Origin of the sequence: Bacillus sp. REN16, from assembly GCF_020731355.1 — a bacterium.
Lineage (GTDB): Bacteria > Bacillota > Bacilli > Bacillales > Bacillaceae_L > Ferdinandcohnia.
The window spans coordinates 115343-173013 of the sequence record NZ_JAJFZK010000005.1; the positions used below are offsets into that span (position 1 = coordinate 115343).

The window sequence follows — 57671 nt, forward strand, 5'->3', positions numbered from 1 at the left end:
TAGCACCATTCCCTACTTTTGAAGGCGGAAATGGAGATGCAGCAACAATCTCTGGTGTTGCTGGTGGCGGTATCGCAGTTAGCAGCCAGTTAAGTGAAGAAGAACAAGAAGCAGCTTTCACATTCTTAAAATATTACTATGGTGAAGAGCTTTACAAAGGCCTAGTGAAAGCAAATATTATTGTTCCAGCTGAAGTTGAAATGGATGACAGTATTCCACAAATCTTCAAGGATGCAAACAGCCAAGTTAAAGGTGGACTTGCACCAGTATATGATGCAACATTAACACCTGAATTAACGGATATTATCAATAATGGTCTACAATCCATTACATTAGGTGACAAAACACCTGAGCAATTAGCGAAAGAAATGCAAAAAGAAAACGAAAGTAAATAATACCACAATCACAGGTTACTTGATTTTTTAAGTAACCTGTGAGTATTTAGGGGGGAGAACATGAAACTAACCAAGACAAGCAAGGTCGCAATTGTAGTAGGAATTTTACCGGCCTTCATCCTCTATGTTGTGTTTGCCATCTATCCAATTCTTCAGTCCTTCTATTATTCAGTAATGGATTGGAACGGATTCAATGAAATGACATTTATTGGATTAGATAATTTTAAAAAGCTATTCACAGATCCGCTCTTTTGGAATTCTGTAAAAAATAACATCTATGTTGTATTAGCCTCTGTATTGGGGCAGGTCCCGATTGCCTTATTTATTGCCCTTTTACTTAACCGAAAAATAAGAGGTGCGAAGCTATTCAGAACGATCGGCTTTTTACCTGTTGTATTATCAACCGTCGTTATTTCATTAACATGGACTTTAATTTACAACTCTCGAAATGGATTAATCAATGAAGCATTACGAGCAATCGGACTCGATTCTCTTGCCCAGAACTGGTTAGGGGATACAAAATGGACAATGATTGCCGTCCTAGTTGTTGTAGTTTGGCAATTCGTTGGTCTTTACATGATTATTTTCCTGGCAGCCTTGCAAAATGTACCTGGTGAGGTACTAGAAGCAGCAAAAATGGATGGAGCTTCTGAGTGGGCAACTACATGGAAAATCACGGTTCCAATGATTTGGGATACAATTCTAGTTGCGATTATCCTCTGTATTTCAGGTAGCTTGAAGACATTCGACTTAATTTATGTCATGACAAATGGTGGCCCAGCCCACTCAACAGATGTTATGGCACTCTATATGTTTAATGAAACATTCTCGAAATTACAATATGGATATGGTAGTGCTGTGTCTGTATTCATTTTCTTCTTTAGTCTTATTTTAATTGCCGTAGTGAACAAAGTATTAGGAAAGAAAATGATATAGGAGGTGGACGTAGTGGAGAAAACAAATATGCAAAAAAGCATCAAAAAACCACTTATTTATATTACATTAATTTTATTTGCTATTATGAATGCATATCCAATTCTGTGGATGGCGATCAACTCCTTTAAATCGGATAAGGAGTTTGCAACGAACCAACTAGGTTTCCCTAAAGAATTTGTATTTGATAACTTTGCAGCGGCTTGGGAAATTGCGAACCTAGGCACTCTGTTCAAAAATAGTATTTTTATTACAGTAACAGCAACAGCTTTAACTGTTTTTATCGGGGCATTAGCATCCTATTTCTTATCTCGCTTTGACTTCAAGATGAGCAAATGGCTATATGGCTTTTTCGTCTTTGGATTGTTAATTCCGATTCACGCAACATTAGTACCAATGTTTATCCTGATGAAAAATTTAGGATTGTTAAATACACCAATCACACTACTTTTCCCTTATATCGCATTCCACTTGCCGATTACAATCTTCATTTTAACAAGCTTTATGAAGGCATTTCCGAAGGATATTGAGGAATCTGCGATCATGGACGGCTGTGGGATTTTCCGGATCTTCTGGTCCATTATCTTGCCGATGTCACGACCGGCGTTAGCGACCGTGATGATTTTGAACTTTATCTACAATTGGAACGAATTCTCGTTCGCGTTAGTGTTAATTAATGACCCAGAGCTTCAAACACTTCCATTAGGACTTGCGAAATTTGCTGGTCAATTTACAACAGATTATGGCGCACAAATGGCTGGTTTGACGATGTCATTAATTCCGATTGTAATTTTCTACATCATTTTTGAAAAGAATATTGTAAAAGGTATGACAGCAGGTGCGGTAAAAGGATAATGCTTTAATTGGAAAAAAGTAGGTGAACGCCGGAACCGTCCCTATGTTTTTTGGAAAAAACTAGGTAAACACCGGAACCGTCCCCCTGTTTGAAAGGTTGAATGCGAAATGATCCATAACTGGGGTTTGAGACGAAAGTTTCTGCTTATTTTCCTTGTTTTTATTACTCTTCCAACGGCGTTATTTGGAATACTTATTTACAACCAAACGACGGAGGTTCTAAAGAAACAGGTGGAAGAGGACATCATAGACCGACTTAATCAGGATGAAGAAAGACTTTTGTCGATTATTCGTGATGTTGAGAGTATGTCCTCCTACATGATTTACAACAAGGACTTCCGTACGTTTTTTAATAGTACCGTAGAAACCTCTCCCACCTTTAATCAAAATGTCGAAGGGATGAAGGGCTATTTCACCTTTCAGCTGATGTCGAATGAGTACATTTCCTCGATTTATTTAAAAGGAAGCAGTGGCGAATTAACATTCGGTGAACCGATTTCGGCCGATGAAAGTGCGTTTAATCGGGCAGCTAAGGAAGGCAGAGGATCACCCGTCTGGAGTGATTCCTATCTGGTTGAGAGCAGTTGGGGCGGAGAGAAGCATGTCATTAGCCTCTCCAGAGTGATCAACGATTTAACCGAAATAAATCGTCCAATCGGTCTGGTGCGGATTCGTCTTAATCAAGAAAAGCTTCAAAAAAGCTTAGAAGTAAAGCAAGGCAATTATCTGGTGATGTCAAATTCAGGTGAAGTTGTCCTTCATTCGAATCAGTCTCTTGTTGGAAAAATATTTCCGAATCGAGAGTTTGTCAACTGGGTAAATCATGGTCAACAGTCGACATATGACATTACTTTAGGGAAAGACAAGTACAAGGTCGTTAAGAAGAAGCTAAGTGGAACAGATTGGACTTCTGTTGTGATGGTAAAGGAAAAGGATCTGGTCAAGGGTCTCTTTACAGTACGCAGCTCAATCGTATATATGATTACCGTTCTTCTATTATTAGGAGCGATTGCCTTAATTGGTTTTTATCGTACTCAAATCAGACGAATCATCGATTTAACGAACCAAACCCGTCAGGTCGAAAAAGGGAATTTCACCGCGAGTGTTGAGGTCACGTCAAAAGATGAAATCGGTCGATTGGGAATGCGGTTTAATAAAATGGTAAAAACCATTCAAAGGCAGATTGATACGGAATATAAGCTGAAAATTAAGCAGAAGGAATCAGAGTTAAAGGCTCTTCAAAACCAAATTGATCCACATTTTCTTTATAACACCTTAGATATGATTCGCTGGACAGCAAGGCTTGAAAAAGCGATGGAAACGGGTCAACAAATCGAGCAGCTCTCGAAGGTATTCCGAATGAATCTCAATCAGGGGAAAACATGGGTAACCCTCGAAGAAGAGCTCGCTTATATTAATTCCTATCTGGAACTGCAAAAAAGTCGTCTAGGCGAACGTCTTGCATTCCACATTTATCTGGATGATGAGGTGAAAAGGTCTTTTATTATGAAACACCTTATTCAGCCCCTCGTTGAAAATAGCATCCTGCATGGGTTTAAGGAGCTGCCGCGACAAGGAGTTATCACGATCCGCTGCTACAAGAACGATGAGCAGATGTGGATTGACGTGATGGACAACGGTTGGGGATTCAAGAAGGACCGGTCACATACAGGCTACGCTTTGAAAAATATGAATGAGCGATTATCGATTGTGTTTGGAGAACCATATGGGTTACAAATCATAGAACAAGAAGAAGGCGCAATGGTTCGACTTGTACTTCCCCTTGTATGGGATGCAAAACAGCTGGAGGATGCAGGTGATGAGTCATGACTTATAAAATGTTAATAGTGGATGATGAGCCGATCATTTCTCGCGGGCTGCAGCAAACAATCCCTTGGGAAACGATCAATGTGGAAGTAGTCGATACAGCACACGATGGCGAAGATGCGATTCAAAAAATAACGCAATATGAAAACATTGATATTGTGATTACGGATGTAAGGATGCCGAAGATGGATGGATTGCAGCTCGCAACCTATTTGCATGAGCACTTCCGGCATATTCGAACGATTATCATTAGCGGTTATAATGAGTTTGCCTATGCACAGAAAGCAATCCGTGTGGGTGTGAAGGATTATTTGTTAAAACCGGTTGATATTGATGAGCTGATTGGGAAGGTAGAGCAATTCACCCATGAAATCAACTTAGAACAACGCAGGAAAAAGGAACAATTCGAATCCGGATTGCAGAATGCGATTATTCAGCAGCTATCTGATTTGCAAGAGGATCATTCTGCTCAACTGGAACGTTACGGGCATCTGCCCATTTTCCCATTTATTAGTATGCAGCCGCATTATATAAAAAAAATAGCCAATCTCTCACCAGAAGAGATTGATTCATTTAAAAATGAATGGAAGAGCACGATTGAGCTTGGATTACAAGTGGATGGATACAATTCCTTCTCATTTTTTACAGAGGAGAATATCCTGCTTACCTGCATATATGGAGAGGCCCATCTTTCAATAGAAATCCACAACGATAAGTTTGATCTGCAATTTGTTTGGAACGATACATCGATTCCTATCAGGGAATTGAAGCAGGTCTATGAAAAACTGGTAAACCAATCAAAGGATTTACTTTTGAAAGGTTTGGACAAACAAGATTTGTTAATCGACCAGGCGCAAAATTATATTCGTGAATACTATCGGACGGACATTAAGGTTCATGAAGTAGCGGACGTCATTAATATTACACCGAATTACTTTAGTTCCTTATTTAAGCAAAAAACGGGCGTTAATTTCAATGAATATGTGAACCAATTAAGAGTAGAAGAGGCCAAGCTTTTACTTGCGGAGACACCTTTTAAAGTCAACGAAATATCGGAGCAAGTTGGATTTCACGAATACAAGTATTTTGTTGCAGTGTTCAAAAAGATAACAGGAATGACGCCAACCGATTACCGTAAATTTGTGAAACTATAAGGCTCTATTCTAAAAGATTTGTGCTTTTATAGAAATTACAAACCAAGTTGATTGAAGCGGAAATCAACGGTGTAAAAAGCAACAAAGTTTTTGAAAACAGCCACATATATAAAAAACATACAATGGGGAGAGATGAGAAATGGAAAAACAAACTATGAAGCTACCGAAGGACTTTTTCGTGGGAGCTGCAGCTTCAGCATGGCAAACAGAAGGCTGGACAGGGAAAAAGGAATTCCAGGATTCTTACCTAGACCTATGGTATAAAAACAATAAAAATGTATGGCATAACGGCTATGGTCCGGCTGTGGCCACTGATTTTTACAATCGTTACAAAGAAGATGTCGGCTATATGAAGGAAATCGGACTTAGCCATTATCGTACATCGATCAACTGGTCACGCTTTTTAACCGATTATGAAAATGCCATCGTGGATGAGGAATATGCAAGCTATATTGGGAATGTAATAGATGAGTTGATTGCAAATGGTGTGGAGCCGATGATTTGCCTTGAACACTATGAGCAGCCAGGTTCCCTTTTTGAACAATACGGCGGTTGGGGATCCAAGCATGTTGTTGAATTATTTGTAAAATATGCGGAAAAAGTGTTTGAACGCTATGGGGACCGTGTGAAGCATTGGTTTGTATTCAATGAGCCAGTTGTCGTTCAAACCCGCGTATACTTGGATGCCATCCGTTGGCCATTTGAGCAAAACACAAAGAAATGGATGCAATGGAACTATAACAAAGGTCTTGCTACGGCAAAGGTTGTTAAATTGTTTAAGGAAATGGGCTTAAAAGAAAAAACAGGTGCCAAAATTGGGACGATCCTTAATCCAGAGGTTACCTATGCTCGCTCAACCTCAGAACATGATCAAAAGGCAGCAAGAATCTATGATCTCTTCTTCAATCGTGTATTTTTAGATCCTGCGATTAAAGGGGAGTATCCACAAGAATTATTCGAGTTAATGGAAAAACACGAAATTACGTTTGAACATACAGCAGAAGAGCTTCAGCTGATCAAGGAAAATACCGTTGATAATGTTGGGATTAATCTGTATTTCCCACACCGTGTAAAGGCTCGTACATCTGCTTGGAACGAAGAAACACCATTCCATCCAGAATATTATTACGAAAAGCACGAGCTTGCAGGTAAGAAAATGAATCCTTACCGCGGCTGGGAAATCTACCCGCAAATCATGTTTGACATGGCAATGAGAATGAAGGAAGAGTACGGAAACATCGAATGGTTTATTGCCGAAAATGGTATGGGTGTTGAGAACGAAGGCAGATTTAAAAATGAAGAAAATATCATTCAAGACGATTACCGAATCGAATTCATCGGTGAGCATCTAAAATGGCTGATAAAAGCAGTGGAACAGGGTTCAAATTGTAAAGGCTATATGCTTTGGGCCTTCACTGACAACGTATCACCAATGAACGCATTCAAAAATCGCTACGGCCTTGTCTCAATCGATTTAGAAAACAACCGAAACCGTTCACTCAAAAAATCCGCATACTGGTACAAACAGCTCATCGAAACAAAAGAATTCGAAGTCGAAAACGACGACTTCTATAAATAAGCAAACAAGGGGACGGTTCTGCTGTTCCCCTAATTTTTTCCAAAGTAAATGAGGGAAACAACATGAAAAAATACATTGCTTTTGACATCGGAGGAACCTTTGTTAAATGTGGAATTGTGGATGAGAATGCACAGATCCTCCACTCAACGAAGGAGAAGACACCTAAAACTTTTGAAGGCTTATTGGAACTAATCGAAACATATTGCGGGTCATGTCCAGATGCAACAGGTATAGCAATAAGTAGTTGCGGGGCTGTTTCGAATGAAGGTGTGGTTTATGGCTCGAGCGCGCTCCCTTATATCCACGGTCCCAACATAAAAGAACTCGTATCTGAACGTACAAAGCTTCCTGTATTTCACGAAAATGATGCCAACTGTGCAGGCTATGCAGAAGTCTGGAAAGGTGCAGCGAAAGGGAAAAAAGACGTCATGGTGATGGTCATTGGAACCGGAATTGGCGGATCCATTTTTAAAGATGGTCTCCTCCATAAAGGCGCACATCTTCATGGAGGCGAATTTGGATACATGTTATTAACCACAACCTATTCCGACAGCAACGATGTGTGGGCTAGAACCGCATCGACAAAAGCACTTGTCCGGAAGGTTGCAAAAGCAAAACAAGTAGACCCTGAAGAATTATCGGGAGAAGAGATTTTTTCGATGGCTGAATCTGGTGATGAAGATTGCATCAAAGCGGTTGATGAATTCTATCATCTGTTGGCTGTTGGCATTTATAATCTGCAGTTTATCTATGACCCCGAATTGATCCTGATTGGCGGCGGGATCAGTGCACGGGATGATTTGATCATCAATATCAACAAGAGGCTGGATTCCATTGTTTCAGCAATTGACCTTGCAAAAATTAAACCTGCAATTGCCGCCTGTGAACTAAGACAAAATGCCAATTTATTAGGGGCAGTCTACGGATTTATGAAGGAACACGGAAAAGAGGGAATAAAATGATTAAAGCAACAGACAACAATGAATTTTATGAACTAACTAGTCCGACCAGTATGCCAAAGGCTTCTGGGTTTTTATGGAATGACAAGATGATGATTCATGTGAATTGTCGCGGGTATGCCGTTGCACAATTTATGCAACCAGAGCCTGCAAAATATTCATATGCACCCAATTTGGAAGCAAAGACATTTATGCAACCGGAACAACCTTACTATGCTCATCATCCCGGCCGGTTTGTGTTTATAAAGGATGAAGAAAATGGCGACGTTTTTTCTGCACCATATGAACCAATGCGTGTCCTTCCTGATCAGTATTCCTTTTTAGTAGGAAAGGATAAGATCATTTGGAAGGTTCAAAGAAATGATATTCTCGTTGAGATGACGTTGAGTTTACCTAAGGACGAAGCGATGGAGCTTTGGCAGGTGAAGGTGAAAAATCTATCAAATCAAAAACGAAAATTAAGTGTTTATCCTTATTTTACAGTTGGTTATATGTCGTGGATGAATCAGTCGGGCGAATATAACGAAGCATTACAAGGCATTATTTGTACCGCGATTACTCCTTATCAAAAATATCAGGATTATGATAAGATCAAAAACTTTAGTGATAAAACATTTCTAGTGGCCGATCAAAAGCCATTCTCTTGGGAAGTAAGTCAGGAGGCATTTGAAGGAGAAGGTGGAATTACTTTCCCAACAGGCATCCAACAAGCTGAACTCTCAAGAGGGGATGCACGCTACGAAATGCCAACTGCCGTGCTTCAATACAAGCTGGAACTCGATGCTGAAGAGGAAAATGAATATCGTTTCCTATTTGGAGCTGCAAGAACGGATGAGGAGATTTTTAATACTCGCGCTAAGTACTTTGAGAAAAAATCAGAAGACGGTGCAGACGGCTTTGCAAAGGCAGAAGAAGAATATGCAGCGTACATTGCAAAAGGAAAAGGAACTCTACAAATTAAGACACCAGATGCTGATTTAGATAATTTCGTGAATCACTGGCTGCCACGTCAAATGTATTATCATGGTATAACAAATCGCCTATCAACAGATCCGCAAACGCGTAATTATCTTCAAGATAATATGGGGATGAGCTATATTATGCCACAAATGACGAGAGGCGCTTTCCTGACAGCGTTAAGTCAGCAAAAGGAAAGTGGTGCGATGCCAGATGGAATCATTTTGCATCCGGATGCTGAGTTAAAATATATTAACCAAGTCCCACATACGGACCATTGTGTGTGGTTGCCGATTTGCCTAAGCGCTTATTTAGATGAGACAAATGATTATAGTATCCTTGATGAAGTGGTTCCTTTTGAAGGCGGAAACAAAACTGCTACCGTTTTTGAGCATATGAATCTTGCAATGCAATGGTTAATCCGTGACCGTGATGAGCGTGGTCTGAACTATATTAACCAAGGCGACTGGTGTGACCCTATGAATATGGTGGGGTATAAAGGAAAAGGTGTTTCCGGTTGGCTAACAACTGCTTCCGCATATGCGTTTAACACGTGGTCTGAAATTTGTGAAGCAAGTGGACAAAGTGAGCTTAGTAAGGAATACCGTTTGGAAGCAGAAAATACAAACGAGGTCATTAATAAGTATCTTTGGGACGGAGAATGGTACGCACGCGGTATCACCGACGATAATGTCATCTTTGGAGTTAGCAAGGATACGGAAGGCCGGATTTTCTTAAATTCACAAGGCTGGGCAATGTTAAGTGGTGCAGCTGATGAACAGAAAAAACAAAAATTATTACAGGCTGTTATTGACCAGCTAGAAACGCCATATGGAGTTGAAATGCTCGGCCCTGCGTATACAGCGATGCGCGAGGACGTTGGTCGAGTGACTCAAAAACATCCTGGATCAGCGGAAAATGGATCAGTCTATAATCATGCGGCCATCTTCTACATCTATGCGCTATATCAAGCAGGCGAGACAGAAAATGCCTTCCGCTTGCTTCGAAAAATGATTCCAGGTCCAGATGTAGATGATGTCATTCAACGTGGGCAATTACCAGTATTTATTCCAAACTATTACCGTGGTGCCTATCGACAATTCCCACGTACCGCTGGTCGCTCAAGCCACTTATTCAATACAGGAACCGTATCTTGGGTATACCGTTCCCTCATTGATGGCCTGTTTGGATTACAAGGAACAAAGGATGGACTTCGCATTCACCCTCAGCTCCCAGCAAGCTGGAACGAAGCATCCGTAACACGAACCTTTAGAGGGGCAGAACTGCAAATCGACATGAAGCGTGAAGCAAACATTCAAAACGTAGAAGTCTATGTAAATGGGCTGCTTATCGAAGACAGTGTCCTGAAGGATATCGAGGCTGGTGGAGAGTATCGAGTGGTTGTGAAATTGCCGGAGTAAACGAGGGGAGTAAACGAGGGGACGGTTCCGCTGTTCGCCTAATTTCTTCCAGAAGAGTGAACAAGGGGAGTGAACAAGGGGACGGTTCCGCCGTTCCCCTATTTTTTTCCAGTAGATAATTTCTTAGGATAGCCTCAGTTTTGATGGAAATGGAATCAGTTTTTCCCAAAATAAATTTATTATAACAGTATACTAAAGGACCGATTAGCAGAAATCTGTACTAATCGGTCTTTTTTTACAAACCTTGATTTCAAACAAGCGTTTCTTACGTTTAGTCAAGTTGTTTTTTTATAAAATTTTATAATATTTATTGTAGTCGCTGGGGGATTAAAAGGAAACATGACAAATAGACCTATTCATTTACATTTTTTTGAATAGGGCTAGACTTGTGATACTATGTATGTATGACTAAGATTGGGTGGCTAGTCGGTAATCATAGTTTAGGTTGTGGGTAACTAAAAAGAATATATTCTTTAATAGTTTATTCACACAAGCGATAGACGCGACTTTATGACATTTGTTGTAGGATTGCGTTTTTAATTTGTCATAGTAATCAACAATGTGATTGTTGCCGATTCTAATTTAATCATATTTTGTATAATGATGAAAAGCAATTTTCGTAAGTGTTTGTTCCTGTTGGGTTATCGTATAAAATAAGATCAAGGCAGATTGAACGGTTAATAACTGTTCAATCTGCCTTCTTTCGCGGTTCGCGCAAAACTTCCGATTGTTCCTTTAAGAACCGTCCCCCTGTTTCTTTAGAGGGGTTTGCCTTTTTATTTAATTATCACTTGGCTACACCGTAAACATTTGCATTTTTATATTGAGACTTTAACAAGTTGACGATTTCTTGCGCCTGCTTATGTGTAATATTCTCGACGTGAACATTATACGGCCAATCTGAAGGCTTTGGACTTATATCCACAAAATTAGGATCTGCTGTGCGATATTTTCCATCGTGATTTTTCACCATTCTTCTGCCGTCTACAATCAATTCCTCTGTTATTAGAAATGAATGTCCCTTGTCGGATGTGCCGCTCATAATATCCCAACGAGGGGTATCATAGTACCAAAGCCCATCATTTTTTACGGTAAGTTGTTTACCAACATATTCGCTATTTTCAACGATTTTAACATCTACGTTTGAAGGTTTTTCCACTTTGCCAACTTCCTCCTTTTTACCGGTAAATTCCTTTTCAACGTCATTAATAAACTGAGACCATGTGATTCCATATCTATTTAATGCATTTTCAGGGTCACTTCTTCTCTCGGGATCCAGTGTTTTATGTGAGACAATATGTTTTCTAGGCTGTAAATTAAATGTCTTACAAAGATATGCATGGTACCAAACATAACGGTTATAGGATTCTTGAAAATTAATACTACCGCCCCAACACAATTCAACACCTATTGCTGCATCATTTGCATCAGCACCAAAAAGTCGATTATCCGTCGGTTTATTGTATTGTACATGCCATGCTTTTTCATTCAACGGCACAATTTCTAAAATATATTTATCATCAATGAATGTATGAGCACCCGCACTAGGTTGTTGGTTATTGAAATACTTCCAATTCTGATAAGCAGTTGACCCAGGATTGCCAGTGTCATGGGAAACAATAAATCTTACTTGCGCTATGCGCTGGCCACTGCGCGAATTACCTTTTTTAATGTAATCCCTTGTAATCTCGTACATAATTTTCAACTCCTTTATAATAAAGTATGTTGATCTAACAAATCCGTACAGGCAGATACAGTTTTTTAATACAAATGTAAAAAAACTACCTCAAATTGAGATAGCTAACCATAGGGGTGGATCCAATGTTACGTATATGCTCTTCGACTAATCACAATTTTTTTTATTAATACCAATTGATTCCACCTTATTTAACATAGGTGTTTAATTCTGCTTTAATCCTTGATGCATAAACATTATACGTAATACCAATTAATGATAAAGTTAAAATGAGCATTGTTAAGACTGTTCTGTTTCTATTAGAAGGATTAATAAACCCTTTATAATACAATCCCCCTACAAAAATATTAGTAATAAAGGCAATATACAAAAAGGCCATAATCATCTAAATGCCAACTATAAGATAAAATCCTAATGAGATATTTTTTTAAAATGTCTATACTCAGCTTCTTTTACTGGAATAAAATACAATCCTACGATATAAGCAATTGTTCCTGTAACCAACAAAAACATTAATTTACACCCCTTTCTATACATAGTAATACACTATTTGCTCACCTTTTATCAGGGGCGTTAGATATTGTTTCTAAGTCAATCAGCTTATTTATCTAGTTAAGACTTCCATTGTGTGTTGAGATATTCAAAAAAGCATTGATAGAAGAAATAAGGAAAATACAAACTTTGAGTAGAATTGAACTTATTTTAATAAAAAACCAATAGCCTGATTAGTAGCAATCTGTACTAATCGGGTTATTTAAGAAAACCCCGATTTCAAACAATGTTTGTTTAGCGATCAAAACCAATATTGTCATGTGATCTTAGATTCAATTAATCGGTTGTTACAATTAATATTATTAGGAAAAGTGATTTGAAAGCTGGATTGTTATACAATTAATTTAGTAGTCTACTATATATAGTGAATGAAAAATACGAGAAAAATGTTGTGGGGAATTTTTAAAGTTTAAATGGAACTGTTTTTAAATTAAAATAATGGATTCATAATTTAGTTGATTGAGGGGATTGGTCACTATGAAAATTAATCGTATTCATCATATAGCAATAATCTGTTCGGATTATGTAAAGTCCAAAGACTTTTATGTGAATAAGCTAGGTTTTACGGTAGTTAACGAAACTTTTCGAGCAGACCGTGGTTCATACAAGCTTGATTTAGCAGTTGGAGATACATATCAAATTGAGTTGTTCTCTTTTATGGACCCGCCAAAAAGACCTAGTTATCCTGAGGCAGCGGGACTGCGGCATCTTGCATTTGAGGTAGATGATATAGAAGAAGCGGTGGGGGAGTTGAAATCTAAGGAAATCGAAGTGGAAGATATACGTATTGATGAGGTAACAGGTAAGAAATTTACCTTTTTTAGTGATCCTGATGATTTGCCTTTAGAAATTTACGAGAGATAGTCTTATAAAGGGGAACAGGAGAAGATAAGATAGACTCTTGTTCCTGTTCCACTTTGGTCAAAAGATGGTCTACCCTAATTCCCCTTTGTTCAACCGTCTTTGCAATTCTCTAATCACCAGAGAAGGTTTGCTAATCACTCCATCAACAGGTGTTCCAAGTCGTTTTTGTAAGGCAGTAATTGTAATCGGTCCTAGGTACCCGTCTTGCGAAACGCCCAGCCACTTTTGTAAAGCCTTAATTACGAGTGATGGTTTGCTAAGGAAGCCATCTACCGGAGTTCCAAAATATCGTTGGAGGGCCCTAATAGTTTTGGGGCCGAGATAGCCGTCAACCACAAGGTTTTCTTTTGGTGGTTTGACTGGTTGTGGTTTTGGTGCAGGTGTTTGTCCAGAACCAGTACCTGGTCCACCATAACTAACCCCTTCTTCCCGGCAAATCGCGCGTACCACACATTCGTACATCCCTTCACGATAGCTTTTATCCTTGATTTTATCTGATTGTGGACCATCCACAAATTCGTACTCGAGAATCGTCGTTCGACAGGCTCCTGTTAGCCGATGCATATAGTAATAATCGCCGCCTGCTGAATTTTTGCGGGTGTAGACAGGTCGTGGTCTAACGGGATATCCGGCTTTTTTAAATTCCTCAATCAGCATTTGCTCAAACTTGCCGTCAGAATAAATGGAATGGATCGTTTCAACTCCACTACCTCCTCCAGCGTTAAAATGATGTGAAATACATTTCTTGTAATTCTTAACCTTTGTGGTTCTTGGCCCGGGATCTAATGTAACATCACTTGACCTCGTCAAATCACTAGCAATCCCTAATTCGGCTAAACGTTTGTCCACATAAAGTGCTGCCTCTAAAGTATATACTTTCTCTGTATTTCCATTTGCTACTGCGCCAGGGTCACTCCCACCGTGTCCAGCATCTTGAATCCAACTCATCGAAAATCACTCCTTTTCTATTAAATTATGCATACAGAATTTATTGGTACAGGCTCTTACCCTGAAGAGTGTAATAATAGACGAAGGCTAGACGCCCGTTTAAAAAGTCGGATATGGATTAAATACGTAGAGATTGCCACATTGAGCCCCAGTTTTATTTTCTGTTTCATAAGCAGTTAACATATTAAGCTCAAGACATTTCCAAACCATTCGCTTAAACGTCGAGCGGGAAATGGTATGTTCGCTCATGTCCAAGTCCGCGCTACAAATAATCTTTCCCATCGCCCTATGGCAAACCCCTGGGACGTTTGAGGATAATTGAATTAATTGATTCAATCCGCATATTTCTCCTCGTGTGAACCTTTTTTGAAAATCAATCAGCCAAATCTCCATATTAACCTTAAATTCCTGGTAATCCTGAAACTGTGAATACACTTGAATATCCCTTTCAGAACTTATTTTTATTCTCGTCAATACGTGAACCCCCTTTTACCATTTTTATAGTGAATGAACAGTGAAAAAGGGGCATCAATTGTGGATTTTTTAATAGGGGAATATACCTGTACATTATTTTATTTAAGCGAATTTGTTATTATAAAATAAAAAATGCCCGATTAGTAGAAATCTGTACTAATCAGGCATTTTTTGAAAATCGCGATTTCAAACAAACGTTTGTTTAACGGTTTGAGTCGGTGATATTGGGAAACCCTTCATTCAATCAATCGTTTGTTTGGATATTTAATTGTAAGGAAATGGGGATGTGAGACAAACTGTTATACAATTAATTTAGTTGTCTACAATAGAAAAAATGCATTTTCGCCGCCAATATTGGAAAATAGGGACAGGCGACTAATACCACGTCACATTTAGTCTCGCAATATCCTCATCAAATCATAATTTCGGTATTTTTTATTTCGTTTTACATCTGAATCGACAAATAATACGTCTTTTTCTACTAAGGCATTTAGTGCTTTTCGCGCGGTGTTTTGAGAAATTCGAGCATACTTTGATACCTTTGCAGTGTTGGTGAATGGGTCTGAGAAGGTATGAAGCCATACTTTCTTTTCAGATTCTGTTTCGCACAACTTTAACCCTTTGTGTGCAAGTTCTTCTGCCTTATCGAGTTTTTGATTAATTCGATTTGCCATTCGGTCACACGCATGCAGGAAGAATAGAATCCAGCTTCCCCAATCTGGTTGATTTCCCCTTACTCCATTAAGGAGTTTATAATATCTTGCTTTTTCCTTTTCGAGCTCTTCACTTACGAAGAATATTGGTTTTGTAACTAATTTTGATTGCATTAAATACAAAACGATAAGGATTCTTCCTAATCTACCATTCCCATCGAGAAATGGATGAATTGATTCAAATTGAGCATGGATGATCGCAACTTTTATAAGCGGGTCACTAACCTCATTGAAGATGTACTCGCCTTTAGGGATATGGTCAGTAGGTAATTTGATATTGTATGGATGCCCGTTGATAAAGTATTCAAGGTTTTCCATATACTCATTTATCTTTTCTGCTGAAATAGGGATATAGGAAGCATCGGCAATATTTTTAGTTGGCCCTATAAAGTTTTGGATCTTTCTAAAATCACCAGCTGATTGTGTAGAGCCCCTTGCATTATCCATAAGAGTCGCATGTAATTCTTTTATCAATCTTGAGGATATCGGGTAACCAATTTGTATTTGTTCGTAACCTTGTTCAAGTGCCCTTTGATAATTGCTAACCTCTAAAATTTCCCACCGAGGGTTCTTATCGTTTTTTTCCTCAACAACATCAGAAAAAGTAACCTGTGTACCTTCAATTCTAGTCGATTCAACAGATTCACTTAGAGTGAGAATTTGAACCAATGCATCACTCACGATAGAATGATTAAATTTTTCCTCTAAACGGCCTAATTTGTTACTTACAGTAGATAATATACTTAAAATTTTCAGAGCATCATTTGTGTTAACGGAAATAGGCAATTTTTTAACACCTTTTATCGCCACTATTACCACCTCTTTTTCTAAAAAGAATTCTTTATTACAATATTTTCTGGTTTTAACGCAACATTTTAGGAATTTTGAGTTATATACAACCATTATATACCAAAGTATCAAATCTAACACTAAATTAAACTGTTTTTATTTAAGGACAGATATTTATTTGACAAATTTGCAGAAAGGTAAGGAAAATATTCAATGTTGTATTTTAAAGAATAGGGCGTTGTACCCTACCTTATGACCTAAAGGGTAATTCTAATTTCCTATTTTTACTTATTTAGGAAATTCCAGGTGTGGTATGTAGTACTATGTAAATGGTTTGATTTTTGATTGTTATGGAGGAGAGAATACATGAAAAGGCTTTTACTCAGTTTTGTCATGTTGGCGTTGGTGCTGACGGCTTGTTCGAAAGATGAGAGTAAACCGGCGAATGGTGAGGTAGAGGATCCGAAAGCTAAGGAGACAGTGCAAGATACCAAAGAAGTGGAGGAAACAAAAGAATCCTATACCCCAAGGGAAGCTGCCTATTATGAAATTGATGGCATCGAACGTGAGTTAACAGAGATTGAGCAGGAGATGCTGCGTCATCCTGGAATTTTTAGTGGGGAAAATTATGATGAGGCGAAGGTGAAGGTAGCGCTTGACCAGTTGCCAGATGACTTGACTGAGGAACAGTATGTAGAAGAACTGAAATATTTGTTCACAGAGGATTATCATGAGGAACTGGAGACATTACTTACTTTTGATTCAACAATTGAGATTGATATTGATCGGCCGGATGAAACGGTTAATGCGCCAACTTTAAAAAAGGCTCATTATGCAATTCTAGTTGATGCAAGCGGTAGTATGGCGGCAAGAACAGGCGGCAAGACGAGAATGGAGTCTGCGAAGGAAGCTGTCATGGAATTTGCAGAACAAATCCCGGAGAATGCTACGATTTCGCTGCGAGTGTACGGGCACAAAGGCTCAAATAGCAGTGCTGATAAAGGCTTGTCCTGTGATAGCACCGAGGTCTTATATAATAGTAACTTTGAAAAAGCGGGATTTCAAAGTGCGCTGTCTCAAGTAAAGCCGGTTGGGTGGACGCCAATTGCACTCGGTTTACAGATGGTCCAGGGCGATATCCCTGAAGGCACAGACGATGTTGTCGTATATGTGGTTAGTGATGGGATTGAAACATGTGATGGGGACCCAGTACAAGAGGCGAAAAATCTTGTATCAGCTGACATTCAAACAGTGGTAAATATTATTGGTTTTGACGTTGATAATGAGGGCCAGCAGCTTCTTAAAGAAGTAGCCAGTGCTGGAAATGGGGAGTTCACATATGTAAGCTCTGAACAAGATTTGAAAAAGTACATGAGAGCCCAATATGAAGAAATCCAAAAGAGATGGTTGGAATGGAAAGAGGCCGGTAAGGAACAGGCTTATGAAATTAAAGAAGAGAAAAAGGCATTAGCGTATGACACAAAAGAAAGTATGAAAGAAAAAAGCACTCGTGAGAAGGAGCGTATGAAAGAGGCACAGGAGTATCTTAAAGAACGCTTTGAGGACTACGATCATCCGGCACGGAAAATTTTCTCTGACATCGTTGATTACGGAAATGCCAAGTGGCGCTATGCGGTCGATAATGGGAATCGATTGTGGAGAGAAGCAGTTGACAACGGCAACCGCGAATGGCGTGAGTATGTGGACGAGGGGAACGAGAAGATAAGAGAGACGATTGATAAGAAGAATGGGAATTAGGGCTAGGGGAGTTTTCTCCTAGTCTTTTTTTAGCCTTAAGTGGAAATCGATGGGGGAGGTATCGTATCTTAGCGGGGGACGGACGTTTTGTCACAAACGAAATAAAATTTTGCCTTTGCACGAATACTAAAGTTAAATTCACTTAACGCAAAAGCGAGGGATACCATGCAATTCACTACTTATCAAAGTGATATGACAAAATCGACAACCTTTCAGAGGGATTTATCTTCAAATGCCCTGAAGTATATCGCACTCATTGCCATGTTTGTTGATCATCTTGTTGCGGGTTTTATTCCTCAGGAGACGTATGCTGGGTTTGTTTTACGTATTCCTGGTAGGGTTGTCGCACCGATTTTTTGTTATTTTATTGCGATGGGATATTTTTACACATCCAATGTTTACAAGTACATCGAGAGATTGGTTATTTTTGCAGCTATCTCCCATTTTCCGTATGTATTATACTTTAAATTACCGTGGTGGAAAACCACGAGCGTTATGTGGGGATTAGCGTTGGGGTTAATCGCATTGACCGCTGTAAAAAGTGAAAAACTCTCGATTTATGTAAAGTTAGCACTTGTGTTTGTGTGTTGTATGCTCGCGTATCCGGCAGACTGGAATTATGTCGCTGTTTTATGGATCGTGTTTTTTGGCATTTTTCGAGGACAATTCAATAAACAAATCATCAGCTTTGTTTTCATAGGACTTTTTGTGCACATCATCCCTGAAATCACCAGGTTGGGCTGGCATCATGCCTATCAAATTGGAATATTCTTGGCCATTCCATTATTGGTCATGTATAAAGGCCGACGTGGCAGAAAATCAAACCTATTAAAATGGGGCTTTTATGTCTTTTATCCACTTCATTTAATCATTTTATACTTTTTAAAATACTATATATTTGCCTAGTGGAGGTAGTATGAAAAAAATAATTATTGCACTTATTTCGTTAGTATTCGTACTGGCTGCTTGTTCATCTACCGTTGTAGAGGAACCGATTGTTGAAGAAACAGTAGCACCAATTCAGGAAGTTGATCCACTAGAAGAGTTAGAGCCAATCCCAACTCCTGTAAAATACGAAGGTGATTTGGAATTGCCAGTGAACGGGGCAACAGGTTATGCGTCTATCGATTTAAACGTTAAGGCATCTTCCAATACAGAATCTGATACGGTTGTAACGCTAACAGCGGGTACAGCCTTTACTATTGTACAAGAAGAAGGAAATTGGTGGTTTATAAAAACCGCGACCACAGAAGGATGGGTAGACAATACGTATTGTTTCATTAACCTTCCTGATGTAATTCCTTCTATTGTTTATGATAACAGCAATACCTACTCATCTAAATTTGTCTCTTCCGGAAAAACGATTCCGGGAATAACTGGGCAAGCTTTGTACGAGGGAAAAACATTTAATGAGCGACTTGGAAAAGAAGAATTTATTGTTCCTGTATTGTACGCCATGTCAAAAAAAATCTTTCTTGCCCAGCAAGAAGCATTAACGAATGGTAATACATTGGTCATCTATGAAGGATATCGACCATATTCCGCTCAAAAAGCAGTCGTAGAGGCATTGACTGGATTAGCCAATGTGGATAAAAATGTCATGGCGGGGATCAACACGGCTCCATGGAGCACAAATTGGTTTATTGCTACAAGTGTTTCGAACCATCAAATGGGGTATGCAATTGACGTAACTTTGGCTAAAGTTGATTCAAAGGAAGATGTGGCAATAGGTGAATATTTAATTGTCGATATCACCGATTACACGGAATATACAATGCCAACTCCAATACATGAGCTAAGTATGGCATCTAAAACATTCACCAAACCGGTCTCATCATCATCGCCAACTGCATGGAAAAATGCCAAATTAGCGGATAGCATGAATGAATACGCCATTACCCTTCAAAAATATGTAACGAATGCTGGTCTTACACCACTCGCTTCAGAATGGTGGCACTTCAATGATTTAGAGGCAATGAATGCAACAAAACAGCATCCAGGTAAGGGTGGGTATGTTTTAAATGACTGCTTGAGTGTAAGACCCTAGGAGTAAGGGGGACAGCTCATTCGCCCAGCTTCGGACGAATAAGATTTCTTTACTACTGATACAGAAATAAAAAGAATTCCTGAAATTGAATAGGGTGGATCAACTAGGCTCACGATAAAAATGGACGGAATGAGAATCCCGTCCATTTTTGTGCGCTTGGCAGCGCTTCGGACTTACGGGTGAGAGTCCCGAACACACCGTTTGGTGGCGGAAGTGTATAGTTGACAGGTAGTGCGTGTCCGTGAGGAATCGTGCGGAGGTCCTGAAGATAAAACTCGGAATAGGCGGCATAAACCGTGTTGGCTGGCAGAGCGGATAACCTTGCAAAAGATGGGGATGTCCAATACCACCGTGGTTCTGTTAGTTAGGAGGACTAGATTCGAGTGAAAGCCCGATGACGTGACCCAAGGAGGTCTCATCGTCTCCATACCTAGTATGGTAAACCTTATACAAGTCCGTGATGGGCAAGTTAAGATTATGGATGGTGAGAAGTCAGAGCAGGGGATAGTAGTGTATAAGCTTACTGGAAAGGTCGCAAAAGTAAGTGACTCAATTCAGAGTAATTGAGAGGAGCCATAACCCAAAAGGTATGAACTCTATGCGAAGCCCGTCTGTCCATGGAAGAGAAACTGAGTTATCTTAGAATACGTCATGTCCATACAGAAACTGAGAGGATAAATCCTTAGAATCGGGGTCGAACAGAAGGGTAGACCGTATGGGGCGTAGTACTTTATGAATCTGTTGATATTGCCGAGGTTGGGCTAGTCAATCATCAGACCGAAAGGAAAGAAACGGAACATGAACGGAAAGAAAGACAAACAGGGTTTTCGTGAGGGAGTAAAGACTCCACAAAAGAAGAAATGGTATAGTCTCATAGATAAAATATGGTCAATGCCTAACATGGAGGAAGCCTTTAAAGAGGTTAAAAGGAATCGTGGAGCCGCAGGGGTAGATGGAGTAACAATTAAGGCATTTGAATTTGGTGTGGAGGATAATGTACAAATCCTTCAACGCGAATTACGAGAAAAGTCATACAGGCCGAGACCTGTGAAACGTGTATATATTCCAAAGGCCGATGGTTCAAAAAGACCTCTAGGTATCCCAACCGTGAGAGACCGAGTAGTACAGGCTTCTGTGCGTAGAATAATAGAACCAATATTTGAAGCAAAATTTCTTGATTGTAGTTTTGGCTTTCGACCGAACCGAAGTGCACATATGGCATTGGAGAAAATCCGAAAGGATTTAATGGATGGCTATGTGTATGTAATTGATGCAGACTTAAAATCGTACTTTGATACAATTCCGCATGACAAGCTTATGTCTTTGGTTAGAGAAGAAATAGTGGATGGAAGTGTCATTGGACTACTTGAAAGTTTCCTCCAAGCAGGAGTTATGGAGGGCGGTAGTTTCCACCTAAACGAAAAAGGCACTCCACAAGGTGGGTTATGCAAAGCTTAGCATAACCCACCTTATGCAAAGAAAGTAATTATGCAAAGTAATCGATAAAATCCTTATAAAAATCAATAATGTAATGTAATTTTCTTTGCATAATATCCAAAGATGATAAAGAGTTTGATACTCAAAATATCATTTTTGGAGGAATGTTTATGAAAAAAAGAACATTAGAAGAACTGATCCCAAACCTTGAGCAGGAAATGCTACGCCTTGGTTATACGGAAGGAACCATGAATTTCTACCGGAGGCGTTGGCAAATGTTGCTTCAATTCGCTCAGGAAAAAGGTGAAACCCACTATTCTGAAAGATTAGGAATGGAATTTGTTGAAAAGTACTTTCATATTCTAGGGAAAGATTTTAATCGTACGCTCTCACAGTCAGAGACTCAAGAACTTCGTATAATACGAATGTTAGGTGATTTTCAACTACATCATACTATTTTACGTCGGTACTATAAGCATAAGGAAATCCTTACGGATTCGTATTTTATTGAAATTAGTAACCGCTTTAAGCAGTACTGTATAGATAAAGATTATTCAAAAGTTACGATTGACCATTATGTAAAGCAATCTGCACGATTCATGGATTACCTCTTCTCGCAGAAGGTTAAGGATTGTAAAGAAATTAATCTCACAGTTATTAACGACTATATTAAAACTTTGGCCGGCTATACTTACAAAACAGTTGAACAAAATATTTGTTCCATGCGTGCTTTTTTCCGTTTCCTTCTTGAAACTGGAGAAACACAGATCGATTTTGCTTCAAAAACACCTATGGTCCAGGCAAGAAAACAAACTCGTATTCCATCTGTATGGACAGAAGATGAGTTGAAAAAACTATTCGCTGCAATTGACAGAGGAAGTCCAAAAGGGAAAAGGGATTATGCGATTATTCTAATGGCATGTTGCCTCGGTTTGCGGTGTACAGATATAAAAAATTTAAAAATGGAGAACTTCTATTGGGAAGAAAAGAAACTTGTATTTACTCAATCAAAAACAAGACATGCTTTATCTCTTCCATTAACACCGGAGGTGGGCTGGGCAGTCATTGATTATCTGAAATACGGCCGTCCTAAAATAAACAGTTCGTATGTATTTGTAAGACACATGGCGCCATTTGGTCCCTTTTCAGAAGATGATCATCTAAATCAGCTAATTAAAAGGTATATGGAATTAGCACACCTTCCTACTTTGAAAAAAAGAAGAGGTATGCATTCTCTTAGGCATACTATGGCCAGTATGCTTCTTGAACAAGATACACCTCTTTCCACTATTTCAGATATTCTCGGTCATGTGGATACCGACTCAACAGCAGTCTATCTAAAGGTTGATATTAAAAAGCTGAAAGAATGTTCGCTTGATTTTGAGGAGGTACTAAATCATGAGTGATATCATTTATGAAGGACCTTTTAGAAATCATCTCCAAAGTCATGTGGAATTGAAAAAGGCAATCGGCTATATATACGATACAGAAGCGCGCCATCTAAAACGATTTGACATATTTACATTAGAAAAATACCCCCATGCCACCGAACTTACTAAGGAAATCGTATTAGACTGGTGCAGCAAAAAACCTTACGAATCACAGGCGAATTTATGTTCACGTGCATCGTTTATACGCCAATTTGGTAAGTATCTCGATTCCATCGAAGTTAAAACATATATTATCCCTAAGGGATATTTTCCTAAAGAAGAACAATATGTACCATATATATATACTATTGGTGAACTAAAAGGATTTTTTACTGAAACGGAAAATTGCAAATTCTGTTCCGAATGTCCACACAGACATTTAATTATGCCAGTGTTCTTTCGTATGATTTATATGTGTGGCTTGAGGGTATCTGAGGCAAGGTTTCTAAAAATAGCTGATGTTGATCTTGAAAATGGTGTCCTGACCATAAATCAATCTAAAAATGATAACAGTAGGTTGGTACCGATGTCCGCGTCCCTTACGGAACGTTGTCGGCATTATTCAAAAATGGCACATCCTTATCCAAATGCAAAAGATTATTTTTTTCCAGCGCTTGATGGTAAACCGATGACTGCGGGAAATGTGTATAAAAACTTCCGTAAGTTTCTATGGCGAGCTGGAATTTCACACGGCGGAAGAGGACGGGGTCCACGTATTCATGATTTTCGCCACACTTATGCAGTTCATTGTCTGAAAAAATGGTCCGAACAAGAAAAGGATTTAACGGTATATCTTCCGGTACTTAAAACTTATTTAGGCCACGATTCTTTCGAGGAAACAGCTTATTATTTGCGTCTCACTGCGGATGTGTTTCCAGACATTACATTAAAGCTAGAATCACGGTTTCCAGAAATGATTCCTCAGTTGGTAGGTGATACCGATGAAACCTACTGATTTTGCGAAGTACCTTACAGAGTTTCTTTCCGTGTACCTTCCATCCCAGAGAAATGTAAGTAAGAATACAATTCAATCATACCGTGATACATTTAAACTTTTGATTAAGTACTGTCAGGAAATAAAAAGCATTCCAGCAGAAAGAATTACACTAGATATTCTAACAAGCGGGCTGCTTACTGGTTTTCTAGAATGGTTGGAAACGGTTAGAAAGTGCAGCATTTCAACTAGAAATCAGAGGCTTTCAGCGATTCATTCCTTTTTCCGGTATGTTCAGGCCGAAGAACCTTCCGGTCTATTCCATTTTCAAAAGGTAATCGCAATCCCTACCAAAAAGGCAAGAAAAACAGTGGTAGAGCATCTGACACCGGAGGCTATGGAACTACTTCTGAAACAGCCCGACAGGGGCTGCTTTAAAGGACGACGTAATCTTACATTGATGAGTGTTCTATATGATACAGGTGCCAGGGTGCAGGAACTTATTGATATTAAAGTAAGTGATGTAATATTACAAAATCCAGCGGTTATTATATTAACTGGAAAAGGTAACAAGGTAAGACGTGTTCCTCTCCTAAAAAACACAGTATCTTTATTAGAACGCTACATTGTCGAGAACAAACTGGATAAACCATGGAAAAATGAATATCCTCTTTTTACAAACCATCAGAAAAACAAGTTAACTAAAGAAGGGGTTGCCTACATTATTTCCAAATATGTTGAATTATCAAGGAAGACTTCAACTATTGTACCTTCGAAGGTGAAACCTCATATGTTTCGTCACTCGAAGGCAATGCATTTATTACAAGCAGGGGTAAATCTTATATACATTCGGGATTTTCTTGGCCATGTCGATTTAAAAACTACCGAAATCTATGCGAGAGCAGATACAGAAGCGAAAAGGAAGGCTGTCGAAAATGTGTATCCAGATTTAATTGATGGCAATCTTCCCGACTGGAGTAAGGATCAGGCACTTATTACTTGGCTTTCTGAATTAAAGTAGCTATGAAGTTATGCAAAGTAAATGGAGTAAAAGCCTTTATATTTCGGGCTTTAGAACGTTTTCTTTGCATAATATTTTACTTTGCATAAGGTGGGGTTATCAGTCCCCTTCTTGCGAACGTATATTTGTACCCGTTAGATGAACTTATGACAGAGAGAGGGCATCGCATTACAAGATATGCGGATGACTTCGTCATATGTTGTAAGTCGCAAAAAGGCGCAGAACGTGTACTTAAGTCGATTACCCGTTTTCTAGAACAAAATCTTGGATTAATCGTCCATCCTGAAAAGACGAGAATTGTAAACAATCTAGAGAAACGGTTTGTTTTTCTTGGGTACGAATTTAAACAAGCCTTTTGGGTTAAGCCATCAGAAAAGTCAATTATGAAGTTTAAGGATAAAGTTAAGGAAATAACAAAACGTAATCAAACCGTAAACATAGCACGATTGATTAAAGATAAACTAAATCCATATCTTCGGGGATGGGGAAACTATTTCGGACATGGGCATACAAAGTCATTGTTTAGTGAGTTTGATGGATGGATTCGAAGAAGGTTAAGGGCAGTTCAATTAAGAAGCTGGCGGAAAATCAGGAAATTGCATAGGGAATTACGCAGAAGAAAGTGGAAAGGGGAACTTCCTCGGTTGCGCATGTATGCATGGAGAAGTTCAAAATGCACGCCAGTAAACACTGCACTTCCAAACAAATGGTTTAAGGAGCTAGGTCTTGTTTCTTTAGTGGATATTTACAATGAACATCATCCCCAACGGGGATAACATGGAGGAGCCGTATGCGATGACCCGCACGTACGGATCTGTGAGAGGCGCATGAATAATTCATGCGCCTACTCTATTTTCTGAATGAATCTAGGTTCCATTTATTTTTCGGGAACAAAGTAGATAACCGAAGGACCAGATGCGCCCCCTGGAAGGCTTGTTACAAAATCATATTGATTCCCGTTGGCTCCAATTTTTTCGGATGCAAACTTCCATGCATTTACATAGCTTAGAAACCCAGTAGTGTTAAGTTTGCCGTTCCATTGCATAGCAAAGTGACCGAATCCGCCAGCAGGGTTATCGTAGACGGAGAGTTGCAGCGGATGATGTAAACTATTTTCCACTTTAACATCTAAATCGTATAAAACACCATAGTTTCCATTATTGATTACCGGTTTATTTCCATCGACGACACTAATGCCTTCTTCATATTCTCCTGGTAATTTATCACTCCATTGACCGGAAGCAGCTGAAGACAGTCGAATATAGGCATTTCCTAATGCTGTATCATACGTAAGCGTCCCCTCACGATCAAAATGTGGAAAACTTCCTCGAACATGTGAGTCAGGCGGTAAAATCTCAACAGATAGCGGGTCAGCTGGACGTTCTACATAGTTAAGTGTAGTCGCAGTGACAGTGGCAGGCTGATGGCCATGTTTCGTGTAGACATCATATTGGGCAATCCCACTTACCGTATCTCCATCGTTTGCATTTGTTTCTAGGAAATAGCTTTCACCAGGCTTAAGAGTTTTAATATATTTTTTCTCAGCCTTTTCTTCTAAAAATTGTACTAACGCTTCTTTTCCAGCAACGTCAGGATAAATACTGACTGAAGCACCAATCCCTTTAGAAAACACCATTACTGTTTCATCTGAAGTGTTTGTTAAGGCTAAGCTAACATACCGATTCTCTCCACTAATATTTTGATGATGCCAAAACACTCGGAATTCTCCAGTAGCTTTATCGCGATAAAACGCACCATTGTCGGAGTATGTTTCTGGTGAATCACTAAGAATCAGTTTTCCTCCTGTTTGGTTTAATTCTGGCTTTTCAAGATGAGCAGCAGGCTTGAGTGTTTCGATAGGTACATAATCTTCATTGGCAAATGCCTGACTAGGAAGTAGAAATGCCAATAGAATAGTACCAACAGCTAATGCAGACTTCATTTTCATTCTTTTTCCTCCTCTTCTATTTTTATTGAAACCCCAAATAATGACTATTCAACATCCTAAGAAGCTAAGAGGGAAATTCAATGTTTATGTAGATTCGATAATTGTTGGATTTTTCCTTCCTTTTTTATAAAAATGAGGAAAAAGTCCCCCTTTTTTTAAAAAGAGATAGGTATCAAATTATATTTTAAAAAGAAAAATGGTGAATTTAAAGCCTGTTTTATTGCCCGCCTTGACGGATGCGATGGGATTTTGTATCCTTGAGTTGGAGGATATATTCTCTTTTTTATTAAGTGGAGGAATATTTCTTCATATGAATTTCAGAAACAAGACAAAGGAGAATGTTTATGCCGAAGACTGAGAAAGTGAACCCTCTTTTAATTATTAAATCTGTATACAACTCGCTTACGAAAACAGAACAAAAGGTAGCGGATTATATTATGGTCAATCATGCGGAAGCTGTGTATTCCTCGGTAACTGATTTAGCAGAAGTGGTTGGGGTTGGTGAAACTACAGTTTTACGTTTTTGCAGAAAATTAGGATATAGAGGATTTCAAGAATTTAAATTATCTGTTGCACAAAATCTCATGGAAGCCGATGAACAGGTTTACGGTAAAATTGATGAACAGGATTCCGTTGATGTGGTTGCGAAAAAGATTTCGAATCAAAATGTAAGTGCTTTAAATGATACAGTCTCATTACTTCAAGAGAGCACTTTACAGGCAGCAGTTGGGAAAATAAATAGTGCAAAGAAAATCTATTTCTTTGGCGTGGGGTCATCTGGATTTACAGCATTGGATGGTCAACATCGATTTATGAGGCTAGGCTACAACACAGAACATGTCTCTGATTCTCATATTATGTCAATGACGGCGTCTTTATTAGGTAAGGATGATTTAATTATTGCCATATCTTCTTCAGGAAGTACAAAGGACGTTGTTGATGCTATTGAAATTGCAAAGGAAAACAAAGCATTTATCATGTGTATTACAAACCAGGCACGATCGCCTATTACAAAGTATGCGGACTTAATTCTCCTTGCAGCAAATAAAGAATCGCCATTTGAAGGTGGGATTTTTTCTTCAAAGATTGCTCAGCTTTTACTATTAGATGTCCTAGCAACAAACGCAGCTCTTGGCAACAAAGAACAAGTGTCCAGGGCCATAAAGAGTACAGCGGAATCCGTTCTCGACAAATTGTACTAATACTCTAATAGAAAAAGGTGAAAATCATGGTTTCTTCAAATAATAAACTATTTGAAGTTCTCGAATATATAGTAGATTTGGTGCTGTTAAACTTCTTATTTATTATTTGCTCCCTACCTTTAGTCACAGCTTATCCTTCTTTTGTGGCATTGGTAGGAGCGATTAAAGATATGTCTGACGAAAAACCAACACCAGCTTGGAGACAATACCTTAAACTCTTTTATGATTATTTGAAAAAAGGTTTAAAGATATGGCTCCTTCTTTTTGTAATTTCAGTTGTCATAATCGGTGATATTATCGCGTCTTTTTATTTGCCAACGGCTTTACAGAATTTTCTTTTGCCCTTTAATGTAATCGTGACTCTTTTATTCTTAGGAGTATTTAGTTATCTTATGAAACTATTTATTTTGGGAGAGGATCGTTTAAAAACATTAATAATTGTCAGCTTTTTTCAATACTTTAAACAACCCGTAAAGCCTTTATTGATTACGGTGATAAATGGGTTGATTGTTGTTCTATCAATCTATCTTCGTTTTGTTCCATTCATCATTTCATTTAGTCTTCTTGCATTTACCTATTATTTTCTGTTGTTTGCAAGGGATCATGATGCAGAGAATAATTAGATTAAAATAAAAAATGGAGATTTTTTTATTTTTTAATAAAAATGGTGGATTTAATCTCCAAAAGGTGATACATTCTAAATAGAGAGTTAATTCTCTACTGAAAGCGCTTAATGAAAGTCGGTTTTGAAATCTAGTAGGGGGTGCACGAATACAATTACTATTAGAAATCGAAACTCAAAAAAATCCAATGAGGTGAGAAAGAAATGATTAGATTCAAAAAATTACTATCAGTAGCTATGGTGTTTTTACTTGTTTTAAGTGTCTTAGCAGCATGTAGTGGCTCCAAGGATTCAGGGTCAAGTAACTCAGATTCAACAGATGGAAAAAAGGACGAACAAACAACAGTTGAATTTTGGACAATTTCGCTTCAACCAACTTTTAATGATTATTTCAATGACCTTATTGCAAAATACGAAGAAGAAAATCCAAATGTAAAAATAGATTGGAAAGACTTCCCGTATGATGCGGTTCAAAACAAATTATTGACAAGCATTGCTAGTAAACAAGCTCCAGACGTTGTTAACTTAAATACTGAGCTTGCCAACCAAATGGCTTCAAAAGGTGCTTTAGTAGATTTTAACGAGCAATTATCAGATGAGCAAAAAGGGATATATTATGAAGGAATCTATAATTCTACTGTAACTGACGGTCGTGCAAATGCACTTCCATGGTATACAGGAATTCCTGTTCTATATATTAATACTGAATTAGCTGAAAAAGCAGGTATTGATGTAAGTAAGGCACCACAAACAAAAGAGGATTTAGCAAACTGGGGTAAACAAATTAAGGAGAAAACAGATGCTTTTGGATATGTATTCTCAATGGATACTCGTTCGATTCTAGAAGAAGGCTACAAGCTTGTCGAAGGTGACAAAGCGGTATTTAATACCGATGAAGTTAAAGAATACATCCAAGGTAATATTGATCTAATTGAAGCCGGCGTTATACCAAAGGATATTCCAGCGTTTGATAAACAAGTTCAGCTATTCGGTAGTGAACAAGTGGCGATGATTATCTCAAGTTCTTCTTTTATTAATCAATTGAAAACAGCTTCACCTGATGTATATGAAAAAACAATCGCAGTTCCAGCTCCAACAGGAAAAGCGGGCATTCGTTTTACAAACACTATGAATCTAGTTGTTCCTAAGGATTCTAAAAATGTGGATGCAGCTACTGCATTTGCACATTATGTATCAAATGATGCAAACCAATTAGCATTCTCTAAAGCAGCTAGCACACTTCCGTCAACAAAGGAAGCTGCGAAGGATGAATTCTTCTATAAAAATGATGGAACTTTAGAAGGTCAAGCGTTAACAGCATCTGTTGAAAGCTTAGACAAAGCAACAGATTTCTATATCGGAATTGAAAATGCGAACGACGTGAATAAAACAATGGCTAAGCATTTACAGAACATCTACATCAATGACCAAGATCTACAAGCTGAGCTAGATGCAGCAGAGAAGGAAATTAATGATATTTTAAGTCGTTAATAGTAAAACTGAATGGGCAGATATCCTTCTGCCCATTTTTTTAAAAAGGATAGGAAAGATTCATTTTTCTTCCGTGATGTTTAGCATCAAGAGCGCTTAGCGCATTAAAAGGAGGTTATGCCCTATGGGAAAGAAAAGAGCTTCCGGTTATAGCAGATTTACCGAGGTTCAAACAGCCTGGCTATTCATGGCACCAGGGTTAATATTGCTTGCTCTTTTTACCTTTTGGCCAATTATTTTCAGTTTTCCTCTGGCGTTCACCAACTATTCGGTAATCGGTGAAACGTCCTTCGTAGGACTTGATAATTTTAAAAGAGCTTTTTCCGACGTAGATTTTATCGCTTCTATTAAAAACTCTCTGCTTTATATGATTATCGTGCCTTTTATCCAAATTATTTCCATCTTGATGGCTGTATTAGTGAATCGAAAAATCGCTGGGATTAAGTTTTTTAGGACGGCCTATTATGTTCCAGTTGTTACCTCTATGGTTGCTGTTGCGATCATCTGGGGTTGGTTGATGAGCGCAAACGGAGTTCTCAATTATCTCTTAATGTCAATTGGCATTCTAGATGATAAGGTGAACTGGCTATCTGATAAGGATACAGCCCTTTGGGCATTAATGTTTATTACGTTATGGAAGGGCTTAGGCTACTATATGATGATCTATCTTGCTGGTCTACAAGCTGTTCCAACTGATTGTATTGAAGCAGCAAAAATTGACGGAGCAAGTAACTTCCAAATCATTACAAAGATCACCATTCCTTTATTAAAGCCATATGTGTTCTTCTGTACTTTAATTTCTTTAATGGCTGCAATTCGTGTATTTGATGAAGTCTTCGTCTTAACTTCTGGTGGACCTGGTAATGCAACATTGACAAGTAGTGTGTATATTTACCAGCAAGGATTTGAGCAATTTGAGTTTGGCTACTCATCCGCACTAGGCTTGATTGTAAGTTTCATTATTATGTTCTTTAGTATTTTCATCTTCGTGTTTAACAAGAAGGGAGGTGTAAATCCATATTAATATGGATGAGCCTATGAAAAATACGAAACTAGTAAAAACAATCGTCAATAAGTTCTTTGTGTATGCGTTATTAATCTTATTTGCCATTTTTATGATGGGGCCATTTCTTTGGCTAATTAGTGTATCGCTTATGCCAGGGAAAAATATTTTTGCATTTCCGCCTGCAATACTTCCAACTTTCATTGATTTTAAAAACTATTTGGAAGTATGGGAGTATATGGATTTTCTTAAATATATTTGGAACACGGTTATTATCACCTTCCTGGGTGTGACCTTTAGTATTTTATTCAGTGCTTTAACGGCCTATCCGTTAGCGGTTTTCAGATTTAAAGGAAGAAACTTTATTTTCCTATTACTCGTTTCAACGATGATTATTCCTGCAGCCGCAGGACTAGTTGTAAACTATTTAACGATAAACAGCATGGGATTAATTAATACTTTTACAGGAGTTGTACTACCGACACTAGTTTCAGTGTTTAATATATTCCTGTTCAGACAAGCATTCATGGGAATTCCAACAGATATTAGGGATTCAGGGAAAATGGATGGCGCATCGGAATTTCGAATTTGGGGTCAATTAATGATGCCGATGATCAAACCGGCTGTTGCGGTTGTTGGTTTATTTGAATTTATGGCGAACTGGAATAGCTTCCTATGGCCAATTATTGTGTTAAATACAGAAAAATACCCATTAGCTTCAGCGTTAAGCTTCTTAAATGGTCAGTTCTCATATAACTTTGGGTGGATCGCAGCTGGAACGGTAATCTCAGTATTACCAATCATCTTCGTCTTCTTATTCACACAAAAATACTATATGGAAGGAATTTCAGGTGCGGTTAAAGGATAGGGGAAACAAGGGGACGGTTCTTCTGTTCGCCTAATAATTTCCAAATGGAAAGGGAGATTTCAAATGTACAAAATTGCTTATATCCCGTTAGACGAACGTCCATGCAACTATGATTTTCCAAGCCTTTTAACAGGGGTTAAGGGGACAGGTCCCTCCGCCCACGAAGAAGTGAAGCTTGTAAGACCAAGCTTAAATCTGATGGGGGATAAAAAGGTACCCGGAAACACAGAAAAGATTTGGGAATGGCTCTATGAGGAAGTTGTGGATGCAGATGGTCTAATTCTTTCATTAGATACTTTGTTATATGGGGGAATTATTCCTTCTAGATTGCACCATCTAACGTTGGATGAATGTAGGAATGCGCTAGCGAGGCTTTCAAGGATAAAAGAAATAAACCCAAGTGTAAAAATATATGCTTTCAACTTAATTATGAGATGTCCAAAGTATTCAAGCAGTGATGAGGAACCGGACTATTACGAAGATTGGGGTAGTGAAATTTTTCATTATGGGAAATTGCATCACCTCATCTCTGCTAAGCTTGCATCTGAAGAAGAGAAAAATCAGTATGAAAACCTAGATCAACAGCTTCCTAAAGAGATAGTGAAGGATTATTTATCTCGCAGAAACATTAACGTTGAAGTAAATAAGCTCGCGCTTGAATATGTGAGTAATGGAATGATTGATTTTATGATTATTCCACAGGATGATTCTGCGCCATACGGGTGGACTGCTATTGATCAGCAGGAGGTTAGAGGGGCGATTGCCGCCCAACATCTCGAACTGGATGTGTATATGTATCCGGGTGCAGATGAAGTAGGGTGTACGTTGCTGGCCAGAATGCTTAATAGCTTTAAAGGAATGAGACCATTGGTATACCCTGTTTTCTCGAGCACACACGGCCCTTCTGTCACACCGTTATACGAAGATCGTCCTTTAATGGAAACTCTTAAATATCAAATATTGGCAGCGGGCGGACTCATGACTTCAAATCTTGCTGAAGCTGATATTGCATTATTCGTAAATTCGCCTGTTGAGCCGATGATGGAAGCTGCCTATCAGGATCAGCTTAGTACAAAATACCAGGTAAATCGAAATTTAATCGATTTTGCAGAGCAGCTAGAATACACAGTTAAGGTAAGAAACATCCCATGTGTGGTGGGCGATGTCGCGTTTGCTAATGGGGCCGATTTAGGACTGCTAAAGCTATTAAAAAGAAAGAATCTTCTTTTTTCACTTGCTGGCTATGCAGGCTGGAATACGAGCTCAAATACATTAGGAACATGCATTGCACAGGGCATGCTCCACAATATATATGGAAGCACCCAAGCCCATACAGATTTTTTAGCATTACGCTATGTCGAGGATGCTGGATATTGCAGTGTCGTCAGAAAGAATATCACAAATAATGTTTTACCGGAATTAGGCTATGACTATTTCCTTGTTGATGGAAAGAATGGAAAGATTTCAGAGATTGTAAAGGAACAATTGACGGAGTTTATAAAGGAACACCTTAATTACGAAGAAAACGTTCTGCTAATAAATGAATGCTACATGCCCTGGAACCGTATGTTTGAAATCGGACTGGATGTTGAACATATAAAACAAGATTAGGTGTTAAAAAAAGGAGTTGCTGCAATGATGAAGCAAGAAACTACTGATGTCGTGGTAATAGGTGGAGGTTTAGGCGGTTTTATGGCCTCCCTATCTGTTGCCAAAATGGGTTTAAAGGTCATTATGACGGAAGAAACAGATTGGCTGGGTGGACAGCTTACAAGTCAGGCAGTACCTCCTGATGAACATAAATGGATTGAAAGATATGGGTGTACCGATACATATCGTGAATTTAGAGATCGTGTGCGCCAATACTATCGTGACAATTATCCGCTCACAAAGGAAGCGAAGGAAAATGATATATTAAACCCCGGAAATGGTTGGGTAAGCCGATTGGCGCATGAACCTAAGGTTGCATTGAAGGTCATTGAAGATATGCTTGCCCCATACATCAACAGTGGAAAAATAAAGGTTCTATACAACTACAAGCCTCTAAAAGCGAAGACAGAAGAGGATGTCGTAAAATCTGTAACGGTGACACACATCTCCGGATCTCAACAAATCGAATTGGTCGGTGATTACTTTTTAGATGCTACTGAATGTGGAGACGTTTTACCGATTGCGGGTGTTGAATATGTTTCCGGAGCTGAATCAAGAGAAGAAACCGGGGAACCTCACGCTTTAGATGAAGCAAACCCGATTGATATGCAATCCTTTACCTATGTGTTTGCAGTGGATTACGTGGAGGGCGGAAATTTTGTAATCGACAAACCGGAACAGTATGATTTTTGGCGTGACTATATGCCGAGCTTCTCGCATCTACCACTTTTCAGCTGGTATGCAACAGATGCAGATGATACATCAAAGCTAAAACAATTTACGCTGTTCCCAAATGAAGAAGGTATTCCTTCCTTATTCACCTATCGAAGAATACTAGATACAGAGAATTTGGAAGGTAATTTGTATGAAGGTGATATTTCCCTCATCAATTGGGCGCAAAATGACTATTTTCTAGGTCCCATCTATGGAGTACCTGAAGAGGAAATCGAAAAAAACTTGTTTAACGCAAAACAACAAAGCTTATCACTCTTATATTGGCTGCAAACAGAAGCACCAAGACTTGATGGCGGGAAGGGATTCCCTGGCTTACGACTGCGGAAGGATGTATTGGATACAGAGGATGGTCTTGCAAAATATCCATATATTCGCGAATCGAGAAGAATTAAAGCTGTCTATACCATAACAGAACAAGATGTGAGTAAAGAAGTAAGAGGAGAAAAAGGAATATGTGAGTATTTCGACAGCGTCGGTGTAGGTAGCTATCATTTGGATTTACATCATACAACAGTTTCAAATCGAAGTTTCTATATTCCAAATTACCCCTATGAAATACCGCTTGGAGCTCTATTGCCAGTACGGGTAAAGAATCTAATCCCTGCTTGTAAAAATATTGGAACCACACAAATAACAAATGGGTGCTACAGACTTCATCCAACGGAATGGAATATCGGAGAATCAGCGGGATATTTAGTGGCCTATTCCAAATTGAATAATGTGACCCCGCATCAGGTAAGGGAAGAACAGCAACATTTAGAGGAATATCAAAATCTACTATTAAATAATGGTGTTCAGCTTCGTTGGCCAGAAGATATTGACCTATAAGGAGGAGACCAAATGGAACAATCAAACATATTGTGGGTTGATTTTTTAGCAAATGGTACTCGATTATTGGAAACTGAAAAGATGAAAGATCTAATAGATCGCGCGCTAAAATGTAACATAACACATCTTGTCGTCGATGCAAAAATTCCTTATGGATTTACAACCTATCCAAGTGAATATGCATATCATGTGAGTGAAATGAAGGACGAACAGTATCATGATTGGAAAGGTCGCGATTTTCTTCAGGAAATGATTCATTACGCCAAAGGGGCAGGATTGAAGATTATTGCAAATGTGGATGTATTTGCAGAAGGAAATGGAATTGCAAAAGAAGGAATGGTGTATGACAAGCCAGAATGGCAGGTTGTTCATTATAACGAGGCGCTCTCTAATATGCCGACAGCTGCGGAAAACCACCATGATCCAACGGTTTTTGTGAATCCGATTCATCCAGAGGTTGAAGCCTATGAGCTAAATATTATTCAAGAAATTGTTCGGAACTATGAAATCGATGGTGTTGTATTAGATAGATGTCGCTATCCCAATATTTATGGTGATTTTAGTAGCCTGAGTCGAGCGAAATTTGAAGCGTATATCGGTCAAGCGGTTAACAATTGGCCAAAGGATGTTATGACGATTGAGGAAAACAAACCTGCATTTGGTCCGTTTTTTCCAAAATGGGCAGAGTTCCGTGCGAAAAACATTAAAAACTTTGTTCAAAAAGCAAAAAATGTGGTTAAAACAAGAAATTCAGATTTGATTTTTTCAATATATGTAGGCTCCTGGTACCCATTGTATTATAACGAAGGCGTCAACTGGGGAAGTGAAACCTATCACCCTTCATTGGATTGGACTTCTGATACGTACCATACATCCGCTTATGCAGAGGAATTTGATTTTATCATGACTGGCTGCTATTACCCGGAAGTTACGATTGATGAAGCGAAAAACAATGGAAGACCTGCTAGCTGGTATAGTGTTGAAGGTGCGATTGAAATGAGTAAGGAAGCGATTAATGACCAAATTCCTGTGATTGCTAGCTTATTTTTGAAGGATTATACCGACAATGTAGACCAGTTTAAGAAGGCTGTTCAGCTTTGTAAGGAGCGGACAAATGGAGTCATGCTGTTTGACACAGTGTATATAGAGGACTACCAGTGGTGGAACGAGCTAGAAGAGACCATTTAACTAATTATCTTAGATTGCAACTGGAGTGTATGAAATGGAAACGAAACAAGTGTTTTTTGACAAAATATATAGAAGGTTAGTTGTGTCGTGTCAAGCCTTGCCTGACGAGCCTCTTCATAGCTCCTATATCATGAGTAAAATGGCGGTGGCTGCAACCCAGGCAGGTGCAAGTGGTATACGGGCTAACAGTGTGGAAGACATCCGGGAAATTAAAAAAGTAACAGACTTGCCAATCATCGGGATTATTAAACAGGATTATGACAATTCCAAAGTTTTTATCACGCCTACATTGAAGGAAATTGAGCTTCTAGTAAATGAAGGTGTAGATATGATTGCATTGGATGCAACTAGCAGAGTACGACCAGATGGTTATACGATAGCAGAGATTTTTCCAGAAATCAGAAGAAAATATCCCAATCAATTATTCATGGCGGATTGCTCTACTTTGGAAGAGGGTATTCAAGCAGAAAAATTGGGATTTGATGCTGCCGGAACAACATTATCAGGGTATACAGACTATACGAAGGATGTAACATTACCCAACATTGATTTAATCAAACAATTTGTAGATCAAATCAGTGTACCAGTCATTGCAGAGGGCGGAATCTCGTCACCTGAGGAATTAAAGCAAGTCATCGCAACAGGAGTCCATTCAGCGGTAGTTGGATCCGCGATTACACGTCCGCAAGAAATTACAAAACGGTTTTTAAAAGTGTTACAGGATTGAATCTAAGGGGACAAGGGGGCAGGTCCCTTGTCCCTATTAAAATATGATGGGATTACGGACCTGTTGATAACCCTACATTGAGGTGAGAGAGATGAAAATATTTGCTGCGGATATTGGCGGGACATCGATAAAAATCGGCGTGACCGACGAGAATGGTGTGATTCAACTATTTGATGAGGTTGTAACGGAAAGGAAAAAGGGAGGGCCTTATATTGTTCAAAAATTGGAGGATATAATCGCCAAGTACTCAGATATAGATGCAATCAGTATTAGCACAGCCGGCCAGGTGAATAGTAAGGAAGGCTATATTATCTATGCAAATGAAAATCTGCCAAACTACACTGGTACCAGAATTAAGGATCTACTAGAATCAAAGTTTAATGTACCTGTAAATGTAGAGAACGATGTGAATGCAGCAGCTTTAGGTGAAAAGTTTTATGGAGTGGGTAAGAAATATCGCGATTTTCTTTTTTTGACCTTTGGGACAGGTATTGGCGGCGCGATTGTAATTGATTCGAAGTTGCATCGTGGTGTTACAGGTAGTGCAGGAGAATTTGGTCATATGAATCTGTATCCGAATGGTATTCCATGTGGTTGTGGAAATCATGGATGCTATGAGCAATATGGCTCGACAACAGCTCTCATTAGGGAAGTGAAGAAGATAGATCCAGAGTGCACAAACGGCAGACAGCTGTTTGAAATGATTCAAAGCGGCAATGAACGGCTGTTTAAAGTATTTGATCATTGGACAAATGAGGTTGCGCGTGGTATTGCCAGTTTGATTCATATCTTCAACCCGCCTTGTGTCATTTTAGGTGGTGGAATCATGGAACAGGATTTATCTATCAAACTTGTTTCTGAAAAGGTTCAACAACACATTATGGATAGTTATTCAGATGTAAAAATCTTGAAATCTGAGTTTGGCAACAAAGCTGGCCTTTATGGTGCGATTTCGTTGCATAAATTTAGCTGAAAAGGAGCTAAATTCAATGAAAAAGGATAATCGTAAATTCCATAGTTCCCACTTAAATAAAACACTAGATTACATGGTATTAACGTTGAGCGAGAATATTGAGGATGCCTATCTATTATATGTCCAAGATGGCAGGGACTATTTAGAGCTAGGAGGATTGGAAAACGTGATTCAGAGGTTAGTATGTGAGACTCCTGAGCTTGCCAATCGACTTGTTTTTGTCCTGATCCATCCTGGGGATTCGGTTGAAAGATGGAATTCATTTAGTCGGAACGGGACTTCCTTTAGCCTGTTTCTTCGTTTTATGAATGATGAATTTATTCCAGAGATTGAAAGAATCTTAGGAGCTAACGTATCAAGAAGAGGCCTTCTAGGAGATTCTTTGGCAGGTAATATAAGCTTGAATATCGCACTGGAACGGCCGGAAATGTGGACGCATTTATTGGTTCAGTCTCCGGCTGTTTCTGCTGGCGATATTGGACAGCTGGAGAAGGTTGAACTTCCTGACTGGAACGTATACCAAACTGTTGGAACATATGAAGACGAGTTCGTATCCTCAATATCGAATGAAAAATTATATATTTTGACAAGGAATCGACAATTATATAGAAGCTTTTTATCGAAAAAGATAACCGTACAGTATATAGAATCAGAAGATGAACACCTTTGGAAGGTTTGGGAAAGGGATTTACCTTCCGTGCTAGAGTTTTTTGTGAAGGAGGTTTGACATGGAGTTATATTTTACTGGTGATGTATCAGATGTTTTAAAAGGTGTAACAATTCTCAGTGCTGAGTTGGGAATAAAAATTGCGGAGGATGGATACCCGATTGAGGTTATAAATCGCAAAGGACCCTTAGAAGTGACGAACAAACAGATTGTCTTTGAAAAGAAGATTCATTTTTTCAGAGGATTGGGGCTGTGGCTTCAGCACATAGAAAAAAATAATGAATTCCATCTTACTGAAGTGCCTCAATTTGAAACCAGTGGGGCGATGATTGATGTTTCGAGAAATGCAGTCCTTACGGTTGATGGTATTAAAATGCTGCTTCGAAAAATGTCTGTGATGGGCTTAAACATGGTCATGGTATATACAGAGGATACATACGAGGTTCCAGAAGTCCCTTATTTTGGATATATGCGTGGCAGGTATTCTGAAGAGGAAATTCGGGAATGTGATGATTATGCTTTTCAACTTGGGATTGAAATGATACCGTGTATTCAAACACTTGCCCATCTAAAAGAAGCGTTGAAGTGGGGCTATGCGAATGGAATCAAGGATACGGATGATATTTTGCTTGTCGGGGAACCGAAAACGTATGAACTTCTTAAAAAACTGATAGGGGCAGCCGTTAGGCCTTATCGTACAAAAAGAATTCATATCGGCATGGATGAAGCGTTGCAGCTTGGGCGTGGAGTGTATATTGAGAAAAACGGGTATCAAAATCGATTTGACATTATGAATCGCCATCTTCAAGAGGTAGTATCAATCACCGATGAATTTGGTCTGCAACCAATGATTTGGAGTGATATGTACTTTCGACTAGCCTCCCAAAGCGGAAATTATTATGATTTTGATAAAACTTTATTGGAACAGGTTAAGCAATCCATTCCTAACGTACAAATGGTGTATTGGGATTACTATCATTCGGATCAAAGTTTCTATGAGGGAATGCTGAACACACATAAACAGATCGTTTCGGATCCACTTTTTGCTGGAGGGTTATGGACTTGGAATGGAATCTCCCCTAACTATTCAAGGGCTTTCCGGAATACGGAGGCGGCATTAAATGCCTGCAGAAAAACCGGTATTAAAGAGGTATTTGCAACCATGTGGGGTGATAACGGTACTGAAACCCCGATCCAAACAGCACTTCCTGGCCTGCAATTATTTGCTGAGCATACGTATCATCAAATAGTGAGTAGAGAGCATTTGAAAGAAAGGTTTAACTACTGTACTGGATCTGATATAAATGATTTCCTTTTATTGAATCAATTCGACGAGATTCCAGGAGTCATGGAGGATAATTTATATTCTTCAAACCCTTCCAAGTTTTTGCTTTGGCAGGATGTATTACTAGGTTTATTTGATGAAAATATAAAGGGATTTCCGATTGCTTACCATTACAGAGGTTTAGTGGAAAAACTACGGGTAGTTAAGGAACGTAATCAAGGCTCGAAAGAATTATTTCATTTTTATGAGCAGCTAGCAATGGTATTAAGCGTGAAGGCGGAGCTTGGTATTGATGTAAAGTCAGCCTATGACAATGGAGATAAAGTGGGAATTAAGGTCTGTCTTGAAAACCTGGAAATTCTGAAAGTAGGGATAGATAGGTTAAGAATGGCACATCGAGATGTATGGTTCTCCGTTAATAAAGCTTTCGGCTGGGAAGTTCTTGACATTCGATATGGGGGTATACTGACTCGAATTGAAACAGCGGAGTATCGATTGGATCAATGGTTGAAGGGTAACCTTACAAAAATAGAAGAACTCGAAGAAAATCGTCTTCGATATGATGGTCCTGAACAATTCCCGGAAAACGTAACATTGGGAAGAGGCGAAACCTACAACCGGATTGTAACAGCTGGGACATTATAAAATTATTACCCAACGAGTATAGAAATACTATCTGCTCGTTGGGCCTGTTTAGTCTTTAGGGGCGAGAGTGGGACAAGGAACCTGTCCCTATGTCCCGACCTTTCTTCCAAATCCGTTCGTATTGAACAAGTCTAGTTTCAAATAGTTTCAATGGATCATAATACACTTCCGGATTCGATTTCATTTTAGCTAATGTTTCTTTGTCTTGTTCTACACGGGATTGTGTTCCGTCAATAGCCTCAGAAAGATCATCTAACGATTCCTTATAAAATATCCCGACATCTTGTTGCAGTGATTTTTTGAAAAAGTCGAATTGCTGCCAAAACTTCCTTTGAATGGAGTCGACCACTTCCGTATAGGACGCATTATCTACATAGCGCTTATACTGGTTAAGCATGTATGCCTGTTGCTTTTGTGGCAGTAAACCCAACACTTTGCCAGCACCCTTCAGAAGCACTTGCCCTGGATTATGGCGAAGCATGATGTTTTCTTTATCAATTTGAATTTGATAGGTCATGCGACTGATGTCTCGACGCCAATCCTCGACCACCTTAAAATCACAATGCAGCTGGAGTTCCTTTTCAGGATATCCTTCAGCTAGCGACTGAGTCATATCATCTAAGTAAGCTTGAGTAGCCACTAATTTTTGATTTGAACTTTCAATCCATTCCTGAAGTTTTTCTGAAAGACTTGGTACAATCTCCTGATCAAATAAACTTCGAATCTCTTCATTCATTTTTTCGTTCAATTCAATGTGGAGCTGGTTGAGATTACTTTCTTCTGTTATATATTCTGAGCAGCCCGCAAGGATTTTCGGTATTTTTTCAGAAATGTCATGTTTAACCTCCGAAATGAGGCCCTCGAATGAATCAGCAATTTCCTTGCTTTGGTCCATTTCTTTATCATGCAGACTGTTGTTAAATCCAGTTAATCGAGTGATAAATTCTTCATTATGCGCAATTAATTCGATTAATTTATTTTCAGCGTCTGCTCGTTTTTTAAGAAGGTTAGAAATCGTTTTTCTAAGCAAAAATAGGATTTTGCCAACACGATTAACCCTAAGGAAACTTGACTTAATGTCACGAAGGACATCGCCATTTCGAACAGAATGTATAACCGAATCAGGGAAGTACTCTTTTACTTTTTCACGCTCAAACGTATTTGGCAGAACAAAATGAACCGGAATATCCTTAACGGAATGTTTGATTTGAGCGAGATAATCCAGGTCTAATTCGGTCAGGGTTTCGGCATGGTGAACAAATAGAACGCCATCGACCACAGGCAAGTAGCCAAATGTTTTCCGTTTTTCCATAAAGTATTCGTTATAGCCAGTCAAATTCAGTCTTAGGCCTGACTGCTGTAATTGAGCAGATGGATGGCTAACCTCTATAATTGATTCTGGATCCGTTACCTCCTCGAATGTAGCCAGCGTACAACGCCCAGTATCGGACACCTCGATTATTTCCTTCTTTTCTCCATATTGAATGCTTGCAAAAGTAGAGAGCGAAGGAGTTAGTACTTCCTCTTCTAAAATCGAGTTCACAAAAGAACCTTTTCCTTTCCCAAGGACAAGCAGGTTCGTTGTGTTCTCATCAAAAAGTTGATCAAAGCCCCATACTAATCGATGGCTCGTTTCAATATTATTTTTTGCTGCCCAATCAATGATTGTTTTTACAAAGTGGTGACATTCATCAATGGATAAAGCTTGACTGTGGGCGTTTTCCAACAAAATCTCAGCCTCTTTAACAATCACCGTTTTAATGGCAGATGGAAAAATATCATCCCACGCTAAGATCGCTGCTGCAGCAGTCAATCCGTTAGTAGCAGTGGTAGTATTCAACCAATTAATTAGCAATTTCGGCATCAGCTGTCCGATATCACGTAATAAATAACTTCCAGTTGTGAGTTCAAGATACGCTTCCCCAAATAAATCAATAATCGTAGACCAAGACTCGTACGGATTGATTTCTAAATCCTTCATAATTTGAATAACTGAATGTAACCAACCTAGATAATCGTCTGTTTGTTGGTAGCTTTTCCAAATGGCAGCCAATAGCAGTTTAAATCTAGGTTGATCAAGTTCATATAAATTTAGTAACACAGAAACGAATGTATCAGGTGAAAATGTACTGCCATGACCTGCTTCGAAATATGAAAGTAAAGCGTCAAACCAAATTAGGTCTTGCGTTCGCTTTGCTTCATTAATCGCCAACTCAATCGCATTTTTCCAATCATCCTGTTCCTCATAAAAGCGCTTGGCAATCGATGTTAGCTCAGGATAATCTGGATTTCCTTCAATTGCTTCCTGAAGGACCCGATAGGCTGCATCGAGCTTTTGGTCTTCAAGATATAATGAGAACAGGCATAATGAAACTTCGCTGGTAAGGATTTTGTTTTTCGAAATGATCGAGCCGTACACTTCCTCAGCATTTGAAAGCAACCCAAGTTCATAATACGCATCGGCAATATTCTTTTTAGCCCAAGGTTCTAAGTCGTTCGAGATGCTTTCCCATTTATAAATTGCAGATTCATAATCTTTATTATTAAAGTAAAGTTCCCCTTGAGCAAAGCGTATATAGGACAAGTCATAGGGTTCCTTTTCAGCCTCACTTATGAATGCCTCACCAAGAATCTCAATCGGATGCCTTTTGTCGTTATCTGGAATAATTGTTTGATAATACGTTTTAGTAATAAATTCATGTTCTGATGTCATATGTAAACCTCCAATGCTGGGACAAAATAGGGTCATGTCCCGTTTCGTTCTTAATCAGTTAGGTGTAGGAAGTTTTTTCCTTGTAGGATAGACTCATACCTATTATAAATATATACGATTGAGTTGCTTAGTTTGTGTCGTTTTTTGCATATAATTAAGAAAGGGTCCAAAAAGATTATAATCTTTTTTGGACCCTTCAATCATATTACATACCATTTGCAAGTAAAGTCGTAGCTGCGCTAATTAATACGGCGAGAATAGGGAGAGAAACATATAATAGGATTTTATTTCTCTTTCTTTTTCTTTCCATTTCCTCAGGTGTTACCCATGTACTCAATTTTCTTTTCCTCCTCGTCTTCGGTAGCTGGCTGGCTTAGTCGGTAGGACGGTAGCCCCTTTAGCTTTGCGTCTTCCACTTTTCAGTGGTTTTGCTAGTATCGAACGAATTTAACAAATCAATATTATTATCGTCACATTTTGTCGAAATGTTAATAGGTAAATAGCACTATTGTATTTCCAGTTAATAGAATTATTGATTTTCACATAATAGTCAATCGGAATATCGAGGAAAGACTTTTTATAAAAATGGACAGTAAATAATCGAAAAGTCACTAAATATACTATAAAATGTATAATATAGTAGAAAAAAATTAAATTGGAAAAAAGAAGGTGAAAATATTTGAAACGATACATATGGTTGATATTAATTATTGCACTAAGTATTGTTTTGCTAACAGGATGCAAGAAAGACCCTCTACCTGAAGAACGTTTTGAAACATTTATTCAAGATTGGGAAAAGCAGGATTTTCAAAAAGTATATGACCAATTTTCCTTAGACGTAAAAGAAAATATTCAAAAAGATGAATTCGAAAATCGTTTTATGAAAATTTATAAAGATATTGGTGTTGACAAACTGAAAATCAGTTTTAAAGCTCCAGATGAGGAAATCGAACCTAATGACAAAGGAGAGGTTGTTTTCCCATATCAACTTTCAATGGAAACGATTGCAGGCAAAATTGAATTTAAAGAACAAGTGACGCTTGTTTTAGAAGAAATAGATGACGAAAAAAATGGGCAATCAAATGGCAGCCATCAATGTTCTTTCCTAACATGGAGGAAGGGGATGGCATTGGAGTTTCCATATCCTCTCCTACTCGAGGTGAAATTACTGACAGAAACGGCGTTCTGCTGGCAGAAAATGGCCTTGTATATGAAATTGGTTTGGTTCCGCAGGACCTAGGTGAAAATAAGGGAACCATTATTACCGCTGTTGCTGAAATGTTAAAGCTAACACCTGAGTCTATCGAAAAGAACCTAAATGCTTCTTGGGTTAAACCTGATTATTTCGTACCAATAAAAAGGCTCTCTTTACAAGAACAGGACCTAGCAACACAAGTAACGCAACTAAATGGTGTTTTATCGAAAAAGGTAGAATCCCGTGTTTACCCATTTAAGGAGGCAACCGCCCATTTGATTGGGTATATTGGAACAGTAACTGCAGAGGATCTAAAAAAGCTTGAAGGAAAAGGCTATTCTGCAAATGATGTTGTAGGAAAAAAAGGTCTTGAAATGGTACTTGAAGACCGTTTAAGAGGGGAAAAAGGTGCTAAGGTTTTTATTAAGAAAGCTAATGACGCTGGAGAAGTTACGCTTGCTGAAAAACGTGCTATTGACGGTGAAACAGTAAAATTGGCCATCGATATCGATGTTCAGCTTACTGCGTTTGATCAACTTAGAGGTAATGCCGGGGCCGCAGCTGCCATCCACCCGTTAACAGGTGAGACACTTGCACTTGTCAGTAGCCCGTCCTTTGATCCGAACACTTTCGTACTTGGAATTTCAACTGGGGAATGGAATCGATTAAATGAAGACCCACTCAAGCCATTACTGAACCGTTTCGGAGCAACCTATGCACCTGGCTCAACCTTTAAACCAATTACAGCTGGAATTGCACTAGAAAATGGAGTCATTACATCTGAGACAACGGTAGATGTAGCTGGTAAGCAGTGGCAAAAGGATAGCTCGTGGGGAGGCTATTCGATAACTAGGGTCACCGATCCTGGGAAACCTGTGAATTTAAAGGATGCCTTCGTGTACTCTGACAATATTTATTTTGCTCAAGCGGCACTAGGAATTGGCGGAGATCGATTCGAATCCGAATTATCGAAATATGGATTCGGTGAATCATTTCCATTTGAATATCCATTGTATGAATCGAAAATTTCAAACGAGGGTTTGAACAAAGAGATTTTAGTAGCTGACACAGGCTATGGACAAGGACAACTTGAAATGAGCCCTGTGCACCTAGCCTTTTCTTATACGCCATTATTAAACTCAGGTAAACTAATAAAACCAAAACTTATCCTTGATGGTTCGGAAACAGAGGTTTGGAAGGAAAATGTCATTTCTCCAGAGAATGCTCAAATCATTCTAAATGACCTCATTCAAGTTTTCGAAGATCCAAATGGCACAGCACATGATGCAAAAATAGAAGGTTTACAACTAGCTGGAAAAACAGGAACAGCTGAACTTAAAACAAGTAAGGATGAAGATGGAAAAGAAAATGGATTATTTGTTGCTATGAATACAGAGAATCCTCGACTATTAATATCGATGTTAATTGAAGATGTAAAAAACGGTAGCCATGAAGTTACACCGAAAGTGAAATCGATAATGGAATCAATACTAAAAAAATAATGAAGAAAAAGCTGACATTATTCGTCAGCTTTTTGTTTTTTTAATTACAATTTCCGTGGAAATATTACACAAATTACCCAAAAGTACTTAAAATCACCTTTTTATATTGTATAATATAGTAAATTAGTTGTGTTCTGTTTGGGGGTTTATTATTTGAAAAAGGTACTTGTTATTATTGTCATACTTCTTTCCGTAGCAATTGTAGTGGCCGGAAAGCTGCATTGGAATAATAAAATACAAGCAACAGTAAATACTGTACATGTTGAAAAAACGGAGAAAGCAGATGTGAAAACCGTAGCTGAAGAAAATCAAGAGAATAAAGTACAAAAGGTTGAAGCTTATTCCAAAAACTTATCAGAAGAAATTCAAACAAAACTTATCAAAGCCGTGCAAGATGGAGTACCGGTTAATCTTGTAATTGCTGGTTCAAGCGCTACACCTGAGGACCCATTGGGGTGGCCGTCCTTACTTAAGAAAGATCTAGAAGACACTTATGGTGAAGACGTTTTAAATGTCACAATAAAGGAAATTGCTGATAAACTTTCAACTGAAGTGGTACAAGAAGAGCTGTATCAAGAAATAATAAGCCTTTCGCCTGATATCTTATTATTAGAACCATTCATCTTGACAGATAACGGGAAAGTAACTATTAATAATAGGCTTGTTAATTTAACAACTATAATTGACGCTATTAAAGTGGAGCTTCCGGAAGTGACTGTACTATTACAACCAGCAAATCCTTTACATAATGCAAAGCATTATCCAAAAGAAGTTGGAGAATTGGAAAAATACGCAAATAATAATGATTATATTTATCTCAATCATTGGGAAGCATGGCCGGATTATCAAACCGATGAGATAAAGGAATATTTATTAACTAATGGCAGCCCTAATGAAAAAGGACAAAGACTGTGGGCAGATTACTTGTCCAATTATTTTATTTCGGAAGATGCAAAAGAATAAATTAAGAATTATCCAATCTTAAATGGACAACAATGCTGCCAATGGAAATAAGAAATACTCTTGACCGAGAGAGAAAAATAAAAAAGGAGGATGGATTCTTATCGAATTGGACTAACCTAAAATAGTGAGACAATATAAAACACCTCCAAAATGGCAATACTTGAGATAAGTATTGTGACATTATTCGGAGGTGTTTTTGCGTGGGCAAAAAAACTGTATATACAAAAGAGATTAAATGGGCGGTAGTAAGAGATAAGCTTGAAGGAAAATTAACAACACGGGAAATTATGAACAAATACAAAATCAAAAATAAAACTCAAATTGAAACTTGGATGAGATGGTACAAGAATGGAGAAATGTATCGATTTGATCAGCCAATTGGTAAACAATATACATTTGGGCATGGGCCCGATTCTTTAAGTAAGGACGAGCGAATAAGTAATCAACTAACTCACCTAAAAATGGAGAATGAAATTCTAAAAAAGTATATGGCGATGAGAAAGGAGTCGATAAAGGGCTAGTAGTACAATTGGTTGAACAATTTCGTGAAAAATATACCGTTACTCACTAGTGTTGCGTAAATAGTGTCATAATTTTTAATTACCTTTCTAAAGGCGGCTCCTGTCCATTTGGAAATTTATTTACAATTAGACCTGTGCAACGACAACAATTTGTTGATTAAGGGATGGCTTTTCCTTCAATTTTGCGAAGCCAGACATGTGCTGGTTTCCACAATGCTGCCCTTAAATAACGGCTAATTTGCAAGGTTTTCCGCTTACTTTTTGTTTCGAGTTGTACCAGAACATGAAGACAAAAAACAATAAGTGCGATAAACACTTGATTTTGAATCGCCCATTCACTTTGACCGTATAATTTCTTGATATTGAGATGTTGTTTAATCCATTTAAAAAACAGCTCAATTGCCCATCGTGATTTATACATTTCCGATATTTCTTCGGCGCTTAAGTCAAAACGATTTGTGATTAAATGAAGTTCATTACCTTTTGAATCTATTACTTTTAGAAGTCGAAAATAGTTTTCAGCTCGGTTTTGAGTTGTACCAATCAACACCATTTGAGCCGACAAAACAGATGAATCCTTGGGTAGTTTAAAATCATAAACCTCCCGTACGACTGCGTTTTTTCGTAGCCTAGAAAGAAAAAAGTAGCCTTCATCGGTCATGCGATCAAAACGCTCGTAGTCTAGATAACCTCGGTCAAACACATACATGCATTCTTTATCGTCAACCATAATCTCAAGTTGACCACGATCGTGTTCGCTTGCCGTTGTCATCACGGCTTTTTCGGGATAGGATTCTCCCTTTTCCATAAATACAAGGCGTAAGTGCAACTTTACGCCTGCCTTAGTTTTGCGGAACTTCGCCCATTTATGATTGGTCAAATTTAGTGGCAAAGTACTTGAATCAATAATTTTTAACGGCATGACAAGTTTTGTGTAGTGTGTTTTGGCGTGAATTTGTCCGACTAAATCAAGGAAAAGTCTTTGAAACAAATCTGGATTTAGACCATTTAAACGGCGCGAGAGCTGAGAAATGCTTATAGAATCAAGGTCGATTTCCTTTTGAAGATGATCATCAAAAAGGCAATCACTTACGAAAACCATTGTCCAAATGAAGTTTTTCGTGTAATCTTGTCCATGAGATTGGTCCTTTTTTAGTGGATTTGGACGGGTTACCACCTGACTTATCCATTATAAAGGACTTTTTCTATGCATAAAATAATAAAAGTGAACATTTCGAGTATTTTTAATAGTGGAATTAAATTAATGCAACACTAGTGACCGTTACTTCCATTTTAAAAGTTTTAGGGATTCCACGTGCTAGCTATTATCGTTGGACTAAAGGGTTTGGTGAATATCGCAATGAACATGAAGATTTAATTATTGAAATCTGTAAGGCTACTAAATATAGAAATGGTCATAGGAAAATTAGAGCTATTCTAAAGCGAGAACATCATATTCATCTTAATAGGAACACAGTTCAAAACATTATGCAGAAGCATCATTTGCAGTGTAAGGTGAAACCAAAACGCAAGTGGAAATCGCAGGGAGAAAGTGAAGTCATTGTGCCTAATATTCTTAATCGTGATTTTAGTGCTAGTAAACCAAATGAGAAGTGGGTAACGGACATTACGTATATCCAGTATGGCAGCGAAACATTATATCTGTCTACGATTATGGATTTGTATAATAATGAAATTGTAGCTTATAAGATTTATAATCATCAACAAACGACATTAGTGATTGATACACTGCAGGATGCTTTGGATAAACGCAATCAGCCAGAAGGAGTTATTATACACTCCGATCAGGGGAGTGTGTATACTTCGTATACCTTTCAAAATTATTTGAAGGAACATCATTTAGTAGGTAGTATGTCCAGACGAGGGAACTGTTGGGACAATGCGGTGATTGAATCATTTCATTCAAATTTAAAGACAGAGGAATTCCAATATTGTAAGTTTAATACCCTATCTAATTTAGAAGTTATTTCTAGAATAGATGGGTACATTCATCATTACAACGAGGATAGGATTCAAGCAAAATTAGGCTACTTAACTCCAATAGAATTTGGATTAAAGGCAGCTTAAAGGATTCGGGGTTATCCACTTTGCATGTAGAAAAGACGTGCACTTTATTTGGAGATGCGGGCATGATAGCCTATTATGGCTAAGCCAGATTCTCTTTGAGATATCTGGCTTCCTGGCTAAAGAATCTATGCCCGCAGAGGCTCCAAGTAAAGTGACAAAGTGCCTGAACTATTTCCAGTAAAGAACCAATATCAAATTAATGAAAAAGTGTTAAATTTAATATGGATAGGTGTTTTATATATGTCTCATTTGGCTAGGTCAGTTCAAATTCATTCTCCTTTTTATTTGATAATCTGTACATCAGCTTAGCTCATTAAAATTTTTCTTGTGGATAAAAATGTAATCTAAGGTTTACTGTTATGGTTGCGGAAATTATCTTTTATGATGAATTACATTTAAGCAGCCAGGTGCTATATTTTCTAATAAGGCTCATTGCAATAGAAATCATTAATATTGTGCCTATAATTGGTACAAAGTAATAAATAATTTGGAACTGTGACTCAAAGACATTATTCCTTATATATTCATAGACAAGTAAATCAGAAATAAATGAGGCTAGGAAAATATCGAGTGTTAAGCCTCCTAGTGTCCCAAATATGGATGATAGTACCTTATTTTTTATATCGATATCGTAAAAAATAATAAAAAATAGTACTGAAGATGCAATGATCATTAAAGGTCCATAGTACCCAACAGCATCAACAAACGGACCATTATCAGAGTAGTAATAACATAAAAAAGTTTCTACAAGAATGATAAAAACAAATGAGAGTAATGCAAATGGTTTATTTACCTTTGGCCTGTATTCCCTTATATAACAACCAATGAAAAAATAAGTTAGAGGATAAATACCTGCCCACCAATCAGGAAAGTATAATATCCTACTTTCATTAATAAGAACCGGTAGTACATTCACAAAATTTGGTACACCAGATAGCAATAAAAAGGTTAGTATCAGAATATGTCTTTCTTTTCTTGTATTTAAACCATTAAAAATGAGGTTTAAAAATAGAATTAATAGAAATATACCAATATACATATTAACATACCAAGAATATCCATTGGCTTGGAAACTAAGGATCGAGTAAATCCAATCGGTGATACTTTTTGTATCATGAAAGTGATAAACTCTTACCAATATGGATATTAAGGAATAAAAAATGTAAACACATAATACGTTTAATAGACCTTTATAGACATTAGATATCCTGTCGTTATTAAAAATAAAGGAACGCAAATCAAAAAAAGCCATCTTAGATACGTTTGAAAGAATAAATTTTTACTTAAGATTAAGTCCTGGGAATAATATTCAGTATTTAAGAAAAAATGTACAGAAGGTACAAATAACACTGCTAAGACTTTTACCAAATCAATTCCCGCAAGTCTTTTCATAATAAACCTCCAATTCGAAATTCCAAAAAAGATTGTACCAAATAAACGAACGAATAGAAATACAATTATAATTGTAGAATAATATTTAAATATAATATACCTCGATTTACCAGAGAAAATTCTGAATGAGTAATACCCCCTTGGTTAAGTTTGCGAATATCTGAGCATACTTTTCATAACTAAAATGTCATATCGTGTCTAAATTAGAAGAACGAAAAGAAACTTAATGAAAAGGGATTTTTAACATAAAAGTGGAAGGGTTACAAATAATAATTATATGTCAAATACCTGTATTTTCGGCTAGGTGGTGTGTAGTGTGGAGAAATTTATGGTGTTCTGTGTATCCTCTTTGTTACTAAGCGGGATTGTATTTAGTGTTTCGTTAGGGACTAATAGTAATAACCACAATAATGATAATGTGAATGTTGCTATTGCAAAAGAAGAAGAGGTTCAAGTGTTTAATGAAAACCATGTACAAATATTAAATGGACAACGCTTTGAAACATTTAAACAGGATAATTTGAATACTACTTTGTCCATTAATTCTCAAACAGGAAAAGAAATTATTTTTCATTATAAAGTCACAAATATTGACAAAAGTAGCCTGAACTTAAGATATACATCAAACCAAAAATATGAATATAAACTCTATAATTTGGGGAAGGAAAAAATAGATCAGTATTCATTTGGGAAAAAAATTACTGATAATAAAAGCGAAATAGTGCTCGAACCTAATGAATCTTTATCCTATAACGTGGAATTTAGAGATTTAGAAAAAGGAGATTATCTATTAACAATATGGATCCCTGTTGTAAGGGGCGGAGAGTCAACAATTAAGAAAATATCTTTTTCCGTTAATTAATTTTAGGCGATGTCCATGTAAGGAAATGGTACTAGTCATAATTATTGGAGTTAAAAGGGGGGAGTTCCAGTAATGGAAACTTTCCTTTTTTTGATTTGATTTTCAATTTGTATGTAACAAAATTTCAATTATTTATGTCTAATAAAGTGTATTAAAACAGATTTAAAAGAAACAACAATTTCATTACAAATATGTGTATTACGCATGACTTATTACTCGCAATCAATATTTATAGTGATGCCCAATAATTTTATGTTATAATTAGTGTCGAATTTCAAATGCTAAAATAAATATAATTTTACCTCCGTGACAAAAGAAAATAATTAAAGATCTGGGAGGGTCTTATCATGTCATACCGTACTAGGATTTTGAATTTGGTCGTTATAGACTCAATAATTGTTCTTTTTTCAATATATATGTCACATTTTTTCTTAAACCCGTTTGCCGCATATTATGAAGATAATCGGGTGTTGATCAGTTCGGTTATTTTGCTGGTTAGCCATCATGTTTTTTCATATGTGTTTGGTCTTTACCGAAAAGTATGGAGGTATGCAAGTGCCGAGGAATTAGTGGGAATCGTTTTGGTTGTAAGCTCATCTATTCTTATAACAGCCATTTCTCAAAAAATTATGTTTAATAACATATATGCAAGAGGTTTATTCCTTACCTACCTTCTCCATCTGTTTTTACTGGGTGGCGTACGTTTTTGGTGGCGTTTTACTTCAACTGTACTATTTGCTTTTAAGACGAAAGAAATCCGATCGATTAAGCATAAACGTACATTAATATTAGGTGCAGGATCTACTGGGAGAATGCTTGTACGTCAGATAAAAGAACATCCAGGAACAGAATTAAAACCAATCGCCTTTTTAGATGATGATTCATCTTTGCAGAATCTTAATATGGCAGGGATTCCTGTTGTTGGGAAAGTTGATGATATTGTAAAAGTTATTGCAAAGTTTCGTATCGAACATGTTGTTATTGCAATTCCATCATTACCCAAGTCCCGTTTAAATGAAATTGTTGCAAAGGCAAAAAAGGTTGTCGACAATGTACAGATATTACCGATGATTGGTGATCTGGCCGTAGGCAGGGTTTCAGTTAGTCAAATTAGGGATATTTCTATCGAAGATTTACTTGGTAGGGATACTATTAAATTAGATACTGAAGGAATTGCTGAAAAAATAAGAAATCAAACAGTATTAATAACAGGTGCTGGCGGTTCGATTGGATCTGAACTGTGTAGGCAGATTTGTTTGTTTCAACCAAGTAAATTAGTTTTATTAGGTCATGGGGAAAATAGTATTTATAATATTGAAATGGAATTACTAAATAGATATAAGGGGCAAATTGAATTAGTTACAGAAATTGCGGAAATACAAGATGCGCGGAAAATGATTGATGTGATGGTTACGAATAAACCAAAATTTGTTTTCCATGCCGCTGCCCACAAACATGTTCCGTTAATGGAGAGAAATCCAGAAGAAGCAGTAAAAAATAATATATATGGAACGAGAAATGTTGCTGAAGCAGCATCAATTGCCGGAGTTGACACTTTTGTTTTAGTTTCTACGGATAAAGCAGTTAACCCTACAAGTGTAATGGGAGCCTCAAAGCGTATTGCAGAACTTACAATTCAAAATCTTGATCGTAAAAGTGATACACGTTTTGTAGCAGTACGATTTGGAAATGTATTGGGAAGCAGAGGGAGCGTTGTTCCTTTATTTAAAAAGCAAATTGCTAAAGGCGGTCCACTGACGGTAACTCATCCTGATATGACTAGGTATTTTATGACAATTCCAGAAGCAGCTAGACTTGTTATTCAGGCAGGAGCCTTAGCGAGAGGTGGAGAAATTTTTGTCTTAGATATGGGTGAACCAGTTAAAATTGTTGATTTGGCTAAAAATCTAATTAAATTATCTGGATTTACAGAAGACGAAATCAAAATTGAATATACTGGCCTTCGTCCAGGAGAAAAAATGTATGAAGAAATATTAAATAAAGATGAGATCCATCCTATTCAAGTTTTTCCAAAAATTTATATCGGAAAAGCTACAGAGGAAAACGCAGAGGATCTTATTCACCAAGTTGAAAGTGTATTGCACGATAAGGATAAGCTTCGCGAAACTTTACTTAAACTAACAAACAAAAAGAAGGATACTAATGATAAAAAAAAAGAGCAAGAGCAAGGTAAAGTTGCTGATGAAATGATTACAGTTTGAACCCCTTCTTTTTTGATTGTTAAGAATAAATTATGCAACCAATTTTCGAAAGTTGAGGACGTAAAATGATTACAAAGGGCAATAATGTAGTTATTGGAAAGAATGTATGTTTGGGTGAAAATGTAACAATTGGCCACAATGTTGTTATTTATGATGGGGTTGAAATCGGTAGCTATTGTATTATCCAAGACAATGCGGTGATTGGAAAACAACCTACCAGGGCTAAAAATTCAATTCTCCCTGAAGTAACGGCATTACCTCCCACTAAAATAGGTAATGGAGTGACAATCGGAACCTCAGCAATAATTTATGCAAATGCTGAAATTTCAGATGATGCTTTTATAGCCGATTTAGCAACTGTTAGAGAAAGAGTTACAATAGGTGAAAAAACAATCGTTGGACGTGGAGTTGCAGTTGAAAATGATTGTAAAGTGGGTGCTTATTGTAAGCTTGAAACAAATTCTTATATAACTGCCTATTCAGATATTGAGGATTATGTTTTTGTTGCTCCTGGTGTTGTTACAACAAACGACAATTACATGGCAAGATCTAAGGAACGTTATAAACATTTTAAGGGTATCACGATTAAGAAAGGTGGAAGAATCGGTGCAAATGCGACAATTCTACCTGGTAAGGTTATTAACCAAGACGGAGCAGTAGCTGCTGGTTCAGTTGTCACTAAAGATGTTAACAACGGAGAAATTGTAGCAGGGGTTCCAGCCAAGAAATTAAAACTGGTTTCTGATGACCAATTATTAAAAAATCAGTAAATGATGGAGTCGTTTCTTTATGAATATCTTACTTATTAATCATTATGCAGGATCCAATCAGCATGGTATGGAATACAGACCATTTTATCTTAGTAGAGAATGGGTTAAAATGGGTCATAATGTTACAATTATAGCCGGTTCCTACTCCCATGTTCGAACAATACAGCCAGAAATAAAGGGAAAGTGGACAACAGAAATAATTGATGGGATTCGTTATATTTGGGTAGAGACACCTCAATATGAGGGTAATGGCGTAAAAAGGGTTGTAAATATCTTTTCTTTTGTAAAAGACATATATGCCAATTCAGATAGGCTAGCAAAAGAAATCTCTCCGGATATTGTAATTGCATCTTCAACATACCCGTTAGATATTTATCCTGCATCAAAAATTGCTAAAAAGGCAAATGCAAAACTTGTTTTCGAAGTTCATGATTTGTGGCCTTTGACACCAAAGGAATTAGGAAATATGTCTAAGTACCATCCTTTTATTATTACCATGCAAAAAGGGGAAAATGATGCGTATAAAAAAGCAGATAGGGTTGTTTCATTGTTACCAAAAGCAAAAGAACATATGATTAGTCACGGCATGGACCCTAAAAAATTCGAATTCTTGCCGAATGGTATAGTAACTGAGGATTGGGAAAATGCAAATGAACAAATTCCGAATGAACATATTGAACTTATCGCTAAACTTAAAAATGAAGGTAATTTCTTAATAGGCTATGCAGGAGGACAAGGGATTTCAAATGCACTCGAATATTTACTCGATGTTGCAAAAATCATGCAAGATAAACCCATTTCGTTTGTCCTTGTTGGAAAAGGCGCTGAACGTGATGCACTTATTCAAAAATCAAAAGACATGGGATTAACAAATATTCATTTCCTTCCGGTTATTAATAAAAATGCGATTCCCGATTTCCTTTCTCGGATGGATGCATTATACATAGGATGGAGAAGAAGCTCCCTGTATCGGTTTGGTGTTAGTCCTAATAAACTTTTGGATTATATGATGGCTGCAAAACCCATTATCCACAGTATTGAAGCAGGTAATGATCTAGTTAAGGAAGCCAACTGTGGTATTTCTGTTGCGCCAGAGGATCCTGTTTTGATTGCTGAGGCTATTAATCAGATTTTTGAATTAACTGAAGAGGAAAGAAAAAAATTAGGTGGAAATGGAAGAGAATTTGTCATGGAAAACCATGATTATAAAGTTTTAGCAGATCGATTTATAAAAATCATGAATCAATAATACAACATAGTTAGAAGGGTGAATAAAATGGGAACAATTCCATATGCACTTCCAATGATTGCGGATGAAGAAATTAAGGAAGTCATTGATACAATTAAATCAAATTGGCTAAGCAAAGGACCGAAAACGGTTGAATTTGAAGGGAAAATCAAAGAATATGTAAACGCGAATTTCGGGATTGGGTTAAATTCTTGTACTGCGGGTCTACACCTTGCACAATTAGCAGCAGGAATTGGGCCTGGTGACGAAGTTATAACAACTCCCTATACGTTTGTAGCAAGTGCCAACACAATCATCCATACTGGAGCTACGCCGGTATTTGTTGATATCGACCCTGTAACGATGAACATCGATCCTGCTTTAATTGAAGAAAAAATTACTCCACGTACAAAGGCCATTATTCCAGTGCATTTCGCAGGATATCCATGCGATATGGATCCTATAATGGAGATTGCTCGTAAGCATAATCTAATTGTTATCGAAGATGCTGCCCATGCGATTTATACTCAATACAAAGGCAAAATGATTGGTAGTATTGGTGATTTTACTTGCTTCAGCTTTTATGCCACTAAAAACCTGGTAACTGGTGAAGGTGGACTTGTAACCACTCATAGTGAAGAGTGGGCTGATAAAGTCCGCATTATGAGTCTACATGGTATGAGTAAAAACGCATGGAATCGATATGGTGATAAAGGTACCTGGTATTATGAGGTTGACTATCCGGGCTATAAGTACAATATGACTGATATTCAAGCTTCATTTGGATTGGTTCAACTTTCTAAGTTAGAAAAAATGCAGCAAATTCGCGAAAAGTACGCTCAAATATATAATGAACAGTTAGCAAATATAGAAGGAATCACACTGCCACATCACGATGATATTAACAGACATGCTTGGCATCTGTATGTGATACGAGTGGATGAAAGCCAGTTCACAATTGACCGTGGAGAGTTTATTGAAAAGCTAAAAGAAAAGGGAATTGGCACTAGCGTCCACTTCATTCCAGTTCCAATGCATCCGTATTACAAAGGGCTTGGATATAAGATTGAAGATTATCCTAATGCATTAAGTGCATACAATGGAGCCATTTCCTTACCTCTGTATCCACGAATGTCAGAGGAAGAAGTAACACAAGTGATTGAGGCTGTTCGTGATGTTGCAACAAGCTATAGAAAATAGGTGACAGACATGGAAGGGAAAGTCAAAGGATTATACAATCAAAATCACTCTTTTAATGATGCTTTTAAAAGGTTTTTTGATATTGTTGTATCTCTAATTGGTCTCATCATCCTATCACCTTTACTACTAATTATTGCAATTCTTATAAAAGTTGATTCAAAGGGGCCTGTTTTTTTTAAGCAAGTACGGGTTGGTCAGTACGAGAAGGAATTTAAAATTCTAAAGTTTAGAACAATGGTGGTTGACGCTGAAAAGCTAGGGAAACAAATTACAGTCGGTATGGATCGTAGAATAACAAAAGTCGGGTATTTTTTGCGTAAATATAAGCTTGATGAATTTCCTCAATTAATTAATGTTTTGATTGGTGACATGAGTTTGGTTGGACCGCGACCTGAAGTTCCGAGGTATACTAAATATTATAATACAGAACAAAAAGCGAT

At 37.8% G+C, this 57671-nt stretch carries 47 protein-coding genes, 3 pseudogenes and 1 riboswitch (2 of these 51 running past the window's edge); of the genes and pseudogenes, 40 read left to right on the plus strand and 10 right to left on the minus strand.

Going from position 1 to position 57671, the window contains the following annotated elements:
* The 8 genes from LKW28_RS07930 to LKW28_RS07965 all read left to right on the plus strand — a co-directional run.
* Positions 1-395, plus strand: partial view of an extracellular solute-binding protein gene (locus tag LKW28_RS07930; RefSeq protein WP_229139821.1) — the end only. The gene continues 889 nt to the left of window position 1, outside the view; 395 of the gene's 1284 nt are visible here — the last part of the coding sequence; its start codon lies off the left edge, out of view; its stop codon occupies positions 393-395.
* Positions 396-455: 60 nt separating this feature from the next.
* Positions 456-1331 carry a carbohydrate ABC transporter permease gene (locus tag LKW28_RS07935; protein ID WP_229139822.1) on the plus strand — a complete coding sequence of 292 codons (876 nt, stop codon included), beginning with the start codon at positions 456-458 and terminating at the stop codon, positions 1329-1331.
* A gap of 27 nt (positions 1332-1358) precedes the next feature.
* Positions 1359-2183: a carbohydrate ABC transporter permease gene (locus LKW28_RS07940; protein ID WP_229140032.1), complete on the plus strand. Its 825-nt coding sequence runs from the start codon at positions 1359-1361 to the stop codon at positions 2181-2183.
* Between the two features lie 108 nt (positions 2184-2291).
* A complete protein-coding gene (locus LKW28_RS07945; protein ID WP_229139823.1) occupies positions 2292-4013 on the plus strand; it encodes a sensor histidine kinase in 1722 nt (573 codons plus the stop codon).
* A complete protein-coding gene (locus tag LKW28_RS07950; protein WP_229139824.1) occupies positions 4010-5164 on the plus strand; it encodes a response regulator transcription factor in 1155 nt (384 codons plus the stop codon). The genes LKW28_RS07945 and LKW28_RS07950 overlap by 4 nt, the downstream gene beginning before the upstream one ends.
* Before the next feature lie 139 nt (positions 5165-5303).
* On the plus strand, positions 5304-6743 hold the full coding sequence (locus tag LKW28_RS07955; RefSeq protein WP_229139825.1) for a glycoside hydrolase family 1 protein: 1440 nt from the start codon (positions 5304-5306) through the stop codon (positions 6741-6743).
* Between the two features lie 62 nt (positions 6744-6805).
* A complete protein-coding gene (locus LKW28_RS07960; RefSeq protein WP_229139826.1) occupies positions 6806-7705 on the plus strand; it encodes an ROK family protein in 900 nt (299 codons plus the stop codon).
* Complete coding sequence (locus LKW28_RS07965; protein ID WP_229139827.1) at positions 7702-10080, plus strand: GH36-type glycosyl hydrolase domain-containing protein; 2379 nt, start codon at positions 7702-7704, stop codon at positions 10078-10080. The genes LKW28_RS07960 and LKW28_RS07965 overlap by 4 nt, the downstream gene beginning before the upstream one ends.
* A gap of 408 nt (positions 10081-10488) precedes the next feature.
* On the opposite strand, the pseudogene LKW28_RS07970 reads toward LKW28_RS07965, so the two are convergent.
* Positions 10489-10712: pseudogene (locus tag LKW28_RS07970) on the minus strand (IS110 family transposase); the annotation flags it as partial.
* 554 nt (positions 10713-11266) lie between these two features.
* Positions 11267-11776 (minus strand): annotated as a pseudogene (locus LKW28_RS07975) (N-acetylmuramoyl-L-alanine amidase family protein); the annotation flags it as partial.
* Positions 11777-12805: 1029 nt separating this feature from the next.
* Here LKW28_RS07975 and LKW28_RS07980 point away from each other — a divergent pair.
* A complete protein-coding gene (locus LKW28_RS07980) occupies positions 12806-13192 on the plus strand; it encodes a VOC family protein (protein ID WP_229139828.1) in 387 nt (128 codons plus the stop codon).
* Positions 13193-13261: 69 nt separating this feature from the next.
* Here LKW28_RS07980 and LKW28_RS07985 read toward each other — a convergent pair whose 3' ends face one another.
* From LKW28_RS07985 to LKW28_RS07995, 3 genes are all read right to left on the minus strand, one after another.
* Positions 13262-14140, minus strand: coding sequence for an N-acetylmuramoyl-L-alanine amidase (locus LKW28_RS07985; RefSeq protein ID WP_229139829.1), 879 nt, complete (start codon positions 14138-14140; stop codon positions 13262-13264).
* A 99-nt stretch (positions 14141-14239) separates the two neighbouring features.
* Positions 14240-14614: a hypothetical protein gene (locus LKW28_RS07990; protein ID WP_229139830.1), complete on the minus strand. Its 375-nt coding sequence runs from the start codon at positions 14612-14614 to the stop codon at positions 14240-14242.
* 392 nt (positions 14615-15006) lie between these two features.
* The gene (locus LKW28_RS07995) at positions 15007-16137 is read right to left on the minus strand and encodes a Fic family protein (protein ID WP_229139831.1); all 1131 of its coding nucleotides are present in this window, start codon (positions 16135-16137) and stop codon (positions 15007-15009) included.
* Positions 16138-16482: 345 nt separating this feature from the next.
* Between LKW28_RS07995 and LKW28_RS08000 the strand changes: the two genes are divergently transcribed.
* The 8 genes from LKW28_RS08000 (at position 16483) to LKW28_RS23125 (ending at position 25519) form a co-directional block, all read left to right on the plus strand.
* Complete coding sequence (locus LKW28_RS08000) at positions 16483-17874, plus strand: VWA domain-containing protein (RefSeq protein WP_229139832.1); 1392 nt, start codon at positions 16483-16485, stop codon at positions 17872-17874.
* A gap of 165 nt (positions 17875-18039) precedes the next feature.
* Positions 18040-18780 carry a TraX family protein gene (locus tag LKW28_RS08005; protein WP_229139833.1) on the plus strand — a complete coding sequence of 247 codons (741 nt, stop codon included), beginning with the start codon at positions 18040-18042 and terminating at the stop codon, positions 18778-18780.
* 10 nt (positions 18781-18790) lie between these two features.
* On the plus strand, positions 18791-19921 hold the full coding sequence (locus LKW28_RS08010) for a M15 family metallopeptidase (RefSeq protein WP_229139834.1): 1131 nt from the start codon (positions 18791-18793) through the stop codon (positions 19919-19921).
* Positions 19922-20719: 798 nt separating this feature from the next.
* Positions 20720-21379, plus strand: a complete 660-nt coding sequence (locus tag LKW28_RS08015; protein WP_229139835.1) for a reverse transcriptase domain-containing protein — start codon at positions 20720-20722, stop codon at positions 21377-21379.
* A 149-nt stretch (positions 21380-21528) separates the two neighbouring features.
* Positions 21529-22764 (plus strand): site-specific integrase, encoded by a 1236-nt coding sequence (locus tag LKW28_RS08020; protein ID WP_229139836.1) that lies wholly within the window; start codon positions 21529-21531, stop codon positions 22762-22764.
* Positions 22757-23743: a tyrosine-type recombinase/integrase gene (locus LKW28_RS08025; RefSeq protein ID WP_229139837.1), complete on the plus strand. Its 987-nt coding sequence runs from the start codon at positions 22757-22759 to the stop codon at positions 23741-23743. Before LKW28_RS08020 ends, LKW28_RS08025 begins: the two co-directional genes overlap by 8 nt.
* The gene (locus tag LKW28_RS08030; RefSeq protein WP_229139838.1) at positions 23730-24743 is read left to right on the plus strand and encodes a site-specific integrase; all 1014 of its coding nucleotides are present in this window, start codon (positions 23730-23732) and stop codon (positions 24741-24743) included. The genes LKW28_RS08025 and LKW28_RS08030 overlap by 14 nt, the downstream gene beginning before the upstream one ends.
* 98 nt (positions 24744-24841) lie before the next feature.
* Entirely contained in the window at positions 24842-25519 is a 678-nt protein-coding gene (locus LKW28_RS23125) for a group II intron maturase-specific domain-containing protein (RefSeq protein WP_324255024.1), read from the plus strand.
* Between the two features lie 101 nt (positions 25520-25620).
* Here LKW28_RS23125 and LKW28_RS08040 read toward each other — a convergent pair whose 3' ends face one another.
* Complete coding sequence (locus LKW28_RS08040; protein WP_229139840.1) at positions 25621-26691, minus strand: hypothetical protein; 1071 nt, start codon at positions 26689-26691, stop codon at positions 25621-25623.
* 344 nt (positions 26692-27035) lie between these two features.
* Here LKW28_RS08040 and LKW28_RS08045 point away from each other — a divergent pair, with 344 nt between their 5' ends.
* The 12 genes from LKW28_RS08045 (at position 27036) to LKW28_RS08100 (ending at position 40575) form a co-directional block, all read left to right on the plus strand.
* Entirely contained in the window at positions 27036-27893 is an 858-nt protein-coding gene (locus LKW28_RS08045; RefSeq protein ID WP_229139841.1) for a MurR/RpiR family transcriptional regulator, read from the plus strand.
* 26 nt (positions 27894-27919) lie between these two features.
* Positions 27920-28516 (plus strand): DUF624 domain-containing protein, encoded by a 597-nt coding sequence (locus LKW28_RS08050; protein ID WP_229139842.1) that lies wholly within the window; start codon positions 27920-27922, stop codon positions 28514-28516.
* Positions 28517-28719: 203 nt separating this feature from the next.
* Positions 28720-30006 (plus strand): ABC transporter substrate-binding protein, encoded by a 1287-nt coding sequence (locus tag LKW28_RS08055; protein ID WP_229139843.1) that lies wholly within the window; start codon positions 28720-28722, stop codon positions 30004-30006.
* A gap of 124 nt (positions 30007-30130) precedes the next feature.
* Positions 30131-31030, plus strand: a complete 900-nt coding sequence (locus LKW28_RS08060) for a carbohydrate ABC transporter permease (protein ID WP_229139844.1) — start codon at positions 30131-30133, stop codon at positions 31028-31030.
* A gap of 13 nt (positions 31031-31043) precedes the next feature.
* Positions 31044-31877, plus strand: coding sequence for a carbohydrate ABC transporter permease (locus tag LKW28_RS08065; protein ID WP_229139845.1), 834 nt, complete (start codon positions 31044-31046; stop codon positions 31875-31877).
* 63 nt (positions 31878-31940) lie between these two features.
* Positions 31941-33488, plus strand: coding sequence for a DUF4127 family protein (locus LKW28_RS08070; protein WP_229139846.1), 1548 nt, complete (start codon positions 31941-31943; stop codon positions 33486-33488).
* Between the two features lie 24 nt (positions 33489-33512).
* The gene (locus LKW28_RS08075; RefSeq protein WP_229139847.1) at positions 33513-35090 is read left to right on the plus strand and encodes an FAD-dependent oxidoreductase; all 1578 of its coding nucleotides are present in this window, start codon (positions 33513-33515) and stop codon (positions 35088-35090) included.
* 12 nt (positions 35091-35102) lie between these two features.
* Positions 35103-36278, plus strand: a complete 1176-nt coding sequence (locus LKW28_RS08080; protein ID WP_229139848.1) for an alpha amylase family protein — start codon at positions 35103-35105, stop codon at positions 36276-36278.
* 34 nt (positions 36279-36312) lie between these two features.
* The gene (locus LKW28_RS08085; RefSeq protein WP_229139849.1) at positions 36313-37005 is read left to right on the plus strand and encodes an N-acetylmannosamine-6-phosphate 2-epimerase; all 693 of its coding nucleotides are present in this window, start codon (positions 36313-36315) and stop codon (positions 37003-37005) included.
* Positions 37006-37096: 91 nt separating this feature from the next.
* Positions 37097-37978 carry an ROK family protein gene (locus tag LKW28_RS08090; protein WP_229139850.1) on the plus strand — a complete coding sequence of 294 codons (882 nt, stop codon included), beginning with the start codon at positions 37097-37099 and terminating at the stop codon, positions 37976-37978.
* Between the two features lie 16 nt (positions 37979-37994).
* Positions 37995-38705 carry an alpha/beta hydrolase gene (locus LKW28_RS08095; RefSeq protein ID WP_229139851.1) on the plus strand — a complete coding sequence of 237 codons (711 nt, stop codon included), beginning with the start codon at positions 37995-37997 and terminating at the stop codon, positions 38703-38705.
* 1 nt (position 38706) lies between these two features.
* Positions 38707-40575 (plus strand): beta-N-acetylhexosaminidase, encoded by a 1869-nt coding sequence (locus LKW28_RS08100; protein WP_229139852.1) that lies wholly within the window; start codon positions 38707-38709, stop codon positions 40573-40575.
* Between the two features lie 55 nt (positions 40576-40630).
* Here LKW28_RS08100 and LKW28_RS08105 read toward each other — a convergent pair whose 3' ends face one another.
* Together LKW28_RS08105 and LKW28_RS22950 are read right to left on the minus strand one after the other, a co-directional pair.
* Complete coding sequence (locus LKW28_RS08105; RefSeq protein ID WP_229139853.1) at positions 40631-43288, minus strand: tetratricopeptide repeat protein; 2658 nt, start codon at positions 43286-43288, stop codon at positions 40631-40633.
* Positions 43289-43493: 205 nt separating this feature from the next.
* Positions 43494-43625: a hypothetical protein gene (locus tag LKW28_RS22950; RefSeq protein ID WP_267497928.1), complete on the minus strand. Its 132-nt coding sequence runs from the start codon at positions 43623-43625 to the stop codon at positions 43494-43496.
* A 19-nt stretch (positions 43626-43644) separates the two neighbouring features.
* Positions 43645-43731, minus strand: a riboswitch (cyclic di-GMP riboswitch).
* A 236-nt stretch (positions 43732-43967) separates the two neighbouring features.
* On the opposite strand from LKW28_RS22950, the gene LKW28_RS08110 reads away from it, so the two are divergent.
* The 4 genes from LKW28_RS08110 to LKW28_RS08125 all read left to right on the plus strand — a co-directional run bounded on the left by LKW28_RS08110 (position 43968) and on the right by LKW28_RS08125 (position 47469).
* The gene (locus LKW28_RS08110) at positions 43968-44528 is read left to right on the plus strand and encodes an NTF2-like N-terminal transpeptidase domain-containing protein (RefSeq protein WP_229139854.1); all 561 of its coding nucleotides are present in this window, start codon (positions 43968-43970) and stop codon (positions 44526-44528) included.
* Complete coding sequence (locus tag LKW28_RS08115) at positions 44477-45985, plus strand: penicillin-binding transpeptidase domain-containing protein (RefSeq protein WP_229140033.1); 1509 nt, start codon at positions 44477-44479, stop codon at positions 45983-45985. The genes LKW28_RS08110 and LKW28_RS08115 overlap by 52 nt, the downstream gene beginning before the upstream one ends.
* Before the next feature lie 153 nt (positions 45986-46138).
* On the plus strand, positions 46139-46948 hold the full coding sequence (locus LKW28_RS08120) for an SGNH/GDSL hydrolase family protein (protein WP_229139855.1): 810 nt from the start codon (positions 46139-46141) through the stop codon (positions 46946-46948).
* A 200-nt stretch (positions 46949-47148) separates the two neighbouring features.
* Positions 47149-47469, plus strand: a complete 321-nt coding sequence (locus LKW28_RS08125; RefSeq protein WP_016200952.1) for a transposase — start codon at positions 47149-47151, stop codon at positions 47467-47469.
* A gap of 157 nt (positions 47470-47626) precedes the next feature.
* Here LKW28_RS08125 and LKW28_RS08130 read toward each other — a convergent pair.
* A pseudogene (locus LKW28_RS08130) lies at positions 47627-48562 on the minus strand (IS4 family transposase); the annotation flags it as partial.
* A 182-nt stretch (positions 48563-48744) separates the two neighbouring features.
* On the opposite strand from LKW28_RS08130, the gene LKW28_RS08135 reads away from it, so the two are divergent.
* A complete protein-coding gene (locus tag LKW28_RS08135) occupies positions 48745-49557 on the plus strand; it encodes an IS3 family transposase (protein ID WP_229139856.1) in 813 nt (270 codons plus the stop codon).
* 379 nt (positions 49558-49936) lie between these two features.
* Here the strand turns inward: LKW28_RS08135 and LKW28_RS08140 are convergent, their stop codons facing one another.
* Positions 49937-50809 (minus strand): acyltransferase family protein, encoded by an 873-nt coding sequence (locus tag LKW28_RS08140; RefSeq protein ID WP_229139857.1) that lies wholly within the window; start codon positions 50807-50809, stop codon positions 49937-49939.
* Between the two features lie 456 nt (positions 50810-51265).
* Between LKW28_RS08140 and LKW28_RS08145 the strand changes: the two genes are divergently transcribed.
* The 6 genes from LKW28_RS08145 to LKW28_RS08170 all read left to right on the plus strand — a co-directional run.
* Positions 51266-51811, plus strand: a complete 546-nt coding sequence (locus tag LKW28_RS08145) for a BsuPI-related putative proteinase inhibitor (RefSeq protein WP_229139858.1) — start codon at positions 51266-51268, stop codon at positions 51809-51811.
* A gap of 347 nt (positions 51812-52158) precedes the next feature.
* Positions 52159-54033: a polysaccharide biosynthesis protein gene (locus LKW28_RS08150; RefSeq protein ID WP_229139859.1), complete on the plus strand. Its 1875-nt coding sequence runs from the start codon at positions 52159-52161 to the stop codon at positions 54031-54033.
* Positions 54034-54098: 65 nt separating this feature from the next.
* Entirely contained in the window at positions 54099-54803 is a 705-nt protein-coding gene (locus LKW28_RS08155; RefSeq protein ID WP_229139860.1) for an N-acetyltransferase, read from the plus strand.
* 19 nt (positions 54804-54822) lie between these two features.
* Entirely contained in the window at positions 54823-56052 is a 1230-nt protein-coding gene (locus LKW28_RS08160; protein ID WP_229139861.1) for a glycosyltransferase family 4 protein, read from the plus strand.
* A 6-nt stretch (positions 56053-56058) separates the two neighbouring features.
* Complete coding sequence (locus LKW28_RS08165) at positions 56059-57231, plus strand: DegT/DnrJ/EryC1/StrS family aminotransferase (RefSeq protein ID WP_229140034.1); 1173 nt, start codon at positions 56059-56061, stop codon at positions 57229-57231.
* Positions 57232-57240: 9 nt separating this feature from the next.
* Positions 57241-57671, plus strand: the 5' portion of a protein-coding gene (locus LKW28_RS08170; RefSeq protein ID WP_229139862.1) for a sugar transferase. The gene runs 211 nt beyond the window's last position; the window shows 431 of its 642 coding nt (coding positions 1-431); the start codon lies at positions 57241-57243; its stop codon lies beyond the right edge, outside the window.

Excerpts from the sequence above, each read along its gene's own strand:
- LKW28_RS07935 (WP_229139822.1), top strand. The coding sequence starts at position 456 with ATGAAACTAACCAAGACAAGCAAGGTCGCAATTGTAGTAGGAATTTTA.
- LKW28_RS07940 (WP_229140032.1), top strand. The coding sequence starts at position 1,359 with ATGCAAAAAAGCATCAAAAAACCACTTATTTATATTACATTAATTTTA.
- LKW28_RS07945 (WP_229139823.1), top strand. The coding sequence starts at position 2,292 with ATGATCCATAACTGGGGTTTGAGACGAAAGTTTCTGCTTATTTTCCTT.
- LKW28_RS07950 (WP_229139824.1), top strand. The coding sequence starts at position 4,010 with ATGACTTATAAAATGTTAATAGTGGATGATGAGCCGATCATTTCTCGC.
- LKW28_RS07955 (WP_229139825.1), top strand. The coding sequence starts at position 5,304 with ATGGAAAAACAAACTATGAAGCTACCGAAGGACTTTTTCGTGGGAGCT.
- LKW28_RS07960 (WP_229139826.1), top strand. The coding sequence starts at position 6,806 with ATGAAAAAATACATTGCTTTTGACATCGGAGGAACCTTTGTTAAATGT.
- LKW28_RS07965 (WP_229139827.1), top strand. The coding sequence starts at position 7,702 with ATGATTAAAGCAACAGACAACAATGAATTTTATGAACTAACTAGTCCG.
- LKW28_RS07980 (WP_229139828.1), top strand. The coding sequence starts at position 12,806 with ATGAAAATTAATCGTATTCATCATATAGCAATAATCTGTTCGGATTAT.
- LKW28_RS07985 (WP_229139829.1), bottom strand. The coding sequence starts at position 14,140 with ATGAGTTGGATTCAAGATGCTGGACACGGTGGGAGTGACCCTGGCGCA.
- LKW28_RS08000 (WP_229139832.1), top strand. The coding sequence starts at position 16,483 with ATGAAAAGGCTTTTACTCAGTTTTGTCATGTTGGCGTTGGTGCTGACG.
- LKW28_RS08005 (WP_229139833.1), top strand. The coding sequence starts at position 18,040 with ATGCAATTCACTACTTATCAAAGTGATATGACAAAATCGACAACCTTT.
- LKW28_RS08010 (WP_229139834.1), top strand. The coding sequence starts at position 18,791 with ATGAAAAAAATAATTATTGCACTTATTTCGTTAGTATTCGTACTGGCT.
- LKW28_RS08015 (WP_229139835.1), top strand. The coding sequence starts at position 20,720 with ATGAACGGAAAGAAAGACAAACAGGGTTTTCGTGAGGGAGTAAAGACT.
- LKW28_RS08020 (WP_229139836.1), top strand. The coding sequence starts at position 21,529 with ATGAAAAAAAGAACATTAGAAGAACTGATCCCAAACCTTGAGCAGGAA.
- LKW28_RS08025 (WP_229139837.1), top strand. The coding sequence starts at position 22,757 with ATGAGTGATATCATTTATGAAGGACCTTTTAGAAATCATCTCCAAAGT.
- LKW28_RS08030 (WP_229139838.1), top strand. The coding sequence starts at position 23,730 with ATGAAACCTACTGATTTTGCGAAGTACCTTACAGAGTTTCTTTCCGTG.
- LKW28_RS08040 (WP_229139840.1), bottom strand. The coding sequence starts at position 26,691 with ATGAAAATGAAGTCTGCATTAGCTGTTGGTACTATTCTATTGGCATTT.
- LKW28_RS08045 (WP_229139841.1), top strand. The coding sequence starts at position 27,036 with ATGCCGAAGACTGAGAAAGTGAACCCTCTTTTAATTATTAAATCTGTA.
- LKW28_RS08050 (WP_229139842.1), top strand. The coding sequence starts at position 27,920 with ATGGTTTCTTCAAATAATAAACTATTTGAAGTTCTCGAATATATAGTA.
- LKW28_RS08055 (WP_229139843.1), top strand. The coding sequence starts at position 28,720 with ATGATTAGATTCAAAAAATTACTATCAGTAGCTATGGTGTTTTTACTT.
- LKW28_RS08060 (WP_229139844.1), top strand. The coding sequence starts at position 30,131 with ATGGGAAAGAAAAGAGCTTCCGGTTATAGCAGATTTACCGAGGTTCAA.
- LKW28_RS08065 (WP_229139845.1), top strand. The coding sequence starts at position 31,044 with ATGAAAAATACGAAACTAGTAAAAACAATCGTCAATAAGTTCTTTGTG.
- LKW28_RS08070 (WP_229139846.1), top strand. The coding sequence starts at position 31,941 with ATGTACAAAATTGCTTATATCCCGTTAGACGAACGTCCATGCAACTAT.
- LKW28_RS08075 (WP_229139847.1), top strand. The coding sequence starts at position 33,513 with ATGATGAAGCAAGAAACTACTGATGTCGTGGTAATAGGTGGAGGTTTA.
- LKW28_RS08080 (WP_229139848.1), top strand. The coding sequence starts at position 35,103 with ATGGAACAATCAAACATATTGTGGGTTGATTTTTTAGCAAATGGTACT.
- LKW28_RS08085 (WP_229139849.1), top strand. The coding sequence starts at position 36,313 with ATGGAAACGAAACAAGTGTTTTTTGACAAAATATATAGAAGGTTAGTT.
- LKW28_RS08090 (WP_229139850.1), top strand. The coding sequence starts at position 37,097 with ATGAAAATATTTGCTGCGGATATTGGCGGGACATCGATAAAAATCGGC.
- LKW28_RS08095 (WP_229139851.1), top strand. The coding sequence starts at position 37,995 with ATGAAAAAGGATAATCGTAAATTCCATAGTTCCCACTTAAATAAAACA.
- LKW28_RS08100 (WP_229139852.1), top strand. The coding sequence starts at position 38,707 with ATGGAGTTATATTTTACTGGTGATGTATCAGATGTTTTAAAAGGTGTA.
- LKW28_RS08105 (WP_229139853.1), bottom strand. The coding sequence starts at position 43,288 with ATGACATCAGAACATGAATTTATTACTAAAACGTATTATCAAACAATT.
- LKW28_RS08140 (WP_229139857.1), bottom strand. The coding sequence starts at position 50,809 with ATGGCTTTTTTTGATTTGCGTTCCTTTATTTTTAATAACGACAGGATA.
- LKW28_RS08150 (WP_229139859.1), top strand. The coding sequence starts at position 52,159 with ATGTCATACCGTACTAGGATTTTGAATTTGGTCGTTATAGACTCAATA.
- LKW28_RS08155 (WP_229139860.1), top strand. The coding sequence starts at position 54,099 with ATGATTACAAAGGGCAATAATGTAGTTATTGGAAAGAATGTATGTTTG.
- LKW28_RS08160 (WP_229139861.1), top strand. The coding sequence starts at position 54,823 with ATGAATATCTTACTTATTAATCATTATGCAGGATCCAATCAGCATGGT.